Origin of the sequence: Psychrobacillus mangrovi, from assembly GCF_037104765.1 — a bacterium.
GTDB lineage: Bacteria > Bacillota > Bacilli > Bacillales_A > Planococcaceae > Psychrobacillus > Psychrobacillus mangrovi.
This window is the reverse complement of record NZ_JBAWSY010000001.1, coordinates 346,029-403,699: the sequence shown is the minus strand read 5'-3', so window position 1 is coordinate 403,699 and position 57,671 is coordinate 346,029. Positions and strand designations below refer to the sequence as shown.

Genomic DNA, 57,671 nt, shown 5'->3' with positions numbered 1-57,671 from the left:
GGGAGAAAAACTGTGACGGACCTCTTACCTCATGTTACGGAACGTCTTTACCCTGTCGGTAGATTAGACTACGAAACATCTGGTTTATTATTACTTACAAATGATGGAGACTTTTCTTATGCTTTAACACATCCAAAATTCAAAGTAGATAAAACGTATGTAGCACGTGTAAAAGGAATTCCATTAAAAGAACAAATACGTCCCCTAGAACGTGGAATTGTTTTAGAGGATGGAAAAACTGCTCCTGCTCGGGTAAAACTATTGTCTTCTGAAAGAAAGACGAATAAAGCTATTATTGAAATTACAATTCATGAAGGTAAGAATAGACAGGTGCGACGTATGTTTGATGCAATCGGTTTCCCTGTGCAAAAATTGAAGCGTGAGCGATTTGGCTTTTTAACTCTGCATGGTTTAAATGCGGGAGAATGGAGAGAGCTGACTACACACGAAGTCAAACAATTAAGAGTATTAGCTGAAACAGGAAAGATAGGAAAATAAAGACTTTTTTGTTCACAAAGCATTCATAAGTCTTAATCTTTGTAGTTATTAATTTTGGTATAATAGTGTCGGTTATGTTTGGAAATGGAGGAAAATGATATGGCTCAAACTAAAAAACAGCGTTTTTATATAAGAACTGTTATTTTGGTAGTGCTTACATTAGCTATTGTATTTACTGTTTACTCCAACTTAAACAAAGAAAAAAATGCCGTCCTTCAAGTAGGCGATAAAGCACCTGATTTTATGCTAGTAGATATGAATGGAAACGAGCATAAGCTGTCTGATTATAAAGGTGAAGGTATTTTCTTGAACTTTTGGGGTACTTGGTGTAAACCATGCGCAACAGAGATGCCGGCTATGGACAACCAGTTTAAAGAGTACATGGATAAAGGTGTTCAAACCTTGGCAATTAATATCGGGGAATCTGATTTAAAAGTAAATAGCTTTGTAAATCGATATGATTTAACTTTTCCTGTTGCAATTGATCGGAATAAAAGTGTAATGGAATTATATAATATCGACCCACTGCCAACCACATTCTTAATTAATCCGGAAGGTCGGATTGAAAAAATTATTAAAGGTGAAATGACAGAGCAGGACATAGCTAATTTTATGGAACAGGTTAAACCTTCCTAAAGGAGTTCGTATAAATGGACAAAATTATTTGTACATGCGGTAACGTAAACCCAGCCGGAACAGAATTATGTGAAAGCTGTGGTCGTCCTTTATCACAAGAAATAAAAGATAAAAAACTAGTAGACATGCGTTATGAGGGATCCGCGAGAAGATCTCAAACATATAACAAAACAATTATTGATAAGGTTTGGAATTTCTTTTCTAGTGTAAAAGTAGGTATGTGGATTATCGTTGCTATTTTGGTGGCTGCTGCAATAGGGACTATATTACCGCAAGTGTTCTATGTCCCAGCGGTATCAGAAGCAGATATTGCTGCGTATTACGAGAGAGTTTATGGTACTTTTGGCAAGGTTTATTATGAATTGGGGTTATCAGACTTATATAGCTCATGGTGGTTCCAAACATTAGTTGGGATGTTAGGAATTTCCTTAGTTGTTGCAAGTTTAGACCGTGTAATTCCTCTTTATAAATCTCTTAAAAAACAAAAGACGAAAAGACATATCAGTTTCTTAAGCCGTCAACGTATTTATGGAATTGGCAGTGTAGAAAAGCCATTAGATTCTTTAAGTAAAGCAGAAGAAAAATTAAAAGCCATGCGTTACAACGTAAAACGAGAAGGAAATGCTATCTTAGCGGAAAAAGGTCGTTTTTCTCGTTGGGGTCCTTATATAAATCATCTTGGCCTAATTATCTTCTTATTTGGAGTTATGATGAGAGCAATACCAGGATTTTATATCGATGAAACAATGTGGCTAAGAGAAGGAGAAACACTTTACATACCTAAGACCAATGGATACTTCTTGGAAAGCAAAGATTTTATTTATGAAACGTATTCAAAGGAAGAATCGGAAGAAGTATTTGGTGAAGCAATTGACAGAGTTGGAACAATCGCAAAGAATTACCAATCGAATGTTGTCTTATACAAGGGTGCGGATGATGCCATTGCAGGAAAACCTGCTGATTTGCAAGTTATAAAAGAAGAATCAATTCAAGTAAATGAACCACTTAAATTTGATAACTTCTCTGTCTTCCAGATGGATTTTCGTTTAGATGAATTAAAATCCATGACATTCCAATTGCAAGACAAAGCTTCAAAAGAGTCTTTTGGAGAATTTACGATAGATTTGGCTAATCCCCAAGCAGAATATCAGCTGAAAGATGGCTACAAAGTGGAAATACTTGATTATTATGCCGACTTCACTGGTTTTGAAAATGGAGTACCACAGTCACAATCGCCGCTTCCTAATAATCCTGCGTTTTTGGTGAAAATGTATAGTCCTGAATTTCCAAAAGGAGAAACGAGTTTTGTAATGATTAAAGAAACATTAGAGCCACTTGGAGAGAATCAACATAAAATTGCATTCCAAAGTGTGGAGACAAGAGATGTTTCTGGATTAACTATTCGCAAAGATTTGACACTTCCTTTACTCGGACTTGGCGGACTTATCTTCATGATTGGTGTAGCTCAAGGGTCATACTGGAATCATCGTCGAATTTGGTTACAGCAATTAGAAAATGGGCAAGTTGTAATTGCAGCACATACAAACAAAAACTGGCTAAGTGTACAAAAAGACTTAGATGCTGTTTCAAAAGTCGCGATTCTTCCACCTTACGAAGATCAGCAAGATTTAGACGCTAAAGCGGAAAAAGAGAAAGGAGTCTAGTGTTATGGATTTGGTATCACTTAGTAGTACTTTATTATTAATCGCATTTATTGCTTATTTAGTGGCAACTTTTTTATTCGGAGGGGCAGTAAAAGGGTCTAGTTCCGAGAAATCGAATTCTAAATCCTTTGATCGTTGGGGTAAATTAGCGATTACAGTTACTATCATTGGATTTATTTCAAATGTCGGTTATTTTATCACAAGATGGATTGCAGCTGGACATGCACCAGTTAGTAATTTATTTGAGTTTACAACTGCTTTTGGAATGATGGTAGTGGGGGCTTTTATATTAATTTATTATATATATAGAGTACCTTCTCTTGGGCTTTTTGCATTACCGATTGCCGTGTTAATTATTGCGTACGCAAGTATGTTTCCAAGAGATATTACACCGTTAATACCGGCGCTTAAAAGTTACTGGTTGACTGTCCATGTAATTACTGCGGCACTAGGTGAATCAATTTTAGCCATTAGTGCAGTTGCAGGATTAATTTGGCTTCTAAAAAATATTGATCTGACAAAAAAATCAAAACAGAGCTTTTGGATAGAAGCAGTTATGTTTTTGGCGGTATTAGTACTTGGATTTGTCATTTCAACATCGTCTTTTGCAATAGCAGACTATAAAGCAGAATATAGTTATGTAAATAAAGAAGGTAATGTAGCAGAAATGGAGTATAATTTGCCAGCTATTTTTGGGATGAATGAATCAAAAGCCATCACAGAAAATGCGATGGAGCCACTGGCGGAAATGCCACCGATTGTAAATGCTAAAAAACTTACTGTTGTAACATGGTCTGTTATTTTTGGAACTGTATTATATGTTTTACTTCGTTTAATACTACGAAAACCTATTGCAGCTGTTCTGCAGCCATTTGCTAAAAAAGCAAATTCTCAATATATGGATGAAATTGGGTATCGTTCAGTTCTTATTGGTTTCCCTGTGTTCACTTTAGGAGCACTAATTTTCGCTATGATTTGGGCTCATGAAGCATGGTCCAGATTCTGGGGTTGGGATCCAAAAGAGGTTTGGGCTCTTATTACTTGGTTGTTCTACGCAGTATTCCTTCACTTACGACTAACTAAAGGTTGGCAAGGTGAAAAATCAGCTTGGTTAGCTTTAATTGGTTTTATTATTATTATGTTTAACTTAATAGCAGTAAACTTAATTATTGCCGGTTTACACTCGTACGCTTAATAGAATTACCTAAGCGCTAAATCTACCGCTAGAGGAATAGTGTATGGAGTCTGTACAATTAGCGATAGAAAGTTTAGTGTTCTATTCTGTTTATAAACGAAAAAGCTCTTGTCTCTAATAAAGAGATTGGAGCTTTTCTTTCAATTTAGTACGACTAATTGTACAATATATATTAGAAGTTGATAGAAGGGTATGATATTATGTCTGAAATGATTAAGCTTTTAGTAGTAGATGACGAGGAACGTATCCGTCGATTGTTGAAAATGTATTTAGAACGAGAAGGTTATGAAGTAGAAGAAGCAGAAAATGGAGAAATTGCATTACAGCTTGCATTAGAGAATGATTATAACTGCATTTTATTAGATATTATGATGCCTGAGAAAGATGGTATTGAAGTAATTACTGAATTAAGAGCACATAAGGAAACTCCAGTAATATTGTTGACTGCCAAAGGGGAGGAAGCAAACAGAGTTGAGGGATTTGAACTTGGTGCTGATGACTACATAGTAAAACCATTTAGTCCAAGGGAAGTAGTCTTACGTATTAAAGCTATTTTAAAACGCTCCGCTGTATTGTCACCTATACAAGGAGCTTCTGCTTCAAAAGACATTGTAGTATTTCCTCACTTAACTATCGATCATGATGCACATCGTGTTACAGCAGATGGTGTTGAAGTAAGTTTAACTCCAAAGGAATATGAATTACTCTACTTTTTAGCAAAAGCACCAGATAAAGTATTTGATCGAGAACAGTTGTTAAAAGAAGTTTGGCATTATGATTTCTTTGGAGATTTAAGAACAGTAGATACCCATGTAAAACGGTTGCGTGAGAAGTTAAATAGAGTATCAGAAAAGTCAGCTAAAATGATTGTTACCGTTTGGGGTGTTGGTTACAAATTTGAGGTTGTCCATGAATAGAATTTGGAATAGTGTTGTCGGGAAGCTATGGGGGACCATATTGCTTCTCGTCTTATTTGTGTTGTTTATTGTAACCGTTTTAATGCTTGAATTCTTAACTGACTTCCATTCGGAGCAAGCGGAAGAATCTTTAAGGCAAGAGGCAACTACTATAGGGAAAATAGTGGAAGAGTACCAACAAGTGGAAGATTCCTTTCAAATTATAGAAGATATACTCGGGTCAGAAACAAGTGCCTTAATTGTTAGAGACTCGAATTCCGTTTCCTTGTCTATTCACGATGGATTAAATAAAGATGTTATTAGAACAAAAATATTAAAAGATAAAGATCTTACAAAAATCTATACATCGAATGATACGATTATCAAAAAAATGTTAATGCCTTCTATGACGGAAGAAAATAAAATGGAATCATATATTATTTTAGCATCTCCTTTAGAATCAAATAATGAAATACATGGTGGTGTATTTATATATCAGAGTTTAGACGTAGTGAATAAGACGTCAAATCAGACAACTAACATCGTCTTTTTATCAGGATTTATTGCATTACTATTAACAACTATGTTTTCATTTTTCTTAACTTCTAGAATTACATCACCTCTGCGCTCCATGCGTGAAGCAGCTTCCGAATTAGCAAAAGGAAATTTTGAAGCAAAAGTTTCTTATCATCAAAAGGATGAAATAGGGGGACTAGCAACTGCATTCAATCGAATGGGAAGCCAATTAAAGCATCATGTAGAAGTGATTAACCAAGAAAAAGAACAGCTCTCGAATATACTAACTTCGATGGCGGATGCAGTGATTACTTTTAATAAAGACTTTAATGTGCAAGTGAGTAACCCCCAGGCAGAATTATTATTTCAAAAATGGTATATGAACAATGATATAACTGATAATTCTCATTTACCTGCAGAGTTATATCATTTATTGGATCACGTTTTCCATAATGAAGAAGAAATAGATGAAGAACTTGAAATTAGAGGTTCCTATTTCTCCGTTTCTATCAGTCTCCTTTACACTAAAGACATGGTTAGGGGAGCGGTAGTAGTTCTAAGAGATATGACCGAACAACACCAATTAGATAAAATGCGTTCAGATTTTATTGCTAATGTCTCACATGAACTTAGAACACCAATATCGATGCTTCAAGGATATAGTGAGGCAATTATTGATGATGTTGTGACGACAGAGGAAGATCGAAAAGAAATGATTCGTATCATCTATGATGAATCTAAACGTATGAGTAGACTTGTAACTGAGTTATTGGATTTAGCTCGTTTAGAATCAGGTTACTTAAGTATTTTTAAAGAAGAAGTATTGATCATACCTACAATTGAACGAATAACACAAAAGTTTGATCAAATAGCGAAAGAAAAAAATCTTCGTTTAATTTTCGAACAAAACCTACTCGAACCCTTGTCACTAGAAATAGATGAAGATCGTATGGAGCAAGTACTGACAAATTTAATAGATAATGCCCTTCGTCATACGGAAAAAGGCTCTGTTACAGTTAGAATATCGCAAACGAAACACCATTTTGTAATGGTAGTAGAAGATACAGGTTATGGCATTCCTAGAGAAGACCTTCCATATGTATTCGAACGTTTTTATAAAGGGGATAAAGCAAGAACGAGAGGAAAGAGTGGAACAGGTCTTGGTTTGGCAATTGCTAAAAATATTATAGAACGTCATGATGGTAATCTATCCGTAGAAAGTGAACTAGGTGTAGGTACAAAGTTTATTATTCGATTGCCTCTAAATAAGTGAAACAAAAAACAGTTCATGAACGACTAATTGTAAGAACGGGGGGAGCTTATGAATGACTCCGTTTTCCACCGCTTGTATGATAGTTATCATCAAGACGTTTTTCAGTTTTTGATCTATTTAGTTAAAAATAGGCAGACTGCGGAAGACTTGGTCCAAGAAGTGTATGTTCGTGTTTTAAGGGCTTATAGCCGATTTGAGGGGAAGAGTTCTGAGAAAACATGGCTATTTTCAATAGCCAAAAATGTAGCAATCGATCATTTTAGAAAGCAAGCAGTTAGAAAGAAAAGGCTATTTGATTCCTTTAATTGGGAAACAATGCAGCTTGCTTCTTCAGATATGCTTCCAGAAGATTTAGTTCAATTGAATGACGAAATGAAATCTTTATTAGTTGCCTTGGATGATTGTACTGGCGATCAAAAAATGGTTATAATTATGCGTTATTTTCAACAACTTTCTATCGCTGAGACAGCACAAATACTAAATTGGTCAGAAGGAAAAGTGAAAACAACACAGCATCGTGCTATAAAGGCACTGCGTGAACGATTATCTGAAACAAAGAAGGAGGGTGAGGTTCATCATGAGTGATTGGAAAAAAGATGATGAAGCACTAGATGAATTACTGAACCATATGCCCAAGTTTACAGATCATCGTTCCAAAGAAGATGTGTATAATCTGGTAAAACAAAAGGTAGAGGCTCACGAAAAAGAACAAAAAAAACATCTTTCCCATAAGAACTTATCCAGATGGTTGCCTTTAGTTGTTTCTATTGCTTCCATAATTCTTATCACTTTTTTAGTTTCTTCTTATCGCAATAATGACAATTCTATACAGCAATATAGCACTAGCAAGGAAATGGAAGAGAAGAGTAGTGAAGAAGAAAGTATGCAGTCAATGGATAGAACAGAAGAATCTGCAATCACAAATGATGAAAGTGAGAATGAATCATCTGACGACATGTCAAAAATGACGATTAAAATGGAATCTAATATAGATTTAATACCTATAGATACTTTAAATGCTGTCTATGAAGAAGATTTGAATGGAGGCACTGTTTTTCATTTTTCATTCAATGAGAATGCATTAACTGTACCTGTAACAATTATTATTCCAAAAGAACAAGTGGAAGTAGATTTTCCAAACATGGTTCCAAACAGCCTTCAGTTGTATGAACGATATGCAAGTCTAATAAATGAAGAGGCACTCGGATTTACAGAATATCATCCCTATAAAGGATATTTTGTTGCCGAAAATCAATTGTTGACGCATTATTTACCTAAAGACCATGGATATGACACAGCGTCAGGAACCTCGGCTCCTTACTGGAGTTCCCTAAATGAAATTTTTAAAGATTTTGAATCGGTTGCTCTTTTAAATGAAGACGGCTCTCTACTTGAATGGGATCAAGTAGGTATTTTAAATGAGCCAAGTAAATTGGAAGGTTTGATAGGACACCATAATTATTATAATTATCGTGCCCAAAATGGAAATGTATACTTGACTCCTAACTTTTCATCTAATTATGATACTATTTCTGAAGCATTTTTAGACATGAAAAATGTAGGTAATGACATATACACTTCTGTAGTGCCATCAACTGTTACGTATTCATATGAGAATCGTGACGGAGTAGCAGTAATTAAGTTTGACGAACCCTTTGATTTAGAATCATTGGAACCAAACGAAGCTACACGCCTGATAGAAGCCTTTGCATTAACAGCTGCCAGTTTTGGAACTGAAGTAAAATTAGAAAATTTGGTTCAGGAGCAATGGGATAAATTTAATTTTAATAATACCCTTCCTAAGCCACTTGGACCTAATGGTTTTATAATGAGTGTAAAATAGGAATCTGGAATGCCGACTTTGATTTGTTTCAAAGCTTGGCATTTTTTAGTATTATAAAATTATGAAGCAATTGTATTGCATAACGGTTCTGTTTTTGATAAACTATTATTAATTCAAGATATTATTCTTGAATGCTAATAAAATATTGATTCATCTTCGGGGCAGGGTGAAATTCCCGATCGGCGGTATTAGAAGTTTTTTTCTTGAGCCCGCGAGCCGTAATGGCAGGATTTGGTTAGATTCCAAAGCCGACAGTATAGTCTGGATGGGAGAAGGTGAAGGTACAGTCGTTTTTCGTATACTCTAATACGGATACGCTTATTTAAGTGTGCCTTGTTTCTCCCTTGAGCTCTTTAATAGCTTAAGGGATTTTTTGAGTTTGAAATTCGTGCTGAACCTTTCTTCTTGTGGAGTGAATCGCAAAAGGAGAGAGGAATAATGACAAAAAGCAAGACGCGAAAGCTTATTGCAATCGCAATGTTGAGTAGTATTTCTTTTGTTTTAATGCTACTTGCATTTCCGTTACCAGTTTTACCAGCTTATTTAAAAGTGGATTTTAGTGATCTTCCAGCATTGATTGCCGCTATTACAATGGGGCCTATTGCAGGTATAGTTGTAGCATTTATGAAAAACGTATTGGATTGGTTATTTGCAGGTAGTCCAACTGGTGTTCCTGTAGGACATATGGCTAACTTTGCAACTAGTATTTTATTTATAACACCTGTTTATTTAATTTATCGTAAAGCATCATCCTCTAAAGGGATTATGTACGGTCTAGCTTGTGGAACAATTTCCATGGCTATTGGCATGAGTGTTTTAAATTATTTTGTATTTTTACCAATGTATACTTATTTCTTAAACTTCCCAATGGAAACTGGAACAGCGTTGTTTAATTCAATCATTTTCGGTATCTTACCGTTCAACTTGATAAAAGGGCTATTAGTAACAATTGTAATGATTGTTTTATTTAAGCGAATGAAACCATTGCTCGATAGGGTAACAAATTCGTTTGGCGTCCCTGATATAAATTAATTAAAAGGGGCTGACCAGAAAGTCATAAAAAATGACTTTTCAGGGCAGCCTCTTTCTTCATAGCTTATATTAAAAAGTGCGATAGTATCCGTTACAGGCGGACGCATTCCGCGTGTAGCCAAGAGCCTCCTCCGCAGCTCACGCTGAGGGCACTGAAAAAGTCCCGAAAGGAATTTCATAGCGAGTAAGTGAACGATTTATTGTTCACTTACTCGCTATTTAGATGGAACCCGTTGATTTCCGTTACAGGCGGACACGTTCCGCGGGGTGATCGATGAACCATCACCACCCCTTCGGGTACGTTGTGATGTTTCATCTGTCTCACAGTTCCCGCCGGAGTCGCCGCCTTCCACTACAATCAACTAGTGTAAGTCTACAGAAAAAATCTTCTATCTAAAAAATATCTTGTTGAGGTCATCTTCTGGTGCTATAACTAAGAAGTATTTAAAGGACATATCGTATTTGAAACGCTCAACTAAGTACACATCGGAGACATATCGAAAATACGGCATTGTCTGCGGGTCTATTTGGCATAGAGATACAAGGAGCCAGATATCTTTTTTTATAGAGAGAGATAAATTCCTACCAGAAGTAGGAGCGACTTATCCTGCGAAGGCTCCTGCGTAGCGTGCGCCAAGCTCAGATCCATTTTTAAGATATCTAAGTATCAATAAATAATATATTAAGTATTGAAAAGATTCATCACCAACTATAGGCATTCACGCTGGCCGCACGTCCGCATGAGCTGCTGTATGCGCTAGCGCATTCGTGCTCCTGCGCAAAGTTCGTCGCAAAATAAATTTCGCTGTCTCATACGGCCCGTCATGCGGCTTTCAAGGCGCGAGCGAATGCAAGTGTCACCTATTAATGAATTTCGAGTAATGGTCTCTGTTACAGTGAAATTGGTCTCGGTTATGCTGTGATTAGTCTCGGTTGTCATTGAATTGGTCTCGTTTACGCTATGAATAGTCTCGGAAGAAACTTAATTGGTCTCGTTGCAACATTTCGTGACATTTTTAGAAAAATATTTCCAATTAAAACTAGCTAACTCACATAAAGATAACTCTTCACTTATCATTAACAAGTTACTTCTGACTGTATCTAAGGAAATTTATAGGATGAGCGTTTTACACGCCGCAGGAGCGCGAAGAATGAGAACCGTAAAGGATGTGGGAGCGACAAAGGAGCGACTCATCCTGCGGAGGCTCATGCGTAGCCTGCGGCAAGCGCACATCCGTGATACTAATCTCTAATTATGGTTGGGAATTAAGTAGATTCTAATAAGTGACACTATTATAAACATGGGCTGCAAATTCTTATAAAAAAACTGCCTCAAAAATCTAGGCAGTTTACATTATTCATCTATTCAAATTTCAAAGCATCGCCTTCAAATGACTCGTCTGCTACTTTAATTGAATCAGTAGGGCATCCTTCAAATGCATCTTCCATATCTTCTAGTAGTTCGTCTGGAACTTCTACTGTGCCCATGTTATCATCTAAAATAACGTATGCAATACCTTCATCATCATAATCGTATATATCAGGTGCTGCTGCGCCACATGCGCCACATGCGATACATGTATCTTTATCTACAATTGTATATTTAGCCATTATTATATTCTCTCCTTTATATCTGCTTACACGGAATAGCTATCCTATTCATTCTAAAACTGTTTACGTGACTTTTCAACAAAAATACATTAAAAACGTGAGGTATTTACATTGTACTTTCATCATTTATTACTATTAATCATTCAAAAATTTCATGGAGAACGGTCATCTACCGCACCCTTTTACTTATTAAAAGGCAAAAAATCTGGCCAGACAATACAGGATGTTACTTATTTTAAACTTCATCCTTTTTTTTCGCTTTATCCTAAATTATCACTAGATCAATATAATGTCGAAATTTTGACACTTGTAAATAAGGGCTTTATTGAAGAGAATGGGTCGGTTATAAATCTTACAGAAAAAGGTTTAATGCAAATAAAGACAATGAAAGATCCTCAATTTAATGGATGGTTATATAGAGGAAATGAGCATGTTTTTTGGAGCAGAATGGAATTGGTGATTCAGACGTTATCTCATTTTCAAGCAAATGTACATCGCTATGTTCCAAATCAAAAGAATCAAGATATACACCAATTTGTAAAAGGATATCTTTACAGTAGAGATTATAAAAATGTTGCATTTTATTCAAACTTTAGACAACAATTGCTTCAACTACTTGAGAATACAAAATTTGAGAATATTCACAGAGAAATATTTGTCTATCGATTAAGTGGTTATGGAAAAAGTGGTTTAACATGGGAACAACTTGCTCGGCATTACAATCTATCTCTTTTTGATATAAAAATGTTGTTTATTGAAAGTTTACATATTGCACTTCCGATCATCAATGAAGAAAAGTTTCCGGACTTGTTACCTCTCGTAAAAGATGTAGAGGTTCAAACTCCGCTAACTGAATCAGCTATGAAGACGTATCAATTAATTCAAAAGGGACATAACCTGCAAGAAATAGCTGCAATGCGCTTTTTAAAATTCAATACGATTGAAGATCATATTATTGAAATAGTGTCCGCAAATCAATACTTTCCTTTCTTTTCTTATATTTCAAATGAACAAGTCGAAAAAGTGTTAAGGATATCAAATAGTCTACAAACGAAAAAGTTAAAAATTATTCGAGAGCAGGCTCCCGAGTTAAGCTTTTTTCAAATTAGAATTGCACTAGCAAAAGGAGAAGAAGCTAATGGATAAGCTGTCAGAAATACTTCAACAGAAATTTGGCCATACTTCTTTTCGAGAAGGACAAAAAGAAATAATTGAGCAAGTAATTGCTGGTAAAGATGTCGTCGCAATACTGCCGACTGGTATGGGCAAATCATTATTATATCAATTACCTGCCTATTTCATGAAAGGTGCAGTTGTAATTGTTTCTCCATTATTATCATTAATGCAAGATCAAGTAGAACAATTAAAAATGTTTGGAGAAAAAAGAGTTGTGGCAATAAATTCCTTTCTTACTTACGAACAAAAAGAAATGGTTATGAGTAATTTGGCAATGTATAAGTTTATCTTCACTTCACCAGAAATGCTTCAAAACAAACGTTTTAATTGTGCCCTGTCATCGATTTCCATAGCATATATTGTAGCAGATGAAGCACATTGTATTTCACAGTGGGGATATGATTTTCGACCTGATTATTTGAGAATCTCTAACTGGTTAGATGCTTTTCCAGAAGCTAATGTACTTGCTTTAACAGCAACTGCTACCCAAAAAGTGGTGGATGATATTAAAGGGACCTTACATATGAGCAATCCTTTTGAGTTTATTCATTCATTAGATCGTCCTACTATTGCTTATGAGGTGCAAAAAGCGGATAGTCAAAAAGAGAAAGAAGCATGGATAATGGGCCGTATAACTACAACTAATGGTCCCGGAATTTTATACACACAATCCCGTAAAAAAGCAGAATATTATGCTTATGAACTAGAAAAAAAGGGAGTTAAGGTTGCCTTTTATCATGCGAAATTGGAACAGGAGGATCGTGTATTAGTCCAACAACAATTTCAGCAAGGAGATTTAGACTGGATTTGTGCAACTAACGCATTTGGTATGGGTATTCATAAAGACAATATTCGACAAATAATACATGATCATATCCCTACTTCCATTGCTAGTTACATGCAAGAAGTTGGAAGAGCTGCAAGAGACGGAAAACAGTCAATAGCTTCACTCATTTATACCAATTCAGATGTGGAACAGGCATTTTATGTTGCAATGAAGGACTTTCCAGATGAAACGGATATTCATGCTGCCTTTCAATCAGAGGAGTATCAAATTCTTCTTCCGGAAACGACCTTTCGTATCTTAAGCTATTGGAAAGAAATTTTATCCGAGCAAGAGACAATAGCTTTATTTCATGACATCAAGAAGAGAAAATGGCTAGAAATTCAAAAATTATTTACTTTATTCCAAAGTGAACTATGCATAAGAGAACAAATTTTAAATACGTTTGATGAACAATTGACTACTAAACCAAAAAACTGTTGTTTCAATTGTTCACTTGATCTTCAACAATTACTTACCAAACGTGAATATCAAAATCTAGAAAATATAGAACTAAATTGGTTCAATAGAATTAATGAGTTGCTCCGTCCATAAATATTGTGAAGTTTACTTTTTCAACAAAATTCGTCATAATAGATTTAGTAAAGATGGAATGAATGGAGTTTGAACAATATGAATCAAGATGATTACCAAAAAAAGATTGATGAGCATAGACAATCTATTGGCATGGAAGATAATATTACAGAACCAAGAAGAAGTAGAAGATCGAGTTATACTAAAAAACCTAAAAAAAAATCTAAAAACCTACTGTTACCTTCTTTGTTTTTTATCTTTATTCTAATACCTGTTTGCATTTTCCTATATGTACATTTTTTCTATACCCCGGATCAAGTAGAAGAAGCTTCTGGTCAAGGTGTCATCCAAGTGGAAACAAAACCAATTTCAAATGGCACCAAGCAGGAAGAGGATGAAGAAATTGTGGATGAAGATACGGAAAAATCAGAACAAGAGCCTGAAACGTCAGTTCCAAGTGAAGAAAAAACTGAACAAGCTACTCCTGAAGTGAAGCCAGAAGTAAAACCAGAAGTTAAACCTGAAGAAAAGGCAGAACCAAAAGAAGAGCAAAAAGTTGAAACGAAACAAAGAACACATATTGTAAAAGCTGATGAGACACTCTATCGAATAGCAGTAAACTATTATAAGGATCCTAATGCAGTCGAAAAAATTAAAGCTGCAAATGGATTAACTTCGAATAGTATTTCAGCTGGCCAGAAACTGATATTGCCTTAGAAAAACTTGTTAAGAAGGATATTTTCTCCTTTTGCAGAATATATAAAGAATATCCCGTTTGGAAGAGGTGTGTTTTATATGTTTGTAAAAAGTGTGATGATACCTAAAGAAAAATGTTTGACTGTTCAACCAAATACTTCACTGGTAGAAGCATTGCTACAGCTTGATGAAAAGGAAATTGACGCACTACCTATACTTGATAATGGTATATATAAAGGAATGTTCAATAAATATCTTTTATATAAAGCTTTTTTTTATAGTGACATGGATAGAGAAACATTTTTACAGAAGACTACTGTAATGGATGTTGTTACAAGAGAAGAAACATTCGTAGAAATAGATGATGTTTTTGAAAGTGCTTTTGTAAAACTTTACGACTTTCCAATTATTGCGGTATTGGATGAAGGAAAGTTTCTAGGAATTGTTACACGATATGATACAATTAACCAGTTCCAAAGCGCATTTGGTATGAATAAAAAAGGTACTAGAATTACTTTTGCGTCAGTTGAATCAGAAGGTAGGATACTAAAGGTTTCAGATATTCTACACAAATATCATACACCTGTAATTTCATTAGTTACTTTTGATGAAACGGATAAGTTAGCCCGTAGAATAGTACTTAAAATTGATAATGATCAAAAAGTAGATCGAATTATTGCGGACCTTGAAAAATCAGGATTTCGAGTATTACACATCGATAAAGATTGATAATAATCTCTACAATATTTGTACGGCGCTGGACAGGGGGAATTCCCTGTCCTTTTCTATGTTTTAGATAGGGGGATATATTTGACTTATATCATTATACTTTTCATTATTTTTAGTGCAATGATGATGTTTTATATGAGATTTTTGGCGTTTCAGACAAATATTATAAAACATTCATTACAAATCAAGGAAATGAAAGATGGGGAGCAATTTAAAATATTTTTCATCTCCGATATTCATCGTAGACAAATACCCGAAAAACTGATTCATTCTCTAGTAGGTGAGGTAGATATAGTCGTAATTGGGGGGGATTTAACTGAAAAAGGTGTACCACTGGAGAGAACTGAAAAAAATATAGTTGATTTAAGTAAACTTGGACCTGTTTATTATGTTTATGGAAACAATGATCGTGAAATAGGTGAGGAACATCTAAACTCTATATTAGAAGAAAATAATGTGGAGATTTTAAATAATACATCTCTGGCAATACATAATAGCCATTCAGTCATTCGACTAGTTGGAATAAATGATGGTTTTAGTGGAAGGGTTAGAATATATGATGCTTTTCAAGAAGTATTAGAAAATGAAGTAGTTGTATTTGCATGTCATGCACCAGCATTTTTCAACAATGCTAAAAAGGTAGCCAGTCCACATTTGTTAATGGCAGGACATCTACATGGGGGACAAATTCGTTTGGGTCCGATAGGGATTTATGAAAAAGGTACGTTTCGTGTGAAAGAAAATAGTGCTGAACTTGTAAGTAATGGTTTTGGTACTACAGGTATCCATTTAAGATTAGGGGCTAAATCAGAGTGTCATCTCATCACACTATTTGGATAGCTAGTAGGAAAAGAATGAAGGAAGGAAGTTTTAAGGTTGGAACAAAATATAGACGTATTAATTGTTGGTGGAGGTCCATGTGGACTTGCAACAGCAATCGCTGTTCAGGAAATTGGTTTAAACTGCTTAGTTATTGAAAAAGGAAATATCGTTGAAGCAATATATAATTATCCCACTCACCAAACTTTTTTTAGTACGAGTGAGAAATTAGCGATAGGCGATGTACCTTTCATAGTAGAGGAAAGAAAGCCAAAGAGAAATCAAGCTTTAGTCTATTATAGAGAAGTAGTAAAGTTGAAAAACTTACAAGTAAATAAATATGAGCATGTACAAAGCGTAGAAAAAAAAGATAATCATTTTCTCGTGACTACTTCAAAAGCGAATTATCATGCTGCAAATGTCATTATCGCAACCGGCTATTATGATCAACCTAATTATATGGGAGTACCTGGAGAGGAACTGCCAAAGGTACTTCATTATTTTAAAGAAGGTCATCCTTATTTTGCGCAAAATGTTTTAGTTATAGGTGGTAAAAACTCCGCGATCGATGCTGCATTAGAGTTGAATAAAGCGGGGGCGAATGTCACGGTTGTATATCGTGGAAATGACTATTCACCTAGTATTAAACCATGGATTTTACCTGAATTTGAAGGACTTGTTCGTAATAAAGAAATTGAAATGCATTTTAACACCGCGTTGTTAAAAGTAGACGAACATATTGCGTATTTAAAAGGACCAAATGGTGAATTCCAAATTGAAAATGACTTTATATTTGCAATGACAGGTTATCATCCAGACCATAATTTTTTAAATAAAATGGGAGTAAATATCGATCAAGAAACAGGGAGACCTAAATATAATGTGGATACAATGGAAACGAATGTGGAAGGCATTTTTATTGCTGGTGTGATAGCTGCTGGAAATAATGCAAATGAAATATTTATTGAAAATGGAAGATTTCACGGTAAACTAATTGCAAAGGAAATAGAACGTAAAATAACAGGTAACTGATGTTCATCGTTTCTTTTCGGTTCGCATAGATTTATTTAGTTCATATAAGTGAAGTAAGTGATCAGCCTCTTTTAAAAATTAGCGAAAATCTAGCGTCGAATTAGCCTGTGACAAGAATGGGCTGATTTGTATTGATTATCCTCCATGTGTTGTATTAGTAAACTATACAATCCCATCATGTGGGTAAATATAGAAAGCGGAGGTAGATTGTTTTTAATAGTGATTTCCCATAAATGGATATAGGAAATAATTGAAATCATGGAAATTATTTGCTTGAAACGGAGTGCGGCGACTCTAGCGGGAAAAGCGTGTAGGCCACTGAAAAAGTCTATAGAATTTGACTTTACTAAATAATGTCGTCCGATAAATAAGAAAATCGTTGAAACGGCTCCCTTTCCGCGGGCTTTGCCTTAGCCTCCTAGGCCAACACGATGTTGGTCATGCAATCGTTGCCGCAAAAGTTCTTTTGCGACGAGCTTTGCGCAGGAGCAGGATGCGGCGAAATTAGATTGCCTTTCCCCTCAACTACGGGGTCTTCGGCTAACGCTATTCCCGCAGGAGTGTCGCCTTTTTCAACGATTTTCTATAAATACTAATTGAAAAAATGTAAGTGATAAAAACTTACTCTATTAATGGCATAATGATTTCCTAATTGAAAAGCGGATAATAGTTAATTGTAGTGGAAGGCGGCGACTCCAGCCGGAATAGCAAATGTTTTCTGCACCGAAAGCGAAGCGGCAGGTGCATGAGCTGAAGACCCTGGACTGAGCGTAGCGAGGGAAGCGGGTGAAGCCATGCCGGCGGAAAGCGTCCGCCTGGAACGGAAATAAATCGGACCCTGAAGTGGAAATCAAAGATATAATTTATCCGCAATTAATTAGACTCGTCTCGTTCGCCTTCAATTTGAAAACTGTTTCCGTATTCTTAATTTAAATCGAGAAAATGTTTTCCATAGCTTTTGTTTTATTAGAATGGTTTAGTGCAATAAGAAGTGCTAACCTTGCTTTTTGCCCATTTAATCCTTGAGCAAATATCACTCCAGCTTTTTTTAAGCTTTTTCCTCCGCCTGCATACCCATACACATCTTGAGCAATACCATTAAAACATCTAGAAACGAGTACAATCTGAATATCCTTTTTAATAATTTCCTCGATAATTGGAAGAATGCTTGGAGGTACATTTCCCTGACCTAACCCTTCTAACACAATTCCGTCATACCCTAACTCAACACAATCAGCTAATAGATCAGGCTCCATTCCAGCATATACTTTGAAGAGAGCGACTCTTTTAGCAATACTTTGAATGGGAAACACAGTACGATAATTTGGTGAATGGTGAAAATGTACAATGGACTTTGATATAAAACCTATAGGTCCATACTGAGGACTTTGAAAGGTATTAACATTGCTAGCATGAGTTTTTGTAACATTTTCAGCAGTGTGTATTTCATCATTTAATACAACTAACACTCCTTTATCTTTTGCATCATCAGAACTTGCAACTTTTACAGCAGACAATAAATTATATAAGCCATCTGATCCTACTTCATTGGAAGAACGCATAGCACCAGTTAGAACAATTGGAATTGAAGTATCAACAGTTAAGTCTAAAAAATATGCTGTTTCCTCTAAAGTATCTGTCCCATGAGTAATTACTACCCCATCTATATGATCGTCTTGAATAGATCGGTCTATCAATTGCTTTAACAAAAGCATTTCTTTTGGCGTAATATGTGGAGAGGGCAAATTAAATGCCTCTATTTCTTTAATGTTGGCATATTCTTTTAATTTTTCACCTTCTAAAGTAATAGGATTATTTTCTATAGGGATGACAGCCCCAGTTTCTGCCTGAATTTTCATAGAAATAGTACCGCCTGTATGAATTAATAATATATTTTTCATAGAAACACCTCCGTTATTTTTACAAATTAGATAAATTATAATGTATAATAGATATAGTAATATGGAAGGAGTAACGATATGTTTATACTGCTTTCCGTTGCAATTGCTCCGGCTCTTGCACTTTTAAGTTATTTTTACCTTCGTAAGGAAATCGCAAAAGAACCTTCTAGGTTATTGTTACATACATTTATTTATGGTGCTATACTCACCTTTCCTATTTTATTTATTCAACATGTCATTCAACAAGAAAATGTATTTTCGTCTATTTTTGTACATCAAGTATTAGTAACAAGTGCTTTAGAAGAATTTTTTAAATGGCTCATACTTATTATTGCTATTTATAAACATGTTGAGTTTGATGATCCTTATGACGGAGTATTGTTTGGAGCCAGTGTTTCGCTTGGATTCGCTACAGTTGAAAATATACTATATTTATTAAATTTTGGAATGAATCACGCATTTCTACGTGCTTTACTACCGGTTTCAAGTCATGCATTATTTGGCGTAGTAATGGGATATTACATAGGAAGAGCAAAATTCACTGACACGAAAAAAGCAAAATATGAAATTGCTTATGCACTTTTTGCAGCATTCTTTTTACATGTTGTTTATAATAGTATATTAATCATTAAAGATGTAAATCTTTTGTTAATGGTACCATTTATGCTTTTTTTATGGGTATTTGGTTTATCAAAGGTAAAAAAAGCACATATGCTTTCACGTTATAAAAGATTTGAACACCATGAATATTTTTTAAAAGAAGAATCTAGCTGAGGCTAGATTTTTTTTGTATATTTAGCGAATTCTTAACCAAGCTAGTAAAAAAAGGAGAGATGTCTTTTGAAACAAATTAAATACATCCTAATTAGCTTGGTCTTTCTTTCTGGAAGCTATGCATTTATGCAACAGGAACAATCAACTCAGGCATTTTCCACCCAGGTGTTAGAACGGGGTGCTTTTGGTGATGATGTAATTGAACTACAAGCAAGACTTCAATACATTGGTTTTTATACAAGTCAGATAGACGGTAAATTCGGCTACAGCACGTATTGGGCATTAAGGAATTTTCAAGAAAAATATGGACTCCCTATAGATGGGATTCTGGGTGAGGATACGAAAAAGAAACTAGTGAGTGCATCTAAGTTCGATAAACAATATGTACATGGACAAATTAATAAAGGAAATAGCTTTACTTATTATGGTGGAACGGATCTTAAGAGTCAGGTTAAGAACAAAAGAGCTGAAAGCACGAATATGCAGTTACCCCCACAATACACTGAAAAAGAATTAAAGCTAATTGCAAATGCAGTTTATGGCGAATCAAGAGGAGAACCATACGAAGGGCAAGTTGCAGTTGCAGCTGTCATTTTAAATCGAGTAGAGCATGCGGATTTTCCAAATACAGTTTCAGAAGTAATTTTTCAGCCACGAGCTTTTACTGCAGTTGCTGATGGTCAAATTTGGCTTGAGCCAAATGAACGTGCAAAAGAAGCTGTTTTAGACGCATTAAATGGGTGGGATCCTACAGAAAATGCAATCTATTATTTTAACCCTGATACAGCTACGAGTGAGTGGATTTGGTCAAGACCTCAAATTAAAAAAATTGGACAGCATATTTTTTGTTCATAAGGAGATAACATGAAAAAATATATTTGGATAATTGCAACTGTCGCTGTCATATTCATTGTCTATCACTTTTCAGTTCAAGCAAAGAATAACCGGTTGGAAAATGCGCTGGCAATTCAATATTCCAATCAATTAACATCTGCCTCAGAAAAATTAATAAAACTAAGTGACTCTATTGATCAAACTCTACTATTTCAAGACAAAGCAGCATTAGATAAACCTCTAAATGATGTATGGAGGCTGTCTTCAGATGTTCGTGCATCGATTTCAGCGTTACCCCTTGATAGTGAGACCTCTACTGCATGGATGAATTATTTAAATCGTATCGGTAATGGAGCTTCACTCGTAAAGGATGGAAAAGTACCCATTGAAGATTGGCAAAAAAATATGTCAAATGCTCGCGACAATTTACGTTCTCTTTCCGATCAATGGGCTTTTACAAACAGAGAAGACGGGTCAAAAGATTATATTGTTAGTTCATTTGTGAACAATAAAGTTAATAAAAGTAATGAAAAGAATTGGAAAGCACTAGGAAACTCAGCGAAATCCTACACGGAAAGTGATTTTCCAATGACCGCTAGTGAAACAGATCAACAGAAAAAGAAAGACCTCAAACATATTGAGGATTCAGAAGTTACTGCAGAACAAATGAAACAGAAATTTATTCAATTGTTCCCGGAATTCAAAGGTGCGACTATTCATATTACTGAAAGTTCTAAAGATGCACCTTATCCTTTCTACCATATTCAATTCCATAAAGGAATTCGAATTGGATACGCTGACTTTACTAAAAAGGGTGGTCATTTACTGTCCTACTTAATGGAGAGACCATTTGATCAAACAGCGATATCTGTCGAGCAATTAAAAAAGAAAACTTCAACATATATGAAGTCTTTTAACTATGCGGATACAGAAATGGTGGAATACCGGGAGAACAATATAGCTTGGCATATAACTTTTGCAAGGAAGGATCCTGAGAATGATGCATTGATTTATGCAGATGGAATCCAACTTAAGGTAGCAAAAGATAACGGAGAGTTACTTGGTTTAAATGCGATGGAATATATTCAAAAAGAAAAAATTGCTCCTCAAGAAGTCAAACCACTAAATTATAAAGAGATGTTCTCTAGTAATTTTTCCGTGGAAGAGGAACGTTTAGCATATGTTGAAAACAAAGAGTTGCAACAAAGACTAGCTTATGAAGTATTAACAAAAAATGATTCTATTGGCACATATAGAATATATATTGATACAGAAACTCATGAAATTTTACATGCAGAAAAGCTCCCTTAAAATATTTTTTATAGAAAAATGATCTTTTAAGTGTCATAATAGAACTATTATGACACTTAAAGAGGGATAAAAGTATGAAAATTAAACTTGGGACTAATTTAATGCTAGAGCCTACGTTTACAGAAAAAGCTGAGAAATATCGATGTAAAGTGGTCGATTTAGATGAACAATTTGTATATGTCGATTATCCAATTGATACAAATACGAATAGAACTGCTTTTTTAATTGATGGCGCTCAACTTCGTGCTTCATATGTAGAGGAATCTAAGTCCGCGTTTGCTTTTCAAACAGAAGTACTGGGTAAAAGAAAAGGACAAATACCGATGATCAAGCTTCTTTATCCAGGCGACTCGGAAATTATTAAAATTCAACGAAGAGATTTTGTTCGAGTTACTACTCCTTTAGATATATCTTTACAATTTGAAGACGAAAAATACCAGTTTGTAACAGATGATCTTAGCGCTGGAGGAACAGCTGTTATATTGAACAGAGAAGTTAAGTTTAAAGAAGGAGATGAGATCTCTTTGCTTATCCCTCTTGCTTTTAACAATGGCGACATTAAATACGTTACTACAACAGCCGTTGTTGTACGCTTATGGGAAAGAGGTCAGCAAAATATTGCATCCTTACAGTTTACTGATACAGATGATTTAGATAAACAGCAAATTGTTCGCTTTTGCTTTGAGCGACAATTATCATTAAGAAAAAGAGAAATGAACTGAAAAAAGTCTGTTTAAACAGGCTTTTTTTTTACGTATGAATTTATGTTAAAATATAATTGAATAGAGTGGAGGCTTCATAATGACAAAACAAATACAAATAGCAATAGATGGTCCAGCAGCAGCAGGGAAAAGTACCATTGCTAAAAAAGCTGCAGAATTACTTGGATATACATATGTGGATACAGGAGCAATGTATCGTGCAATTACGTATAAAGCAATTAAATCTAACATAGATATGCAAGATGAAGATAAATTAACTAACTTACTTAAAGAAACATCGATTGAGTTAAAACCTTCTCCTGAAGGACAACGCGTATTTCTAGATAATCAAGAAGTAACCGAGGAGATTCGTTCAAAAGAAGTAACAGCTTCCGTTTCTTTAGTTGCAGCACATGCAGAATTACGTGAAGAAATGGTTAGGAGACAAGTTGAAATGGGGAAAAACGGTAGTGTAGTTATGGACGGTAGAGATATTGGTACTTCTGTATTAACGAATGCTGAGTTAAAAATTTTCATGTCCGCAAGTGTAGAAGAACGAGCTAAAAGAAGATTAAGTGAGAATAAAAAAAGAGGTATTCATTCTAGTTTAGAAGAACTTATGTATGATATTGAACTTCGAGACAAGTTGGATAGCGAGCGAGAAGCTTCTCCATTAGTACAAGCAGAGGATGCAATTTTTATAGACACTACCTCTCTTACAATTGATGAAGTTTCTGAAAAAATTATGAAACTTGCAAAAGAAAGGATGGCTTAATATGAATCTTTATTCCTTTGCGAAGACAGCTGTTTATGCAGCTTTAAAACCAATTTATCGATTTGAGGTAATTGGAATCGAAAAGTTTCCAAAAGAGGGTGGAATTCTATTATGTGCAAATCATATAGATGCATTAGATCCGCCAGTAGTAGGTATTAATGCACCAAGACCAGTAAATTTTATGGCAAAGGAAGAACTATTTAATATTCCTATATTGAAAAGTATTCTACCTGGTGTTAATGCTTTTCCGGTTAAAAGGGGAATGAGTGACAGGGATGCTTTACGTCGGGCTATTAAACTTTTAAAAAATGGAGAAGTAGTCGGTCTCTTTCCTGAAGGGACAAGAAGTAAAGACGGAAAACTAGGAAAAGGTTTTAGTGGAGCAGGTTTTTTTGCGCTTAGAGGGGATGCCAATGTGGTTCCTTGTGCCATTATCGGTCCCTATAAACCATTTAGAAAACTGAAAATAGTCTTTGGGGAAATGATTGATATTCAACCTTATCGGGAACGTAAAGCTTCTCCTGATGAAGTGACTGAAGTTATTATGTCTAGCATAGGGGAATTACTAGAGCAATACGAAAAAACTAATTAAATCAAATCTTTTTTCAATTTAGGAAGGGCTTCCTTTTGTATTTCTTTGCTAGTTCGCATAAAATAGAGAAGAGACGTTGTGAAGGAGGATATCATATGTCAGATGAAATGAACTTAGTTGACTTAAATGGGTTTAAAGAGGGAGATCTAGTAAAAGCGACGATTGCACAAGTAGACGAGAAGTCAGTGATCGTAACAATTGAAGGTGCACCTTTTGATGGAATAGTTCCAATCAGTGAACTATCTAGCTTGCATATTGAAAAAGCATCCGACGCCGTTTCCATCGGTGAAGAATTAGAACTAATGATTACAAAAGTAGAAGAAGCAAACTTTGTCCTTTCGAAGCGCAAAGTGGATGCAGAAAAAGCTTGGGATCAGCTTGAAAGACAATTTCAAACAGGTGAAATTATTGAAACTGAAGTAAAAGAAGTAGTAAAAGGCGGTTTAGTCGTTGATTTGGGTGTGAGAGGGTTTATCCCAGCATCTTTAATCGAAGATCATTTTGTTGAGTCGTTTGAGGACTATAAAGGCAAAGTATTAACATTTAAAATTGTGGAATTAGAGAAGGAGAAAAATAGACTGATTCTTTCTCATAAAGCAGTTGTTGAAGGTGAAAAAGCTGTAAGTAAACAAAAAACACTCGAAAATATCCATAGTGGAGACATAATTTCGGGTACTGTTCAGCGAATTGCCTCTTTCGGTGCTTTTGTTGATATTGGAGGCGTAGATGGTCTTGTTCATATCTCTCAAATATCCTATGATCATTTAGATAATGTTTCGGATGTTCTGAAAGAAGGACAAGAAGTAAAAGTTAAAGTATTATCAGTAGATCGAGATTCAGAGAGAATTTCATTATCTATTAAGGATACTTTACCGGGACCATGGACAGATATAGAAGAGAAAGCACCTAAAGGTTCTGTATTAACTGGTACAATTAGACGTATCGTTTCATATGGAGCGTTTATAGAAGTATTCCCAGGTGTTGAGGGTCTTGTTCATATTTCTCAAATTGCGCATAAGCATGTTACTTCTCCTCATGAAGTACTAAAAGAAGGCGAAAAAGTTGAAGTGAAAGTTCTCGATGTAAACAGTAAGGACAAACGTTTATCTTTAAGTATTAAAGATCTTATTGAAAATGAGAATGACTACAACTTAGACGACTATCAATTACCAGAGGAGTCAAAAGGATTTTCAATAAGTGATGTATTAGGCGATAAACTAAAGGATTTTACGAATAAAAACTAAATTAGACTGTTTCTAAAAAGTTTTTTAGGGAGTCTAAGGTATTATTCATAATATGATTTAATTGAGCAGGCGATTTTATAGTCGCCTGCTTTTGTTATTTTGTTGTATAATACAGATTATTTAATTATAACCCTTTGTTGCTGAGGATTGGTGAACATTCTAGGAGTGGTTAGCCCCAGTTTTAGCCCCAAATAAGGCAACTGCTTGGAATTCTAGTTCTTTTAAAACATGACCATATGTTTCATAAATCATCTGTGGTGTATTCCCTAAGTGCTCTTACAAATGCAGGTAATTCTTCTTGTCTTACAAACACTTCACCAAGATTGAGGGCATTACCTTCATAATCTAGAGATTCAAAAGTTATTCCTTCTGTCAAAAGCATTACGACTAGGACGCCCTTGGATAGTTAAATGAAACTTTCTCTCAAGTTCTACAGAATAACTGTCATTTTTCATAGCAGGTTTGCCATTAACAATCTGAGCAAATTGAGTACAAATGGACTGGAAGCTTTGCATTAAAGACACGCTCCTTTGATTATGTTCTTATTTTATGAACAAAATTAAGTACTCTAGAATATTTTTAAACACAAATCGTCAAAGTAGACACAAAATGAAAAAGAGCAATCAAAATTAGATTGCCCTAAGAATTAATATTATTTATCTGGAAAGCCTACATGTAGTGGAGGAGGAACTAGCCACCCTTAGATGAGGATCCACTTGCCAATAGAGAGGGTCCACCAGGTATGAAATCATCGCGAAAAAAAAGATAGGTATTCACCTATAGCTCCCCAGAAGAGTATCTTATTGTTGATAACACTTTGAGCAACTGGAGGGGATAGTATGGGATACTTTGTTACAGTAGAGCAAGGAGTAAATATATATATAGAGGATGTCAATCCAGAGGGAAAGAAGACAATACTATTTATACATGGTTGGCCATTAAATCATAAGCAGTTTGAATATCAGTTTAATGTTCTTCCATCCATGGGATATAGATGTATAGCAATTGACTGGAGGGGATACGGTAATTCGGATAAACCAATCAGAGGCTACAATTATGACAGATTGGCAGATGATATTCATGTAGTAATAAGGGCACTGCAGTTAGAAGATTTCACACTAGCAGGACACTCTACGGGAGGCGCAATATCGATTCGATATATGGCTCGATATCAAGGTTATGGAGTATCAAAACTTGTCCTAATAGACGCTGCATCTCCTTCTAGTGTTTCAGAAGAAGTCGCAAACATGTTTATTACAGAAACACTTAATGATCGCCCTAAAATGCTACGAGGTGTAGCGGATATTTTCTTCTTCCAGTATATTACTAGCCCATTATCTGATTGGTTCTTTCAGCTAGGATTACAAGCAGCAGGTTGGTCGACTGCTGCGATTATGAGGACATTAAGAGATGAGAATGTGTACAATGATCTAAATAAAATATTAGTTCCTACACTAATTATTCACGGCATACATGATAAAGTTGTTCCTTTTATTAATGCACAAGAAACAAATAAATTAATAAAACATTCACAGCTAGTCCCATTTCAATACAGTGGGCATGCTCCTTTCTATGAAGAACGTGACAAGTTTAACCAGCTTCTAATACAATTTACTGGATGAAAGTTTCCTAATGTTAATAAATCAATGTTTAACAATAGCAAATCCCTATAAAAAGGGGTGAAGTGAATGGAAATCATAAAGAATTACGTTGTTCTGTGTAGAAAGATAGATTTAATCGAAACACAATTATTCCAGGTTGATATGATAAGACATATCGTTTTATGTTATTTATATAAGTAACTAACTAAAGCATTCTTATAAGGGTGCTTTTTTCTGTTCTTAGGTAATTGGACCATACTACGCACTTCTTCTTGAACTAAAGGACAGATTAATCACACAAACGCTGAACTGATTACTGTGAACATAATCAAGTCAAATACCATACAATATATAGACAGTTGACTATTTCATCATATTGTGGAGGTGGAAATAAAATGACTACTAATCAAAATGACCGCCAGATGATAACTCATCCCATACTTCTGGAGGCTAGACAAATTGCTCCAAATCAAATTTTAATTAATTATGATCAGCGGACTGATTTAGCATCAGCAATGAATGTTTCTAATTACTGGATTAGAAGTAATATGGATCGTCCTGCAGGTATTGCTACCGTAGGAATGAGCGCTGCACTTACGGCAGCAAACGCAATACGTCCTGACATCGGAATGATTACACCTGCCGACAATACGAATATGAGATTTGTAATGACATTTATTGTTAATGCTATGTCGGGTATCATGTATACGGTGCTCCCTTGTTTTGTTAATTTAGAGGGAAGATCAGGTTATAGGGGAGAGAACTGGGGTCCCTTCAGCAGAAATATGTTTATCGGCAGGTAGACCATATTTTGAACTATCGCTGCTGAATAATTTAATACTCTAACAGGACACATTAGTTGAATAAGGATTCCGGTGACAGTCAACATAATTAATGGTTGGCTTTTTTCTGTCGTATCTGGAACCTACTGAGTCATAAAAGAAAAAATACTACGAGAATGTCCATTGGTCTGTCTATTTGATTTGCTCAGATATATCTTTTGTTCCTAACAATATTACTCTTTATACCTATAAAATGGGAATTAATTAAATCTATTAATAATTATTTGCTTATACTGATAGTTATATTATATATAGTTTGAAGGAGAAGCTAATGGATATAAATGAGATAATGAAAAAAATTAATGAAAGCATGGACAAAATGGATTTAGTAACTGCAAGAAGATCGATAGAGCATAATTTAGATTTAATAAATGAAAACAGACATCTTCTTCGAAGAAACGCAAGATCCTTATTTAAAATACTTCAAAATACGGAAATAGAGAAAATAAGGGGGATAGGTGAATGACATCGGAGGGGAACACAATGGGTATTTGGCAAGATATTTTTTTGCAGATTTTACACAAGGTATCTAATATTTGAGTGCTCAAATCGATTCCCTCAGAGGGCGTAGCTGGATAATTATACAAATAAAGATAACAGATAACAATAATTTGTTTTCTGTTTATTAGTATTGCTTGTAAAATCCGTTAATAGCTTTCTTAACCTATACATAATGCCACCAAAGACTTTTATTTTAACTTATTTGTTTCCCCAAAGTAGCACCAAGGCAATGCATGGTAGTGCATTAATTTACTTTGTGTAAGTTTATTTAACAATTTCTAAACAATTGATACTACTAGGATTTCGTTTAATATATAGCTAATGTGCATTTGTGTGTCACTATGTTGTATAATACAGAATAGATGAAGTTGGAAGGATGAATTAGCAATGACAAAACCAGTAGTAGCAATCGTTGGTCGGCCAAATGTCGGCAAATCAACAATATTTAATCGAATTGTAGGAGAGCGTGTATCTATTGTGGAAGATATTCCGGGTGTTACACGTGATCGTATATATAGCTCGGCAGATTGGTTAACACATGAGTTTAACATTATCGACACAGGTGGTATTGAGCTTAGTGATGAACCATTTTTAGAGCAGATTAAACAACAAGCAGAAATTGCAATGGATGAAGCTGACGTGATTGTTTTCTTAACAAATGGGCGAGAAGGTGTAACTTCAGCTGACGAATATGTTGCAAAAATTTTATACAAAACGAAAAAGCCTGTAGTTTTAGCGGTCAATAAAATCGACAATCCTGATATGCGTGAAATGATTTATGACTTTTATGCACTAGGTATGGGCGAACCATATCCGATCTCTGGATCACATGGTCTAGGACTTGGGGATTTATTAGATGAAGTTGCAAAAAATTTCCCTGATTTGGAGGACCAAGAGTACGGCGAGGATGTTATTAAATTCTCGTTAATCGGAAGACCTAATGTAGGGAAATCATCGTTAATCAATGCATTTTTAGGACATGAACGTGTAATCGTAAGTGATATAGCTGGTACTACGAGAGATGCTATTGATACGGAGTATTCATTTGATGGACAAGATTATGTCATGATCGACACAGCAGGAATGCGAAAAAAAGGTAAAGTTTACGAAACAACTGAGAAATACAGCGTGCTACGTGCTCTTAAAGCGATAGAACGCTCAGATGTTGTCTTAGTTGTTATAAATGCAGAAGAAGGTATTCAGGAACAGGATAAAAAAATTGCTGGGTATGCTCACGAGGGTGGTAAAGCAGTTATTATCGTAGTCAATAAATGGGATGCTATCGAGAAAAATGATAAGACGATGAATGAAATGACAAAATCTATTCGAGAACATTTTCAATTTTTAGACTATGCACCGATTGTATTTGTTTCCGCAAAAACAAAACAACGTGTTCACGCAATTTTACCTATTATCAATAAAGTAAGTGAAAATCATTCACTTCGCGTACAATCTTCTGTATTGAATGAAGTGATTGAGGATTCTGTAGCTCGTAATCCTGCTCCTACTGATAAAGGGAAAAGATTGCGTATTTACTATGCAACACAAGTGGCTATTAAGCCACCAACATTTGTTGTGTTTGTAAACGAACCTGAGTTAATGCACTTCTCCTATGAGCGATTTTTAGAAAATCGCATTAGAGAATCATTTGATTTTGAGGGAACTCCAATACGAATCATAACTCGTGCAAGAACTTGATTAATTAGTTTTAAAGGAGCGTATTGTAATGGAGAAGATAACTGTATTAGGAGCTGGTAGCTGGGGGACAGCACTAGCCATGGTACTAGCTAATAATAATCATGATTGTCTCCTTTGGTCGCATAGAGAAAACCAAGCAACTGAAATAAATCTTGATCATACAAATAAAAAGTATCTACCAGATACAGTTTTACCGATTAACCTAAAAGCAACAAGTAATTTTGAAACAGCTATAAAACATGCAGATACCATTGTTATTGCTGTTCCTACGAAGGCAATTCGAGATGTTTGTCAGAATATGAAAGAATATTTAAATGGAAAAAAACTGTTTGTACATGTTTCGAAGGGGATAGAACCAGATTCATTCAAACGAATTTCTGAAATGATTGTAGATGAGTTACCTTCAAGTAATGTTGAAGCAATTGTTGTATTATCCGGTCCTAGCCATGCAGAAGAAGTTGTCTTAAATCATCCTACAACTATTACTGCTGCGAGTGAGGATATGAAAGCTGCTAAAAAAATTCAAGACCTTTTTATGAATAATTCTTTTCGTGTATATACAAATGATGATGTGATTGGGGTAGAAATCGGAGCTGCACTAAAAAATGTAATTGCTTTAGCTGCAGGTATAGTGGATGGATTAGGCTATGGAGATAATGCTAAGGCAGCACTAATCACAAGAGGACTTGCTGAAATTACAAGATTAGGTATAAGTTTGGGTGCTCAGCCATATACATTCTCTGGATTAACAGGAATGGGAGACTTGATTGCCACGTGTACAAGCATCCATTCTAGAAACTGGAGAGCTGGTAATATGCTTGGTAAGGGTGCTTCCCTTGAGAAAGTGCTAGATGAAATAGGTATGGTAGTAGAAGGTGTACGAACTACGAAAGCAGCTTATCAGCTGGCTAAAAAACAACAAGTGGATATGCCTATTACAGAAGCGCTTTATTCTGTTTTATTTGAAAGCATTAGTCCAAAAGAGGCAGTAGATATACTAATGCATAGAACTAAGAAACATGAGTTAGAGGATTATAAAACTTTCTAATCATAAAAAAGAGTTGTACAAATTACAACTCTTTTTTGATGTGATATACTTTTTATTTGTAGAAAGGTGGGTAAACACATGTTATTAATTTCATCAATGGATAAGATGTGGATTTCATTCGGTTCAATGGGTAGTATGTTTTTAGCTATGTTATTTATGTTTTTTGTTAAAACGAAACTTCAAAACAAATTTCTAAAAGCTATATTTGGTTTGATTGCATACATATTATTATTTATTGGATTTATCACAATGGTATATATTATCTTTAATCCAACAAAAGCTTAGTAAGGAGATTAGGATGAGAAATATTAAACTACTTGTAACTCTCATGTTAGCTATTCTTATATTGGCTGGATGTGGCTTTAAAAATGGACAAGAAGCCGAGAATCTATTGCCATATGAAGATCAGTTAGAATCTGTTCAAAAAGCCGTTAATAGCTTTAAAGAAGATTCAGGGGGATTGTTGCCAATCAAAACCCGTGATATGGAAACAGATTTGTATATTAAATATCCAGTAGACTTTAAAAAAATTGTACCTTCATACTTAGGGAAGGCACCGGCCAATTCTTATGAAGCTGGAGGTATTTATCAATATGTTTTGATGGATGTTGAAGATAATCCGACGGTAAAGTTAGTAGATTTAAGAATTGCTGATACAATACGAGATATAAACTATCGAAAAGGTATAAATGGATACGGTCCTGTAGCTGAAATCATTACAGAAGGTGTGTACAAATTAGATTACAAAAAGATGGGGTATAATCGTGAGTTATCCGTTCAAAGCCCATATTCGGACACGCAATTACCTTTAGTAGCAACAGGCGATGGTAAGGTATATGTGGATTATTCGATAGAATTGAATCGCTTGCTTCAAGAAAATGTAGCGGAAGTTAAACCAGGTGAGGATATTCGACATCTATTAACAGACAACTTCGCAATTGTTCCTGCATACTCTTTACCGTATACCGTAAACGAAAATAATGAACCTGTTTTTATGTTAGCAAAATAAGCTCTCTAACGTTTCATGTATGATGCATGAAACGTTTTTTTTGTGCATATATTAAACTGCGAAGAAAGGAGAGTATCCATGACAAATAAACTTTATGAACAAATAGCAGAGCGTACTAATGGAGATGTGTATATTGGTGTTGTAGGACCAGTTCGAGTTGGAAAATCTACTTTTGTAAAGCGAGTAATGGAGCTTGTAGTTATTCCAAACATAAAAGAGGAATCTGAAAGAATACGTGCTCAGGATGAACTTCCCCAAAGTTCTCCAGGTAATGTAATTATGACAGCAGAGCCTAAATTTGTTCCTGCACATGGAACGAATATTTATTTGGGAGAAGAGCAGCTACGCTTACAAATTAGATTAGTAGATTGCGTTGGTTATATGATTGATGGGATTAAAACGCATTCAGGAGAAGATGGGCAAAAATTAGTGCATACGCCTTGGCATAGTGAAGCTATCCCATTTGAAGAAGCGGCAAGAATTGGTACAGATAAAGTAATTCGTGATCATTCAACAATTGGTATAGTTGTAACAACTGATGGCTCGGTTAATAATATTCCTAGAAAAGCTGCTGAAAGTGCTGAAAGGGAAATTATAGCTCAACTAAAAGAAATCGGTAAACCTTTTGTTATCGTTTTAAATAGTAAGTTGCCTGGTCATGTAGATACAATTCAATTATGTGAAGATTTACAGAAAGAGCATGAGGTGCCTGTTATTGCGGTTGCTGTTGATCGTATGACTGCGGAGGAAATTCAATACATACTCCAACAAGCACTTTATGAATTTCCAATCACGGACATTGAATTAGTTAAACCTGATTGGACAGATGTATTAGAACCAGACCATTTCGTTAACAATGCTATTACATCGTCCTTACAGGAATGGCTGCAAATTGTCTCTAAAATGAAAGATGTGAAAGAGCTTGCTTCACGATTTAAACAAGTACCTTTCATTCAATCTGCAGACGTAGTGGAAGCTAACCCTGGTCGTGGCTCTGCATGTATACAAATTGGGTTAAAACCTGAAGTATTCCAAGAAGTTTGTGACGAATGGTTAGAGGAACCGATTCAAACTAAAAAAGACTGGCTCCTTTTTGTAAAAGAAGCATCTACTGCTAAAAAGGCGTATAACAAATTTTCGGAGGCTTTAGAGGCTGCCAAAAATCATGGTTATGGTGTTTCACTACCAACCATCCAGGATTTCCAACCGTCTGCACCTGAGATTATTAAACAAAATAATTTTTACGGCGTTAGTTTAAAGGCTAAGGCAGCTTCGCTTCATATAATCCGTGTAGACATGGAGGCTGAATTTGCACCGCTGATCGGCTCCGAATTTCATAGTCAGCAACTATTAAAAGATTTAAAGCATGGTTATTTACACGATAGAGATGCATTATGGCAAACACAAGTTTTTGGTACTTCACTTGTAGAAGTTATGAAAGAAAGTTTGCGCTATAAAACAGAGAATGTTTCGGAAATAGCGAAGAAGAGAATGAGGGAAACAATTGAAAGAATGGTAAATGAAGGTGATAGAGGTTTAGTAACATTTATTTTATAAAATTAATAACGGGGCTTTTCGCGACTATGCGAAAAGTCCCGTTATTTCATTAAAAATCATTATTTTTGCTTAAAGTTCCCAAAAGTCGTGCAAATAGTGTTGCTAAGCCTTTTTGGTTGTGATACTCTTTTTACAGGTTGAAGCTATCTTCCTTTGAGAGGAGGTGAATGGTATGAATAAAACAGAATTAGTTAACTCTGTTGCTGAAGCTGCTGATCTTTCTAAAAAAGACGCATCTAAAGCTGTTGAAGCTGTATTTGAATCAATTCAAACTGCACTTGCAAGTGGTGAAAAAGTTCAATTAATCGGTTTTGGTAACTTTGAAGTTCGTGAACGTGCTGCACGTAAAGGACGTAACCCACAAACAGGTAAAGAAATCGACATCGCTGCAAGCAAGGTGCCTGCTTTCAAACCAGGTAAAGCGCTTAAAGATGCAGTAAAATAATCGACGCTTGTAGTACATAGAACGGTTGCCTTGAAGCTAGCTTCTGGGTAGCCGTTCTTTTCTTTAATAAAACGTATGAAAAGAAAACATGTTTATACATAGGTAAAAGTTATTTATTATATTTGATTCGTATGCTAAGATGCTAATGGTATATATCAAAGAGTTGCCATGTTTAGTGACAGATGAGTATGCAAAACTTTTCTACACACCTAGCTCATATGCAAGTTGGGGGAGACATAGGCGCTTACACTTTTCTTTGCATAATTGTTTTTAGGGGGTTACCAGATGACAAATGTCGATCTGAAAAAAATAGAAGAAGCAGTTACAATGATTTTAGAAGCTGTTGGGGAGGATCCTTCGAGAGAAGGGTTATTAGACACACCAAAAAGAGTTTCAAAAATGTATGCAGAAATGTTTGAAGGATTACATCAAGATCCAAAAGAATATTTTAAAACTGTTTTTAACGAAGACCATGAAGAACTTGTATTAGTTAAAGACATACCATTCTATTCAATGTGTGAACATCATCTAGTTCCTTTTTATGGAAAAGCACATGTTGCTTATATTCCTCGAGATGGAGTGGTAACTGGACTAAGTAAATTAGCAAGGGCGGTCGAAACTACTGCAAGACGCCCGCAGCTTCAAGAAAGGATTACATCCACTATAGCGGAAAGCATAATGGATATGCTTAATCCCCACGGTGTTTATGTTGTAATCGAAGCAGAGCATATGTGTATGACGATGCGCGGGATAAAAAAGCCTGGTGCAAAAACAATTACTGCTGTTGCAAAAGGAATTTTAGAGAAGGATGAAGTGAAAAGATCTGAAATCTTATCTTTTATACAGATGAAGTAACAGTTTTGGATGAATGGATGAGAATATGGTATGATGGAAAAAGACTGTGAACAAAGGAGACTTTAAAATGTCTAGTTCGGATTTTATTGTTATAAAAGCTGAAGAAGATGGCGTTCATGTAATTGGTTTGACTAGAGGAACCGATACGAAATTCCATCATTCTGAAAAACTTGATCATGGGGAAGTAATGATTGCTCAATTTACTGAACACACATCCGCTATGAAAATACGAGGTAAAGCATCTATTCACACATCGAATGGTATTGTTCAAAGTGATACTAAAAAAATGTAAGAAACTTTAAAAGATCAACTGTGGTTGAGAAATGGAGTAAAGTGTATGAACGAGGCATTGATGACACAATATGTCGAAACTTATAAAAAGAATATTCACATGCAAATTCAACAAAACACTTTGCAAAAATACACAGGTAAACCTGATGTAGATGATAAACGTTTATTTTTTACACTTTTACCACTACTTAATGGAGAAAACTGGGATCAAACAGTAAAGGTATCTGCTATTTCTGTTTCTCTTATATTTGCTGCACTTGCTGCACATGATTTAGTAAAAGAGGATAATGCTACCGCTAAGTCTCAACAACTACAAGTGCTTGCTGGAGATTATTATAGTGGCCGATATTATCAGTTATTAGCAAATGAGAATATGATTGATTTAATCCAACAATTATCTAATGGTGTATCTAAGATAACTGAGCATAAAACTAGATTTTATGATTTAGAGGATTACTCATTCGAAGCATTGGTCCAATCCATTCAACTTATAGAAAGCAAACCGATCGAGCAATTTTTAGAATATCATTCTTATCACGAATATGTGTTTATCATGAAAGAAGCTTTATTGCTAGCTGCGTTAAAAAAAGAGGTAGTTGCTTACGAAAAAGGTGAAAAAACTTTTTATATTAGCAAATCGAAAATATTTCAAAAAAATATGGACGTTTTACGTCAAGAAATAGATAAAATAGAGCATGCACTTGTAATGGACGTCCGTTCCTCTGAATTATTAAACGAATCCTTAAAACGTGCGATTTTAGAGCGGGTGTGTGAGCATTCGCTTGAACAGCAGTTGAGAGAAGGTTAAAGAATGGGAAAATCAAAAGAACAATATGTACATGAGGTATTTGAAAAAATATCCGATAATTATGACTCTATGAATTCAGTAATTAGTTTTAAACAACATACAAAATGGCGTGCCGATACTATGAAAGAGATGCAAGTCAAAAAAGGAAGCAAAGCACTAGACGTTTGCTGTGGTACAGCAGATTGGACTATTGCTTTAGCTGATGCAATCGGCCCTACTGGAGAAGTGGTCGGATTAGACTTTAGTCAAAACATGCTAAATGTAGGGAAAGAGAAAGTGAAGAATATTTCTCAAATAAAGTTAGTACAAGGAAATGCAATGGAATTACCGTTTGAGGATAATTCATTTGATTTTGTAACGATTGGTTTTGGACTAAGAAATGTTCCAGACTATAAGCAAGTACTAAAGGAAATGAATCGTGTGGCAAAGCCCGGTGGAATGATCGTTTGTTTAGAAACTTCACAACCAGATTCTAAGTTATTTAACACAGGTTTTAGATTTTATTTCCGATATGTTATGCCATTGTTCGGTAAACTGTTTGCAAAAAGCTACAAAGAATATTCTTGGCTTCAAGAATCTGCAAAAGACTTTCCGAATCGAGCAGCTTTAACTAAATTATTTGAAGAAGTTGGTATGAAGAATGTTACTAGTAAGCCTTATAGTGGTGGGGCTGCAGCAAGACATATTGGATACAAAAAAGATATTTAAGTGGGAGAAGGTTTTTATTTGTGGATAAGATGAAGTTGAAATTACTTTATTCCGATTTAAAATCGGATTTAGATGTCATCGAAAAAGAACTAGCAACAGCGGTGAATTCTTCATCTCACTTATTGAATGAAGCTTCTCTTCATTTACTACTTGCTGGAGGCAAACGAATACGACCAGTTTTTGCTTTACTTTCAGCTAAGTTTGGAAATTATTCAATTGACACGATAAAAAATGTTGCTGTTTCAATTGAGTTAATCCATATGGCTTCACTTGTTCATGATGATGTAATAGACGATGCTGAAACACGTAGAGGAAGAGAAACGGTAAAAGCTCAGTGGAATAATCGAGTAGCCATGTATACAGGTGATTTTCTCTTCGCAAGAGCAATTGAATACATAACAGTAATAGAAAATACATATGCACATGAAGTGTTATCTCATACAATGGTAGAGCTATGTATCGGAGAAATTATTCAAATTGAGGATAAGCATTTTTTAGATCAAACAGTTCGAGATTATCTAAGAAGAATAAAGCGGAAAACGGCAATCTTAATCTCTGCGAGTTGTGAATTAGGGGCTATTGCTTCTGGTGCAGATAGTAAAACAATAAGAAATCTTAAACAGTTTGGTTATTATGTCGGAATGTCGTTTCAAATTATTGACGATATTTTAGACCTCACTTCAACAGATGAACAACTAGGAAAACCTGCAGGAAGTGATTTGTTACAGGGGAATATTACTTTACCGATACTCTATGCTAAAAATGATCCTGTAATAGCTCCTTTATTAAAAGAATCATTAGATGGAACTATTTCAGAAGAAAATAAACATAAACTATTAAGGGAAGTAAGAAACTCTGATGCTATAAATAAAGCTAAGCAAATAAGTAATATGTACTTGCAAAAAGCTTTAAACGAAGTAAAACAATTACCCCCCTCCTCGGCAAAAAAATCCTTACAGAACATTGCATTGTTTATGAGCAAAAGAAAGTTTTGATCTAATTTAGCTATCTTAAATGTTCGATGTCGAAATTAATTTGAAAATAATGCTTCATAATGATATTATTTGTAACGGTGGAGATAATATCCCATTTCATATATGAAGGAGTGTTAAACATGGAAAAAACATTTTTAATGGTAAAACCTGATGGCGTACAACGTAACTTAATCGGTGAAATCGTAAGTCGTTTTGAGAAAAAAGGATATCAATTAGTTGGAGCAAAATTAATGCAAATTCCAACTGAATTAGCAGAACAACATTACGGTGAGCATAAAGAACGCCCATTCTTTGGCGAATTAGTAGAATTCATCACTTCTGGACCAGTTTTTGCAATGGTTTGGGAAGGTGAAAACGTTATTTCAACAGCTCGTCTTATGATGGGTGCAACTAATCCAAAAGAATCAGCTCCAGGAACAATTCGTGGTGACTTTGCAGTAACTGTTGGGAAAAACATTATTCATGGTTCTGACTCACCTGAAAGCGCTGAGCGTGAAATCGGATTATTCTTCAAACAAGAAGAATTAGTGGCATACGCAAAAGACGCTAACAACTGGATTAACTAATATGAAATCTGAAATCGCCCTGCCCCTCGAGGGGCAGGGCGATGTAGCTGGACAATAATATGTTAAATCGCGAATTCTGTATATAGCTAGAAATCGTAAGTTTACTAGTTGAACGAAGAACATCAACATTTAACTCGAAGGACTAGCGCAGAATCGAAAGTAATCGAATAGAAAAACCTGAAAGACAGTCAAATTAACTATCATTTGACTGTCTTTTCTTATGTCCTTAATCTTCAGAATACGATATACTAGATATAGGTCTTTTGAAAGGAACGATGTGATTTGCCAGACTACGTTAAATTTGTGGATTCTATAAAACGAAAAACAGGAATCGATCTTGCCGCCTACAAAGAAGCGCAGATGAAGCGACGACTTACTTCGTTATATGAAAAAAAAGGATATATAAATTTCGTCGAATTTTATAATGCTCTAGATAAAGACAGAGATTTAATGAATGAGTTTTTAGATAGAATGACGATTAATGTATCTGAGTTTTACCGTAATGGGAAACGTTGGGAAGTTTTGCAAAATAAAATATTTCCAAAACTATTAGCAGATAATAATCGATTGAAAATCTGGAGTGCTGCATGTTCAACAGGTGAAGAACCTTATACAACAGCCATGGTATTATCAAATTATTTATCATTATCTCAGATTTCAATTCAAGCTACGGATTTAGATGAAAATGCAATACAACGTGCAAAAGTTGGTATATATCCAGAACGATCAATTGATGAAGTTCCAAATGAAATGAAAATGAAATATTTTGAAAAGCAAGGACAGTTTTATAAAGTGGAAGATTCAATAAAAAAAACGGTCACTTTTAAAAAGCACAACTTATTGAAAGATACATACGATAAAAATTTCGACTTAATAATTTGTCGAAATGTCATGATTTATTTTACAGAAGAAGCAAAAGACCAAATCTATAAAAACTTTAGTAACTCACTTCGATCAGGGGGTATACTCTTTGTCGGTAGTACAGAACAAATTTTCAATCCAGGTAAATATGGTTTTGAAATAGAAGACACATTTTTTTATCGCAAAATATAAATAGAAAACTGTCCGAAGAAAATAACAAACCGGACAGTTTTCTTCTATACTTTGAAACTATAATTTGTTATAGTTAAAAACAAATACTTTAGCGAGTTGAAGGGGGAAAGTGTTGTGCGTTATTTAACAGCAGGTGAGTCACATGGACCACAACTAACAGCAATCATTGAAGGGTTACCAGCCCAATTAGAAATTACAAGCGAACACATTAATAAGGAACTAAAGAGACGTCAAGGTGGTCATGGACGTGGAAGAAGAATGCAAATCGAAAAAGATACAGTAGCGATTACTGCTGGTGTACGTCATGGTAAATCATTAGGTTCTCCGGTCTGTCTAGTTGTTAACAATGATGACTGGAAGCATTGGACGAATATTATGGGCATCGAACCACTAGGCGAAGAAGTTGATCCAGAAGATATTAAAAGACAAATTACTAGACCACGTCCAGGACATGCAGATTTAGTTGGAGGCATGAAATATGGTCATCGAGATTTACGAAATGTATTAGAAAGATCTTCTGCTCGAGAAACTACAGTTCGTGTTGCAGTAGGGGCAGTTGCAAAGCAATTGCTCAAAGAACTGGGGATTTCAATCGTTGCTCATGTAACGAAAATCGGTGGAATTGAAGCAGATCTAACTTTAGCTACCGGAAAATCAATTGAGGAGATTCGTGAAGTTGTGGAATCAGACCCAGTATATTGTCTTGATCCAGTAGCTTCGGCAAAAATGGTGGAAGCAATTGATCAAGCTAAAAAAGCCGGAGATACTATTGGTGGTATAGTAGAAGTGATCGTGGATGGTATGCCAGCTGGAGTTGGTAGTTATGTGCACTATGATCGAAAACTAGATGGAAAACTAGCAATGGCCATGATGAGTATTAATGCATTTAAAGGTGTAGAAGTAGGACTTGGTTTTGAAATGGCAAATCTATTTGGTAGCCAAGTACATGATCAAATTTCTTGGAGTAAGGAAGATGGTTATACTCGTGATACTAATCGTCTTGGTGGATTAGAAGGTGGAATGTCAACAGGTATGCCAATCGTTGTTAGAGGGGTAATGAAACCAATTCCTACCCTATATAAACCACTTCAAAGTGTGGATATTGATACAAAAGAGCCGTTTAAAGCGAGCATTGAACGATCAGATAGTTGTGCAGTGCCAGCAGCATCAGTCGTAGCAGAAGCAGTAATTGCGTGGGAAATAGCAACAGCTGTTTTAGAAACTTTTCATAGTGATCAAATCGACATATTGAAAGCCGATATTGAAAGCCACCGTGCATATACAAAGGGGTTTTAAAGCATGATTATCCCGGTAAGAACAAAAGATTCTACTTATGAAGTTCATCTTGGAGAAAACATATTACAATCGTTCTGTGAAAGAAATACAGAGGAATTTGACAAAGCGGATCAAATAGTTGTGATTACCGATGAAAATGTTTGGGGATTACATCAACATTACTTTGACAAAAACTTTGCATTTGACTATAAAATTCATCTTGTACCAAACGGAGAATCTTGTAAAACGTTTGACTCGTATTTCGATGTACAAACATTCCTTCTACAAGAAAACTGTTCTAGAAATAGTATCTTGTTAGCTCTTGGTGGAGGAGCTGTTGGAGATTTAACTGGTTTTGTTGCATCTACTTTTATGCGTGGAATTCCTTTTATTCAAATCCCAACTACCATACTTGCACATGACAGCGCTGTTGGTGGAAAAACTGCTATCAACCATCCTAATGGAAAGAATATGATCGGTGCTTTTTATCAACCGAAAGAAGTTTTATATGATTTTCATTTTTTACAAACTTTGCCGAAATCCGAAGTTCGTTCAGGGTTAGCAGAAGTGATTAAACATGCTTTAATTAGTGATGTGAAATGGTCAAATGAATTTTTACAATTAGAAAGTATAGACGCAATACAAAAAGAAGAGCTCCTTATTTGGCTAGAAAAAGGAATACGAGTCAAAGCAAATATAGTAGAACTAGACGAAAAAGAGAAATCTTATCGGAAATATTTAAACTTTGGTCATACATATGGACATGCAATTGAAGCTTCAATTGGTTATGGAAAAATTACTCATGGCGAAGCAGTTATGATAGGTATGATTCCTGCACTTATGCTAAGTGAAATACACGGGGAAGTTAAATCAGGCTATGCTCATGATATATTTCAACTTGCTAATAAGCTTGAATATAATTTGCAACATGTACTGAACTGCACTTTTGAGCAATTAGCTACTTTCATGTTGAAAGATAAGAAAACTACGAATGGTGAACTCCATTTTGCTTTACTCAAACATATTGGGGACCCTTTTATCCAAGTTGTTTCCATGGATGAAGTTAAAAAATGTGATGATCAATTACGAAAATGGATAAAGGAGGAGATTTAATTGATTAGGGGAGTTAGAGGTGCAATAACAGTAACAGAAGACTCTAATGAAGAAGTTCTTCTGGAAACTGCTCGACTTGCGAAAGAAATGGCTAGAGCAAATAATATTGATCCTGATACAATCGCTTCGGTAATCATCTCTACAACTACAGACATCTCCTCTGCTTTTCCTGCAAGAGCTGTGAGAAGTATTGAAGGATGGACATATGTCCCGGTAATGTGTACACATGAGATGAATGTTCCAGGTGCATTAGAGAAATGTATTCGTTTATTGATGCATATCAATACAGACAAAACTCAAAAAGAAATCCAACATATTTATTTAAATGAAGCAGTCCAATTAAGACCAGACTTAGTCAAGTAAATAAAAGAATCGAGGAGTTTTACAATGAAATTTAAAAAACAAATTGAAGGATTACAAGCATACCAACCTGGAAAGACCACAGATGAAGTAAAAAGATTGTTTAATTTAGAGAAAGTTGTAAAACTTGCATCCAATGAAAATCCATACGGAGCCTCTCCGAAAGTAAAAGCTTATTTAGATAACGCTAAAGTAAATTATGCAATTTACCCTGATGGCTATGCTACAAAACTTCGAACTGCAGTGGCGAAACATTTAAATGTTTCAGAAAAACAATTACTATTTGGTAATGGTTCTGATGAGAATATATTAATTGTTTCAAGAGCAATTCTAAGACCAGGGTTAAATACGGTTATGGCTTCCATCACTTTCGGCCAATACAAGCATAATGCGATTGTAGAAGGTGCAGAGGTGAGAGAAGTGCCTCTCAAAAATGGAGAACATGATCTAGAAAAAATGTACGATGCTATCGATGAAAATACAGCAATTGTTTGGATTTGTAACCCTAATAATCCTACTGGCACATTGACACTTAGTCAAAAGATTAAAGAATTCGTTGAAAAAGTTCCAAATGACGTATTAATAGTTTTAGATGAAGCTTATACCGAATATATTACAGATGACGAGTATGAAGACTCAATAGGGTTATTAGAAAAGCATCCAAATGTATTAATAATGCGTACATTCTCTAAAGCATATGGTTTAGCAAGCTTCCGAGTGGGATATGCCATTGGTTCAGAAGTAGTAATTAGTCAACTAGAACCAACTCGTGAGCCATTTAATAATACTGTCCTAAGCCAAGAAGTTGCTTTGATCGGTCTAGAAGATCAAACCTTCATCAAAGAATGTAAAATAAAAAATAATGCCGGTAAAAAACAGTTTGAAGAATACTGTAAAGAACGTAATTTAGATTTTTATCCATCTCATACAAACTTCATATTAATGGAAGTAAAAGCCGATAGTGACGTAGTTTTCCAAGGCTTAATGCAACGAGGATTTATTGTTCGAAGTGGGAATGCGTTAGGAGTCCCTGGATACCTAAGAATAACAATAGGCACAGGGGAAGAAAATACAGAGCTGCTACAAAAACTTGATGAAGTACTACGTGAGGAAGGCGTTATTTAATGAAACAAACAGTTTTCATCATTGGTTTAGGACTAATTGGAGGATCTCTAGCACTTAGTTTAAAGCGAAATCATGAAACCTTTATCATCGGTTATGATGCTGATGGCAAAACTCTCCGTACGGCAAAGAGAATTGGCATTATTGATGAAATGGGAGTTCAGTTGAAAGATGCATCAGAGCTAGCGGATATTATTATTTTTGCTACTCCAGTCAACGAAACTATTCGTTTGATTCAAGAGATGCCTAAATGGCAATTAAAAAAGAATGTAATTGTTACAGATACTGGAAGTACAAAAAAAGTAATTATGAAGGCCGCTTTAAAATTAAAAGAGGCAGGCATTACATTTATAGGTGGCCACCCAATGGCAGGTTCTCATAAGAGTGGTGTAGAAGCTGCTAGAGCTCATCTTTTTGAAAATGCCTATTATATGCTTACTCCTTTTCCAGATGTAAAAGAGGAGCAAATAATAACACTTTTAGATCTGTTGCAAGTAACGAAAGCAAAAATTGTGCAAGTGGATGCAGAAGAACATGATCATATGACGGCTGTTGTAAGTCATTTCCCTCACTTAGTCGCTGCATCTCTCGTACATCAACTAGCAGGTGAAAACGATGCCTTTCCTTTTACAAAACAACTTGCTGCTGGTGGATTTCGTGATTTGACAAGAATTGCTTCTGCAAATCCTATTATGTGGAGAGATATCACTGTCCAAAACCGTCAGGAATTAAGTAACCAATTACAAAACTGGACGGAAGAAATGATCAAGCTACAAAATCTTTTATTACACGCGGAACCTGAGGAGATAGAAGCTTATTTCTCAACAGCCAAAGAAGTCCGTGACAATTTACCGATTACGCAAGGTGCAATGTTTACAGTATATGATTTATATGTGGATGTTCCAGATTACCCAGGGGTGATCTCCGAAATTACTGGCTATCTTGCAAAAGACAATATAAGTATTACTAACTTGCGGATTGTAGAGACTAGAGAAGATATTTTTGGGATTCTCGTTGTTAGCTTTCAATCAATGGAGGATCGTGCCAAAGCTGTAGAGTGTATTGCGAATAATACAACATTTGAAACATATATAGCGTAGGGAGGAAAATAATTTTGAGTAAAGTTTTAAACTATGGCCAGCCTTCCTTGAAAGGCACGTTACAGATACCTGGTGACAAATCTGTTTCCCATCGCTCTATAATGTTTGGAGCGATAGCAAAGGGAACCACAACCGTTGAAGGTTTCCTACAAAGCGATGACTGTTTAGCAACTATCGATTGTTTTTCTAAACTAGGCATTGATATATCCGTGGATGGAGAGAATGTAAAAATTATAAGTGAAGGCATTAACGCATGGAATGAACCAAAGGAAATACTATATACAGGTAACTCAGGAACTACTACACGATTAATGTTAGGTATTTTAGCTGGATCCAACGTATCATCTGTACTAATAGGGGATGATTCGATTCAAAAGCGCCCCATGAAAAGGGTAACAGAACCATTAAAACAAATGGGTGCTAATTTTATTGGAAGAGAGAATGCTCAGTATACGCCAATTGCAGTTGAAGGAACAAAACTACAATCTATGAACTATAAAATGCCAGTAGCTAGTGCACAAGTAAAGTCTGCTATTTTATTAGCTGCTCTTCAAGCAGAAGGCGAAACTGTAGTCACCGAAGTAGAAACCTCTCGAGATCATACTGAAAAAATGCTTCAGCATTTTGGTGCTGAAATTACGGTTGAAGACAAAACTATTCGTCTTACTGGTGGACAAGAGCTTACCGGCACCCATGTCGTTGTGCCAGGAGATATATCCTCTGCTGCATTCTTCTTGGTCGCTGGGGCGATTGTGCCAAATAGCACGTTAACCCTAAAAAACGTCGGATTAAATCCTACACGAACAGGAATTATTGAAGTTCTAGAAAAAATGGGTGCTAACATTAAGACTGAGTTTGATTCTTATAAAAGTCATGAAGAGATGGGAACACTGATGGTAGAGTCATCTTCTTTAAAAAGTACTGAAATTGGTGGGGAAATTATTCCTAAACTAATTGATGAAATTCCAATTATAGCTCTTCTTGCAACCCAAGCACACGGAACGACAATTATTAAGGATGCAGAAGAATTAAAAGTAAAAGAAACGAATAGAATTGATGCAGTAGTAAATGAATTAAAAAAATTAGGTGCCAACATAATTTCTACAGAGGATGGGATGATTATTGAGGGCCCAACTCCACTTCAAGGAGCAGAGATAAAAACATATGGTGATCATCGTATCGGAATGATGGCTGCTATTGCTTCTCTTATTACTTCAAGCCCAGTGACAATTGATAATGCTGAATGTATTTCTGTTAGCTACCCTAACTTTTTTGAGCAATTGAATAGTGTAATAGATAAAGTATAGGCACTGTTTATTATTTCAGATTATTATTAGCCAGTTTGCCTAGTTAATATATTACGCTTTTATAAAAAGTGCTCAGTTTGTAGACAAAAGGAATTAGCTAATTTGGTAGCTTTTTATTGATTTGGAGAAGCGTCGGCTCGACTCCTGCGGGAAAGAGAAATAAACGAGACCCTTCAGGAGCGTAGTGAGGTTACTGATTTTTATTTCGGACCCGTTAATTTCCGTTCCAGGCGGACGCTTTCCGCCGGCATGGCTTCAGTCGCTTCCTTCCCTACGCTCAGTCCAGGGTCTTCAGCTCATGCTTTTCCGGCAGGAGTCGCCGCCTTCCACTCCAATCAACTATTATCCGCTTTTCATATAGAAAATCATCATGCCATTAATAGAGTAGGTTTTTTATCACTTATTTTTTTCAATTAGTATTTAAAGAAAATCGTTGGAAAAGGCGACACTCCTGCGGGAACAGCGTTAGTCGAAGACCCCGTAGTTGAGGGGAAGGCAATCTAAGTTCGCCGCATCCTGCTCCTGCGCAAAGCTCGTCGCAAAAGAACTTTTGCGGCAACGATTGCATGACCAACATCGTGTTGGCCTAGGAGGCTAAGGCAACACCCACTGAAAGGGAGCCGTTTCAACGATTTCTTATTTATCGGACAACATTATTTAGTAAAGGCAAATTCTATAAACTTTTCAGTACCCTCAGGGTATTAGAGTTAGGGTGGCTAAGGGTACCTTATCAAATGGAAGACAATCTAAATTCGCCTGTGTTCTGCGACGACGATTGCTTGACCCACATCCTATTGGCCTTGACCCCTTCATGACCAACAAAGTGTTTGCCAAAGCACTTGGTGCATACCCGCGGTAAGCGAGCGGTGAGCCTTGGAAAAACTGATTTTCCTGAAAAGACAGTATTCATATTAATTTAAAGTTTGTTTACAGTCTGCAACTCTCCTGTAAAAGGAGAGTTTTTTTCTTGTTCATATTGAAATGTTCTTGTACGATAAAGCTATAGAAAGTATGGTGATCATATGGAGAAAATGTTGCCCTTTATTCAAGCAATGCAGGAAGGGGATATGGAGAAGCTAGCTACAATTGTGGATCGCTTTTTAATCGAAGGAAATCCGGATGAACAATATGAGCTTGCGGATTTATTAACCCAATATGGATACACAGAAGAAGCAATAAAAATTTTAGAGCATCTTCAATATTTATTTCCAGAGGAAAGTCAATTAAAAATAGATCAAGCACAGCTATGTTTAGAGATGGATCGTGAAGATGAAGCATTAAACCTGTTAACAAGTATTGATAAATCTAGTGAAGCATATCCACAAGCATTGCTTACTTTGGCTGATTATTATCAAATGATTGGACTTTATGAAGTTGCAGAGCAAAAAATAAATGAAGCAATTGCATTAATTCCAAATGAGCCTTTATTGCTATACGCAAAAGGTGAACTATTGTTTGAAACCGGAAGATATTTAGAAGCCGCTAGGATAATGGAAGAATTATTGCCTCAAAAGGATGCTTTGCAAGGGGTTGACCTGCCTCTAAAGCTTGCGGAAATATATAGTGCAGGAGCTGCATATGAAGAGGCAATTCCATATTACGCAGAGGCATTAAAAACAGAAGTTGCTCCAGACGTATTATTTCATGCAGCATATGCCTCCTTTCAAGTACAGCATTATGAAACTGCTATTAAGTACTTAGAAAATTTACTTGAAATAGATCCAGATTATTTTTCTGGTTATATGTTACTAGCGGAAGCTAATTCTATGCTGGAGAAGAACGAAGAGGCTTTAAAAGCAATAACGGATGGCATTGCAAGAGATGAATTTGAAAAAGAATATTATTTATTTGCAGGTAAAATTTCACTTAAATTGGGTAAATTGAAAGAAGCTGAGTCATTTTTGCGTGAAGCGATTGCTCTTGATCCTGAGTATATGGATGCGATATTTATATTGACCTCACTGTTTGCTACAGAAGAACGTGATGAGGAACTGGTAGAATTGTACGAGGATTTGAAAAAGGAGAACTTTGAATGGTCTTCTATGTACCCGTTTTTAGCTTCAGCATATGAACGATTAGAATTTTACGAAAAAGCATACGAATTTTATAAGTTAGCATATACTGACCATAAGGACGATGCACAATTCTTAGAGAAATACGTATACTTCCTACTGGAAGATGGAAAAAGAGAAGAAGCACTAGAAGTAGTGGCTTTACTACAGAAATTAGAACCTGAAAATAGTACTTGGTTTGATTTGCTTGAATAAAAAAGGAAGGAGAGGTTACGTGACTGCTTCTGTTTCAGTTGGCGAGAAGAAAGAATTTGTCCGTTGGTTTTTAAAAAAATATCAGATGAAAAGAAGAGAATGCGTCTGGATCTTGAACTACTTAATCAGTCATGAGACACTTTTAAATAATGTGCATTTTGTGGAAGAAGCGCATTATTGTCCAAGAGCAATGGTGATGTCTGTTACAACATCATCAGGAATACCATTCCGATTTTATAAAGGAAGCATTATGACAGCGGATGCAGAAAAATCATTTCATGATCTAAGGTTACATCCGGAGGAAGAAATGTATATCCAGTTAAATTTTCAAACAGTACCACCAAGTCCTGAATACTTAGCGGTATTGGAAGAAAACCCTTACATGCCGAAGTATTTGCATATTAGCGAAAAAGATAAACTGATTGTGGAAGATATTTTGTCGGAGAGTTTATATTCCTTTCAAGTAGAACAATTACAAAAACAAATCGATGAAGCAATCGACCAAAATAATAAAGCTAAATTTATAGAACTTTCAGCAATGTGGAATGAACTAGTAGATAGAGATATTTAGGAGAGATAAATATGCATTGGAACGGAAAAGATAGCGCAATATTTCAATCACAAAAAGAATATATAGATACAGCAGTAGTCCCGTTAACATTAATCGATGGATCCGACCAAGGATTCCAATTTGCAGCCTCAGCTGCCGACTTTACCTTATCCTTGGCAAATATAATTGAAAATCAATTCAAAGGAAGGATTGTTTTATTTCCTTCCTTCTCTTACACGAAAGATCAGGACAAGCTCACATTGTATAATCAGTGGAAAGAAGAGTTGAATAAAGCTGAGTTCAAACATATATTTTTCATTACTTCTGATAAAGAATGGAGCACACTGGGAGAAGACCATAACATTTTTTGGACACCTTCTGTACCGCTTGATTCTATGGATCAAAAACTAAGGAATTCTGTGTTGGAAGACCAACTTCGACAACTTATTCCGACATTCGCAAAAAAATGGGCGAATTAGTGACAATATCTTTCATTAATTGTTCACAAAGTATATAATTCGTTTTAAAGGAATATTGACCTTCCTTTTTTATTGATATATCATTGATATGTCCTAGTATTATTAATTCAAGCAAGTATGTCCATTGGACTGACCTTTAAGTAAGAGGGGGGAAAAGGATGAGTAACAATAAAGTATCAAGACGTCAATTTCTAAGTTATACACTAACAGGTGTTGGCGGATTCATGGCTGCAGGTATGCTTATGCCTATGGTACGTTTTGCAGTTGATCCTGTATTGCAAAAAACAGAAGGCGGAGATTTCGTACTTACGGAGAAAAAAGTTGCTGATATTACGGATGTTCCTGAACGTGTTGACTTCACTTTTGAACAAGTCGATGCATGGTACAAGTCTGATGTAACAAATACTGCATGGGTTTACAAAGAAGGCGATCAAATTATCGCACTTTCACCAGTATGTAAGCATTTAGGTTGTACAGTGAACTGGGAAGGTGACCCAGCACACAAAAATCAATTCTTCTGTCCATGTCACGCAGGTCGCTATGAGAAAAGCGGAAAGAATGTTCCAAAAACACCACCTCTAGGTCCGTTGGATCAATATGAAGTTCGTGAAAATGACGGTTTCTTAGAAATTGGAAAAGCTATGCCTAACACACTAGTTTAAAGTAAGGGGGTACGACATCAGTGCTGAACAAAATCTATGATTGGGTGGATGAACGTCTAGATATTACACCAATATGGCGCGATATCGCAGACCATGAAGTACCAGAACACGTAAACCCTGCACACCATTTCTCAGCATTTGTATATTGTTTTGGAGGATTAACATTCTTTATTACAGTAATTCAAATATTATCAGGTATGTTTTTAACTATGTACTATGTACCAGATATTGAAAATGCATGGGAATCTGTTTACTATCTTCAAAATGAAGTAGCATTCGGTGAAATCGTGCGTGGGATGCACCATTGGGGAGCATCGCTTGTAATTGTTATGATGTTCTTACATACTTTACGTGTATTCTTTACTGGTTCTTATAAAAAACCTCGTGAACTAAACTGGATGGTCGGAGTGTTGATCTTCGCTGTTATGTTAGGTTTAGGATTTACGGGTTACCTATTACCTTGGGACATGAAAGCATTGTTCGCAACAAAAGTAGGTATTGAAATTGCAGCATCAGTTCCATTTATCGGTGGAGCAATTAAAACATTATTAGCTGGTGATGAACATATCATCGGTGCACAAACATTAACAAGATTCTTTGCGATTCATGTGTTCTTCTTACCAGCTGCGTTATTCGCATTACTTGCAGCTCACTTTATCATGATTCGTCGTCAAGGTATTTCTGGTCCGCTATAATGGGTAAGTGGAGTAGATAATTCTTAAAAGGAGGGGACATTATGCATCGCGGAAAAGGTATGAAATTTGTCGGTGACTCTCGTGTAACAGATCCCGCAAGCCGCCCAAAGAAAACTCCGAAAGATTATTCTGAGTATCCTGGTAAAACAGAAGCTTTCTGGCCTGACTTTTTATTAAAGGAATGGTTAGTCGGTGCGGTTTTCTTAGTTGGTTATTTAGTTTTAACTGTTGCGCATCCATCGCCACTTGAGCGACAAGCGGATCCAACAGATACAGCGTATATTCCATTACCAGACTGGTATTTTTTGTTTTTATATCAATTATTAAAATATGAATTTGCTTCAGGTCCATTTAATGTTATTGGATCAATCATTATGCCAGGATTAGCTTTTGGTGCGTTATTATTAGTACCATTCTTAGATACAAGCAAAGAAAGAAGTCCTTGGAAACGTCCACTTCCAACTGGATTTATGCTTCTTGCTTTTGCTGCTATGATTTTCTTAACATGGGAATCAGTTGCAAACCACGATTGGGAAGCAGCTAAGGCTCAAGGGGAAATTAAAGAAGAGGTTGCTGCTGTGGAGATTGATGAAACTTCTGAAGGTTATCAAATTTACCAAGGTTCGTCCTGTATTGGGTGTCATGGTAACGCATTCGAAGGTGGTTTAGGAAAACCGTTAATCGGTTTAGAATACACTGCGGAAGAAATCGTTCAAATTGCTCATGAAGGTAAAGGCGGAATGCCAGGTGGTACTTTCCAAGGTACTGACGAAGAACTTCAAAAACTTGCTGAGTTTATTACAACTCTTCAACCAGCAGAATAATATTAAAGAGTCAGGAAACTGACTCTTTTTTTTTACCTACATATAAGAGGGAGCGTTTACATGAAAGATCTAGTGACGGTTTTGAAAGTAGTACTCTACAATAAATCATTTATGTGGCTATTATTCCTTGTAAACTTATTAGGTACAATTTACGGTTACTACTGGTATGAATCTCAGCTTTCAATTACGGAGCCAAAGTTTTATTTATTTGTCCCAGATAGTCCTACTGCAAGTTTATTTTTCACAATAGCTTTACTTGGTTGGTTACTAAAAAGTAATTGGAAATTAATCGAGGTACTTGCTTTAATAACATTGGTGAAATATGGCCTTTGGGCTGTTGTGATGAATCTTTGGACATTTGTAGAAACCGGATATCTAGGATGGATGGGATGGATGTTAGTAGCCTCTCACTTTGCCATGGCACTTCAAGCAATATTATATATGCCATTCTATAAATTTTCATGGATACATATTTTAATTGCTTCTATATGGACGCTTCATAATGATGTTATTGACTATGTTTTTGATCAAATGCCTACATACAGAAGTTTAAGTAGCTTTTCAAATCAAATTGGATATTTTACATTTTGGTTATCGATAGCATGTATACTCATTGCAATTGTAAATTATCAGAAAAGGTCAAAGCTTATTAGTTGATTGAAGATAAAATTCCATTTAAAATAGTAGTATAGATTGAGAGGGGGAAAAACTAGTTGGTTTCTTATATTGTATATTTTGCGATAATCTTGTTATTGCCAATTTATGCACAAATGAAAGTAAAAAGCACGTTTAAAAAATATTCAAAAGTTCGCTCTACTTCTGGGATGAACGGTGCCCAAGTAGCTAGAACAATATTAGATGCAAACGGATTACATGACGTTAAAGTTGTAGAAAGTAGTGGGTTTTTAACTGACCATTACAATCCAATGACAAAAATTGTCGCATTGTCTTCACAAAATTATCATGAGTCTTCTGTTGCAGGTTCTGCTGTTGCAGCTCATGAGGTTGGGCATGCTATTCAACATAAAGAAGCATATACTTTTCTAACTTTAAGACATAAATTAGTTCCAGTCGCTAACATTTCTTCTAATGCTTCTTGGATCTTTATTATGATTGGTATGTTAGCAACTTTCCCTAGTTTAATGTTACTTGGTATTGTATTGCTTGCAGTAGGTGTGGTTTTCCAAATAGTAACACTCCCGGTTGAGTTTAACGCTTCCAATCGTGCAATGAACCAAATGGTATCATTAGGTATTATTCGCAATGAAGAAGAACCTCATGCGAAAAAAGTACTTAACGCCGCTGCATTAACATATGTAGCTGCTGCTGCAGTAGCGGTTCTTGAGCTAGTACGTTTAATCTTAATATACAGTGGTATGGCAAACAGAGACGAATAGAATTTAAAAAGGATTGTCCCACGTCGTTATGGGACAATCCTTTATTATTCTATTGGTTTTTTCTCGTCATCAAGAGTAAAGCCCTCACCCATAACATCATGCACATCCATCAAAGAAACAAATGCATGTGGGTCAACGGAAGTAATAATAGACTTTAGTGCAGTAATTTCATTTTTAGCGACCACACAATAGAGAATTTCCCGCTCATTCTTAGTAAAATGACCATGTCCTCGAAAAATCGTTACTCCACGGTCCATTATTTCTGTAATGCGATCAGCAATTTCATTTTGATGTTCCGAAATGATAAATGCACCTCTTGCTGAATAGGCACCTTCTTGAACAAAATCAATCACTCTTGCTCCTACAAAAACAGCAACTAGAGTATACATCATAGATCTTTCGTCTAAAAAAGTTAACCAGGAAAGTAGAATAACAAATGCATCAAATAAAAACATTGTTTTTCCCATGCTCCAACCTTTGTATTTAAACACAAGACGAGCAATAATATCAACGCCACCCGTTGTTCCACCAAATCTAAAAATAATACCTAAACCAATACCAACGAAAACTCCGGCAAACAGGGAAACAAGAAACAAATCATCCTTTAATCCTAATTGGAATTCGTATACATGAAATATCTTTAAGAAAACTGAAACGGATAATGTTCCTAATACAGTATAAGCAAACATTTTTCTTCCGAGCAATTTCCAACCAATGATAAACATTGGAATATTGAGTAGTAGGTTCATCAATGCTGGATCCCAGTTAAATACGAAATATAAAACTAATGTAATACCAGAAAATCCACCTTCTCCAAGTTCGTTTTGCATATTAAAATGTACAAAACCAAAACTATAAATAGCGGATCCAATTATTATAGCTATAATATTTTTAAGTTTTAAACCAATCCCCATGAATCCACCTCACTATAATAGTATACTTAATATTATCATTCATTTGTTTGCTTTTGACAACCAGTGTATATTTTTATTAGGATGAGTAAGGGAGCGTGAAAATATGTCTGAAAATAAAATGTTAGTTGACCTACAAAAAGATGTAGATTTATACATAAATCAATTTAAAGAAGGTTATTTTCCACCAATGGAGATGCTAGCAAGACTGACTGAAGAGTTAGGAGAGCTATCCAGAGAGATACAACATAAATATGGGACAAAGAAAAAAAAGAATACGGAAGTTGATAAAGAGCTTGCGGAAGAAATGGGAGATTTCTTTTTTGTGTTAATTTGTTTGGCAAATGCAGAAGGAATTGACTTACAAGAATCCTTGCAGAAGGTATTAAATAAATACAATACACGGGACAAGGATCGTTGGACTAAGAAGGAGGACTAGTTATGGTAATAAAGGTAGCGGTCGCAGGACCAAGAGGTAGAATGGGAAAAGAAGCAGTAGCTACAATAGTTAAAAACACAGACTTTTTATTAGTTAGTGTTTTAGATAATAAAAATGGTGAAGAGTTTCTAGGAGATAATATCCCAATATTCACTTCTTTAGAAGAATTAATTTTTCAAACAGAACCAGATGTATTAGTAGATTTAACAGTACCGAGCTCTGTCTTTGAACATGCTATGATTGCTCTGGATAATGGTGTTAGACCTGTGATTGGTACAACAGGCTTTACTGATTTACAATTAGATGAGATTCGAAATAAAGTAGAGGAGAAAGAGATAGGATGTATTATTGCTCCCAATTTTTCAATTGGAGCAGTTTTAATGATGAAATTCTCCCAAATGGCTGCTAAATACTTGCCGAACGTTGAAATAATTGAAATGCACCATGACCAGAAAGTAGATGCTCCTTCAGGTACAGCTATTAAAACAGCACAGATGATAAATGAAACGAGGACTATTTTTGAGCAAGGGCACCCAGATGAAAAAGAAATTATGGAAGGTGCAAGAGGGGCAAACTTTTCTGGAATGCATATACATAGTGTGCGAATGCCAGGTCTTGTTGCTCATCAACAAGTACTATTAAGTGGAGAAGGGCAGTTATTGACTATTCGACATGATTCGTTTGATCGTACTTCTTTCATGTCTGGAATTGTATTATCCATCAATGAGATCATGAAACAAAATACATTGATTTACGGCTTAGAAGATATTATTTTATAGGGGTGACGATATGAGAATAGCATTAGTGGCACATGATAAAAAAAAGGATGATTTAGTTCAATTTGTAACAGCATATAAAACTATTTTTGAGGAACATGAATTATTTGCTACCGGAACGACAGGTAATCGAATAATTGACGAAGTAGGCTTGTCTGTATTCAGATACAAATCAGGTCCTCTAGGTGGGGATCAACAAATTGGGTCTGCTATCGCCAACAACGTGATGGATATGGTGATTTTTTTCCGAGATCCGCTTACAGCGCAACCTCATGAACCAGATGTATCTGCATTGATTAGACTATGTGATGTATACCAAATACCGTTAGCGACAAATATGGGCACTGCTGAAATATTATTAAAAGGAATTGAAGAAGGATTTTTGGATTGGCGGTTGCTTGAAGAGAGACGTTCACGTTAAGGAAGTGATTATGTGCGTAAATTGAAAATTGGAATAACCTGTTACCCGACGGTAGGAGGTTCCGGAGTCATTGCTACGGAATTGGGTAAAATGCTTGCTGAAAAAGGGCATGACATTCATTTTATCACTTCCAGTATGCCTTTTAGGTTGAATAAAATGTATCCTAATATCACGTTTCATCAAGTTGACGTAAATAGTTATTCTGTATTTCAGTATGCTCCGTATGATATTGCGTTAGCAAATAAAATGGCGGAAGTAATTGAAGATGTAGGATTAGATGTATTGCATGTACATTATGCAATTCCTCACGCTGTTTGCGCTATTTTGGCACGTGACATGGCAAATTCCGACATTGGTATTGTAACCACATTACATGGTACGGACATAACCGTACTTGGTGATGATTCTTCCTTGTCAGGCGCCATACGTTATGGAATTGAAAAATCAGACATTGTTACTGCTGTTTCGGATTCATTGGTTAGCCAGACCGTGGAGTTAATTGCTCCTAGAAAAGAAATAGAAACCGTTTATAATTTTGTTGATGAAAATGAATATACGAGAAAAGAAGATAGCAATTTAAAAGAATTATTAGGAATCAAAAAGGATGAAAAAGTAATCATCCATGTTTCAAACTTTAGAAAAGTAAAACGGTTACCAGATGTCGTCAAAAGTTTTGAGCTAATTCGAAATGAAATTCCCGCAAAATTGTTATTAGTAGGAGACGGTCCTGAAAAACACCCTGTTATGGAATATGTTAAAGGAAGGTCTATTGAAAAGGATATATTATTTTTAGGCAAACAAGATAATCTGTCTGAATTGTATTCAATCTCGGATTTAATGCTACTGCTATCTCAAAAAGAGTCTTTTGGATTAGTACTATTGGAAGCTATGGCGTGCAAAGTGCCTTGTATCGGTACAAATATAGGTGGTATTCCAGAAGTAATTTCAAGTGGAGAAAATGGATATCTAGTTGAACTAGGAGATATTAACAAGGTTGCCGAATATGGATTGAAAATATTACAAGATCCCTTATTACATAAAGAACTAAGTGAAACATCTTTGAAAATTGTGAGAGAACGTTTTAGTTCTGCTAGCATAGTTGAACAGTATGAATTGTTATATGAAAGAGTGGCGAGAAAATAACATGATGAAGAACCGGTGGCCGATTGCATATCAAGTAATTAAAAAGCTTGAACATGCTGGTTTTGAAGCATATGTAGTTGGTGGAGCAGTCCGCGATTTTATAAGAGAAGTTCATGCAAATGATGTGGATATAACTACAAATGCTACACCGAAAGAAGTCAAACAGTTATTTGAACACACAATTGATGTAGGAATTGAACATGGTACTGTACTTGTTGTATTAGATGACACAATAGAAGTGACTACTTTTCGTGCTGATGCTACTTATTCGGATTTTAGAAGACCAGACAACGTTGAATTTGTTCGTTCACTCCAAGAAGACCTACAAAGAAGAGATTTTACTATGAATGCAATGGCAATGACAAAATCAGATGAGTTAATTGATTATTTTGGCGGGCAAAAGGATATTGAAAAAAGAGTAATACGAGCAGTTGGAGACCCAAATAGACGTTTTTCCGAAGATGCACTGCGTATGCTAAGAGCAGTTCGGTTTTCTGCACAGCTGGATTTTTCTTTACATGAACGTACTTTTGAAGCAATTCAATCGTTACATCCGTTGATTGAACATGTATCAATCGAAAGAGTGAAAGCTGAACTCGAGAAGATTTGGACAAGTAATTATGTTGGAAGAGGCATGCAATTATTTGTATCAAGTAAACTAGCAGAAAAGTTTCCTGGTGAATGGGATACTCATCTGGAAAAATGGAATAGTTTTAAATGCTTTGGCAATGCAGCTAATGGTTGGACCTTTTTTGCACTTATGCAACAGACTGATGGCATTAATGAATTATTAAATTATTATAAGTGTTCAAATGCTGAAAAAGCCTATGTGAAACAAGTATTATCTGCAGTAGACCTATTGAGAAAAGGATATTGGACGACTTATGAAATTTTTCAATTTAAAGAAGATGTTCTAATAGCGGCTGTTTCTTTCGGTGAACTCATTTTTGGAATTTCTTCTTCCTATACAAACGAATCAATTCAACAATTAAAAAAAGCCATTCCAATAATGTCTTCGAAGGAAATTGTTGTTAATGGAAATGACATAATGGAATGGAAACAACAAAAAAGAGGACCTTGGTTAAAAGAAGTTATAGAAAAAATGACGGAAGCAATTGTAAATGGACAATTGGCGAATAATCGAAAAAATATAAAGGAATGGTTTTTTCGTGAATATGACGAATAAAGAAAGAATACTGACCCAATTGATTGCTGCAAAAGGAAACCCCATATCAGGTCAAAAACTTGCAGATGAATTATCAATTTCCCGTACAATGATTTGGAAGTATCTGAAAGCACTAGAAGAAGAGGGATATGTTTTGGAAGCTGTAAAGAAAAAAGGTTATATTCTACAAAAAATCCCAGATATTGTATCTAAAGAAAGAATAACTCCTTTGTTAGAAACAAAGGAGTTAGGTCGTACTATTCTATATTATCCTGTTTGCGATTCTACCCAAAATATAGCTGCAGAGACAGCCAGAGATGGTGCCCCACATGGTACATTAGTAATTACGGAAGTGCAAACCTCTGGAAGAGGTAGGTTGGAACGAGCTTGGAATTCTTCTGCTAATAAAGGAATATGGATGAGTGTCATTATTCGACCGGAAATCAGTCCACATCAAGCACCACAATTTACTCTTGTATCAGCTGTCGCTATAACAAAGGCAATAGAATCGTTAACAGGCTGTGTACCCGAAATCAAGTGGCCGAATGATTTATTAATAAACGGTAAAAAAGTAACTGGTATA

The 57,671-nt window shown here is 35.5% G+C and carries 63 protein-coding genes and 1 riboswitch (2 of these 64 cut by a window edge); of the genes, 58 read left to right on the top strand and 5 right to left on the bottom strand.

Annotation, left to right across the window (positions count from 1 at the left end):
* The 9 genes from WAX74_RS02030 to WAX74_RS01990 form a co-directional block, all read left to right on the top strand.
* Positions 1-498 carry the 3' portion of a pseudouridine synthase gene (locus WAX74_RS02030; protein ID WP_336496200.1) on the top strand. 237 nt of this gene lie to the left of the window's left edge, so 498 of the gene's 735 nt are visible here — the last part of the coding sequence; the start codon falls outside the window, past its left edge; it ends in the stop codon at positions 496-498.
* 99 nt (positions 499-597) lie between these two features.
* Positions 598-1,134, top strand: a complete 537-nt coding sequence (gene resA, locus WAX74_RS02025; protein WP_336495986.1) for a thiol-disulfide oxidoreductase ResA — start codon at positions 598-600, stop codon at positions 1,132-1,134.
* Positions 1,135-1,148: 14 nt separating this feature from the next.
* Entirely contained in the window at positions 1,149-2,798 is a 1,650-nt protein-coding gene (resB, locus tag WAX74_RS02020) for a cytochrome c biogenesis protein ResB (protein ID WP_336495985.1), read from the top strand.
* Positions 2,799-2,802: 4 nt separating this feature from the next.
* Positions 2,803-3,993: a c-type cytochrome biogenesis protein CcsB gene (gene ccsB, locus WAX74_RS02015; RefSeq protein WP_336495984.1), complete on the top strand. Its 1,191-nt coding sequence runs from the start codon at positions 2,803-2,805 to the stop codon at positions 3,991-3,993.
* Positions 3,994-4,193: 200 nt separating this feature from the next.
* On the top strand, positions 4,194-4,910 hold the full coding sequence (locus tag WAX74_RS02010) for a response regulator transcription factor (RefSeq protein WP_336495983.1): 717 nt from the start codon (positions 4,194-4,196) through the stop codon (positions 4,908-4,910).
* On the top strand, positions 4,903-6,678 hold the full coding sequence (locus WAX74_RS02005) for an ATP-binding protein (RefSeq protein ID WP_336495982.1): 1,776 nt from the start codon (positions 4,903-4,905) through the stop codon (positions 6,676-6,678). Before WAX74_RS02010 ends, WAX74_RS02005 begins: the two co-directional genes overlap by 8 nt.
* 48 nt (positions 6,679-6,726) lie before the next feature.
* Positions 6,727-7,263: an RNA polymerase sigma factor SigX gene (gene sigX / locus WAX74_RS02000; RefSeq protein ID WP_336495981.1), complete on the top strand. Its 537-nt coding sequence runs from the start codon at positions 6,727-6,729 to the stop codon at positions 7,261-7,263.
* Entirely contained in the window at positions 7,256-8,521 is a 1,266-nt protein-coding gene (locus WAX74_RS01995; protein WP_336495980.1) for a hypothetical protein, read from the top strand. Before sigX ends, WAX74_RS01995 begins: the two co-directional genes overlap by 8 nt.
* Positions 8,522-8,669: 148 nt before the next feature.
* A riboswitch (FMN riboswitch) is annotated at positions 8,670-8,802 on the top strand.
* Between the two features lie 157 nt (positions 8,803-8,959).
* A complete protein-coding gene (locus tag WAX74_RS01990) occupies positions 8,960-9,553 on the top strand; it encodes an ECF transporter S component (protein WP_336495979.1) in 594 nt (197 codons plus the stop codon).
* Here WAX74_RS01990 and WAX74_RS01985 read toward each other — a convergent pair.
* Both WAX74_RS01985 and WAX74_RS01980 read right to left on the bottom strand, forming a co-directional pair.
* Entirely contained in the window at positions 9,550-9,675 is a 126-nt protein-coding gene (locus WAX74_RS01985; RefSeq protein ID WP_336495978.1) for a hypothetical protein, read from the bottom strand. The genes WAX74_RS01990 and WAX74_RS01985 overlap by 4 nt on opposite strands.
* A gap of 1,240 nt (positions 9,676-10,915) precedes the next feature.
* The gene (locus WAX74_RS01980) at positions 10,916-11,164 is read right to left on the bottom strand and encodes a ferredoxin (protein WP_053589821.1); all 249 of its coding nucleotides are present in this window, start codon (positions 11,162-11,164) and stop codon (positions 10,916-10,918) included.
* A 111-nt stretch (positions 11,165-11,275) separates the two neighbouring features.
* On the opposite strand from WAX74_RS01980, the gene WAX74_RS01975 reads away from it, so the two are divergent.
* The 6 genes from WAX74_RS01975 to WAX74_RS01950 all read left to right on the top strand — a co-directional run bounded on the left by WAX74_RS01975 (position 11,276) and on the right by WAX74_RS01950 (position 16,973).
* Positions 11,276-12,310, top strand: coding sequence for a YpbB family protein (locus WAX74_RS01975; RefSeq protein WP_336495977.1), 1,035 nt, complete (start codon positions 11,276-11,278; stop codon positions 12,308-12,310).
* Positions 12,303-13,718: a RecQ family ATP-dependent DNA helicase gene (locus WAX74_RS01970; protein WP_336495976.1), complete on the top strand. Its 1,416-nt coding sequence runs from the start codon at positions 12,303-12,305 to the stop codon at positions 13,716-13,718. The genes WAX74_RS01975 and WAX74_RS01970 overlap by 8 nt, the downstream gene beginning before the upstream one ends.
* Before the next feature lie 78 nt (positions 13,719-13,796).
* Positions 13,797-14,414, top strand: coding sequence for a LysM peptidoglycan-binding domain-containing protein (locus WAX74_RS01965; protein WP_336495975.1), 618 nt, complete (start codon positions 13,797-13,799; stop codon positions 14,412-14,414).
* Between the two features lie 78 nt (positions 14,415-14,492).
* On the top strand, positions 14,493-15,122 hold the full coding sequence (locus WAX74_RS01960; protein WP_336495974.1) for a CBS domain-containing protein: 630 nt from the start codon (positions 14,493-14,495) through the stop codon (positions 15,120-15,122).
* 81 nt (positions 15,123-15,203) lie between these two features.
* Entirely contained in the window at positions 15,204-15,962 is a 759-nt protein-coding gene (locus WAX74_RS01955) for a metallophosphoesterase (protein ID WP_336495973.1), read from the top strand.
* Positions 15,963-15,998: 36 nt separating this feature from the next.
* The gene (locus WAX74_RS01950) at positions 15,999-16,973 is read left to right on the top strand and encodes a YpdA family putative bacillithiol disulfide reductase (RefSeq protein WP_336495972.1); all 975 of its coding nucleotides are present in this window, start codon (positions 15,999-16,001) and stop codon (positions 16,971-16,973) included.
* Between the two features lie 929 nt (positions 16,974-17,902).
* Here WAX74_RS01950 and WAX74_RS01945 read toward each other — a convergent pair.
* A complete protein-coding gene (locus WAX74_RS01945; protein WP_336495971.1) occupies positions 17,903-18,874 on the bottom strand; it encodes an asparaginase in 972 nt (323 codons plus the stop codon).
* A 78-nt stretch (positions 18,875-18,952) separates the two neighbouring features.
* On the opposite strand from WAX74_RS01945, the gene prsW reads away from it, so the two are divergent.
* The 7 genes from prsW to rpsA all read left to right on the top strand — a co-directional run bounded on the left by prsW (position 18,953) and on the right by rpsA (position 25,105).
* Positions 18,953-19,648, top strand: a complete 696-nt coding sequence (prsW, locus tag WAX74_RS01940; protein WP_336495970.1) for a glutamic-type intramembrane protease PrsW — start codon at positions 18,953-18,955, stop codon at positions 19,646-19,648.
* Between the two features lie 126 nt (positions 19,649-19,774).
* The gene (sleB, locus tag WAX74_RS01935) at positions 19,775-20,503 is read left to right on the top strand and encodes a spore cortex-lytic enzyme (protein ID WP_336496199.1); all 729 of its coding nucleotides are present in this window, start codon (positions 19,775-19,777) and stop codon (positions 20,501-20,503) included.
* Between the two features lie 9 nt (positions 20,504-20,512).
* Positions 20,513-21,793 (top strand): PepSY1/2 domain-containing protein, encoded by a 1,281-nt coding sequence (locus WAX74_RS01930; RefSeq protein ID WP_336495969.1) that lies wholly within the window; start codon positions 20,513-20,515, stop codon positions 21,791-21,793.
* 74 nt (positions 21,794-21,867) lie between these two features.
* A complete protein-coding gene (locus tag WAX74_RS01925; protein ID WP_336495968.1) occupies positions 21,868-22,515 on the top strand; it encodes a flagellar brake protein in 648 nt (215 codons plus the stop codon).
* A gap of 79 nt (positions 22,516-22,594) precedes the next feature.
* Positions 22,595-23,269 carry a (d)CMP kinase gene (gene cmk, locus WAX74_RS01920; protein ID WP_336495967.1) on the top strand — a complete coding sequence of 225 codons (675 nt, stop codon included), beginning with the start codon at positions 22,595-22,597 and terminating at the stop codon, positions 23,267-23,269.
* Between the two features lies 1 nt (position 23,270).
* Entirely contained in the window at positions 23,271-23,861 is a 591-nt protein-coding gene (locus WAX74_RS01915) for a lysophospholipid acyltransferase family protein (protein ID WP_336495966.1), read from the top strand.
* A 95-nt stretch (positions 23,862-23,956) separates the two neighbouring features.
* On the top strand, positions 23,957-25,105 hold the full coding sequence (gene rpsA, locus WAX74_RS01910) for a 30S ribosomal protein S1 (RefSeq protein ID WP_336495965.1): 1,149 nt from the start codon (positions 23,957-23,959) through the stop codon (positions 25,103-25,105).
* A gap of 241 nt (positions 25,106-25,346) precedes the next feature.
* On the opposite strand, the gene WAX74_RS01900 is transcribed toward rpsA, so the two are convergent.
* Positions 25,347-25,487, bottom strand: a complete 141-nt coding sequence (locus WAX74_RS01900) for a hypothetical protein (protein WP_336496214.1) — start codon at positions 25,485-25,487, stop codon at positions 25,347-25,349.
* Positions 25,488-25,944: 457 nt separating this feature from the next.
* On the opposite strand from WAX74_RS01900, the gene WAX74_RS01895 reads away from it, so the two are divergent.
* From WAX74_RS01895 to WAX74_RS01750, 30 genes are all read left to right on the top strand, one after another.
* Entirely contained in the window at positions 25,945-26,727 is a 783-nt protein-coding gene (locus WAX74_RS01895) for an alpha/beta fold hydrolase (protein ID WP_336495964.1), read from the top strand.
* A gap of 338 nt (positions 26,728-27,065) precedes the next feature.
* A complete protein-coding gene (locus WAX74_RS01890) occupies positions 27,066-27,509 on the top strand; it encodes a hypothetical protein (protein WP_336495963.1) in 444 nt (147 codons plus the stop codon).
* 310 nt (positions 27,510-27,819) lie between these two features.
* Positions 27,820-28,014, top strand: a complete 195-nt coding sequence (locus WAX74_RS01885) for a hypothetical protein (RefSeq protein WP_336495962.1) — start codon at positions 27,820-27,822, stop codon at positions 28,012-28,014.
* Positions 28,015-28,436: 422 nt separating this feature from the next.
* Entirely contained in the window at positions 28,437-29,747 is a 1,311-nt protein-coding gene (der, locus tag WAX74_RS01880) for a ribosome biogenesis GTPase Der (protein WP_053589803.1), read from the top strand.
* 28 nt (positions 29,748-29,775) lie between these two features.
* Positions 29,776-30,795: an NAD(P)H-dependent glycerol-3-phosphate dehydrogenase gene (locus WAX74_RS01875; RefSeq protein WP_336495961.1), complete on the top strand. Its 1,020-nt coding sequence runs from the start codon at positions 29,776-29,778 to the stop codon at positions 30,793-30,795.
* 78 nt (positions 30,796-30,873) lie between these two features.
* Complete coding sequence (locus tag WAX74_RS01870; protein WP_231687546.1) at positions 30,874-31,080, top strand: DUF2768 domain-containing protein; 207 nt, start codon at positions 30,874-30,876, stop codon at positions 31,078-31,080.
* Between the two features lie 13 nt (positions 31,081-31,093).
* Positions 31,094-31,804: an LptM family lipoprotein gene (locus WAX74_RS01865; protein ID WP_336495960.1), complete on the top strand. Its 711-nt coding sequence runs from the start codon at positions 31,094-31,096 to the stop codon at positions 31,802-31,804.
* A gap of 78 nt (positions 31,805-31,882) precedes the next feature.
* Positions 31,883-33,361: a stage IV sporulation protein A gene (spoIVA, locus tag WAX74_RS01860; protein ID WP_336495959.1), complete on the top strand. Its 1,479-nt coding sequence runs from the start codon at positions 31,883-31,885 to the stop codon at positions 33,359-33,361.
* 172 nt (positions 33,362-33,533) lie between these two features.
* Positions 33,534-33,806, top strand: coding sequence for an HU family DNA-binding protein (locus WAX74_RS01855; protein ID WP_053589799.1), 273 nt, complete (start codon positions 33,534-33,536; stop codon positions 33,804-33,806).
* 285 nt (positions 33,807-34,091) lie between these two features.
* On the top strand, positions 34,092-34,661 hold the full coding sequence (gene folE, locus WAX74_RS01850) for a GTP cyclohydrolase I FolE (RefSeq protein ID WP_336495958.1): 570 nt from the start codon (positions 34,092-34,094) through the stop codon (positions 34,659-34,661).
* Positions 34,662-34,728: 67 nt separating this feature from the next.
* A complete protein-coding gene (gene mtrB, locus WAX74_RS01845) occupies positions 34,729-34,953 on the top strand; it encodes a trp RNA-binding attenuation protein MtrB (RefSeq protein WP_336495957.1) in 225 nt (74 codons plus the stop codon).
* A gap of 45 nt (positions 34,954-34,998) precedes the next feature.
* Positions 34,999-35,760, top strand: coding sequence for a heptaprenyl diphosphate synthase component 1 (locus tag WAX74_RS01840; protein ID WP_336495956.1), 762 nt, complete (start codon positions 34,999-35,001; stop codon positions 35,758-35,760).
* A 3-nt stretch (positions 35,761-35,763) separates the two neighbouring features.
* On the top strand, positions 35,764-36,468 hold the full coding sequence (locus WAX74_RS01835; RefSeq protein WP_336495955.1) for a demethylmenaquinone methyltransferase: 705 nt from the start codon (positions 35,764-35,766) through the stop codon (positions 36,466-36,468).
* A 20-nt stretch (positions 36,469-36,488) separates the two neighbouring features.
* Positions 36,489-37,463 carry a heptaprenyl diphosphate synthase component II gene (gene hepT, locus WAX74_RS01830; RefSeq protein WP_336495954.1) on the top strand — a complete coding sequence of 325 codons (975 nt, stop codon included), beginning with the start codon at positions 36,489-36,491 and terminating at the stop codon, positions 37,461-37,463.
* A 119-nt stretch (positions 37,464-37,582) separates the two neighbouring features.
* On the top strand, positions 37,583-38,029 hold the full coding sequence (gene ndk / locus WAX74_RS01825) for a nucleoside-diphosphate kinase (RefSeq protein ID WP_142537214.1): 447 nt from the start codon (positions 37,583-37,585) through the stop codon (positions 38,027-38,029).
* 282 nt (positions 38,030-38,311) lie between these two features.
* Positions 38,312-39,082, top strand: a complete 771-nt coding sequence (locus WAX74_RS01820) for a CheR family methyltransferase (RefSeq protein WP_336495953.1) — start codon at positions 38,312-38,314, stop codon at positions 39,080-39,082.
* A 114-nt stretch (positions 39,083-39,196) separates the two neighbouring features.
* Positions 39,197-40,378 (top strand): chorismate synthase, encoded by a 1,182-nt coding sequence (gene aroC / locus WAX74_RS01815; RefSeq protein WP_336495952.1) that lies wholly within the window; start codon positions 39,197-39,199, stop codon positions 40,376-40,378.
* A gap of 3 nt (positions 40,379-40,381) precedes the next feature.
* The gene (gene aroB / locus WAX74_RS01810) at positions 40,382-41,470 is read left to right on the top strand and encodes a 3-dehydroquinate synthase (protein ID WP_336495951.1); all 1,089 of its coding nucleotides are present in this window, start codon (positions 40,382-40,384) and stop codon (positions 41,468-41,470) included.
* Entirely contained in the window at positions 41,471-41,833 is a 363-nt protein-coding gene (gene aroH / locus WAX74_RS01805) for a chorismate mutase (RefSeq protein WP_336495950.1), read from the top strand.
* 24 nt (positions 41,834-41,857) lie between these two features.
* The gene (gene hisC, locus WAX74_RS01800) at positions 41,858-42,955 is read left to right on the top strand and encodes a histidinol-phosphate transaminase (protein ID WP_336495949.1); all 1,098 of its coding nucleotides are present in this window, start codon (positions 41,858-41,860) and stop codon (positions 42,953-42,955) included.
* A complete protein-coding gene (locus WAX74_RS01795; RefSeq protein ID WP_336495948.1) occupies positions 42,955-44,052 on the top strand; it encodes a prephenate dehydrogenase in 1,098 nt (365 codons plus the stop codon). Before hisC ends, WAX74_RS01795 begins: the two co-directional genes overlap by 1 nt.
* A gap of 14 nt (positions 44,053-44,066) precedes the next feature.
* On the top strand, positions 44,067-45,359 hold the full coding sequence (gene aroA, locus WAX74_RS01790) for a 3-phosphoshikimate 1-carboxyvinyltransferase (protein WP_413788898.1): 1,293 nt from the start codon (positions 44,067-44,069) through the stop codon (positions 45,357-45,359).
* A gap of 1,022 nt (positions 45,360-46,381) precedes the next feature.
* The gene (locus WAX74_RS01785; RefSeq protein WP_336495947.1) at positions 46,382-47,626 is read left to right on the top strand and encodes a tetratricopeptide repeat protein; all 1,245 of its coding nucleotides are present in this window, start codon (positions 46,382-46,384) and stop codon (positions 47,624-47,626) included.
* Positions 47,627-47,645: 19 nt separating this feature from the next.
* The gene (locus WAX74_RS01780; RefSeq protein ID WP_336495946.1) at positions 47,646-48,197 is read left to right on the top strand and encodes a ReoY family proteolytic degradation factor; all 552 of its coding nucleotides are present in this window, start codon (positions 47,646-47,648) and stop codon (positions 48,195-48,197) included.
* Between the two features lie 11 nt (positions 48,198-48,208).
* Positions 48,209-48,655: a DUF2487 family protein gene (locus WAX74_RS01775; protein ID WP_336495945.1), complete on the top strand. Its 447-nt coding sequence runs from the start codon at positions 48,209-48,211 to the stop codon at positions 48,653-48,655.
* Between the two features lie 158 nt (positions 48,656-48,813).
* Positions 48,814-49,317, top strand: a complete 504-nt coding sequence (locus tag WAX74_RS01770) for a ubiquinol-cytochrome c reductase iron-sulfur subunit (RefSeq protein WP_336495944.1) — start codon at positions 48,814-48,816, stop codon at positions 49,315-49,317.
* Positions 49,318-49,337: 20 nt separating this feature from the next.
* Entirely contained in the window at positions 49,338-50,012 is a 675-nt protein-coding gene (qcrB, locus tag WAX74_RS01765; protein ID WP_053589782.1) for a menaquinol-cytochrome c reductase cytochrome b subunit, read from the top strand.
* A 41-nt stretch (positions 50,013-50,053) separates the two neighbouring features.
* Entirely contained in the window at positions 50,054-50,836 is a 783-nt protein-coding gene (locus WAX74_RS01760) for a menaquinol-cytochrome c reductase cytochrome b/c subunit (RefSeq protein ID WP_336495943.1), read from the top strand.
* Between the two features lie 60 nt (positions 50,837-50,896).
* Positions 50,897-51,493 carry a lipoprotein heptaprenylglyceryl N-acetyltransferase LhaT gene (gene lhaT / locus WAX74_RS01755; RefSeq protein ID WP_336495942.1) on the top strand — a complete coding sequence of 199 codons (597 nt, stop codon included), beginning with the start codon at positions 50,897-50,899 and terminating at the stop codon, positions 51,491-51,493.
* Between the two features lie 56 nt (positions 51,494-51,549).
* The gene (locus tag WAX74_RS01750; RefSeq protein WP_336495941.1) at positions 51,550-52,233 is read left to right on the top strand and encodes a zinc metallopeptidase; all 684 of its coding nucleotides are present in this window, start codon (positions 51,550-51,552) and stop codon (positions 52,231-52,233) included.
* A gap of 44 nt (positions 52,234-52,277) precedes the next feature.
* Here the strand turns inward: WAX74_RS01750 and WAX74_RS01745 are convergent, their stop codons facing one another.
* Complete coding sequence (locus WAX74_RS01745; RefSeq protein ID WP_336495940.1) at positions 52,278-53,147, bottom strand: YitT family protein; 870 nt, start codon at positions 53,145-53,147, stop codon at positions 52,278-52,280.
* Positions 53,148-53,250: 103 nt separating this feature from the next.
* On the opposite strand from WAX74_RS01745, the gene WAX74_RS01740 reads away from it, so the two are divergent.
* The 6 genes in view from WAX74_RS01740 to WAX74_RS01715 are tightly spaced (at most 12 nt apart) and all read left to right on the top strand, a layout consistent with a single transcriptional unit that may run on beyond the window.
* On the top strand, positions 53,251-53,583 hold the full coding sequence (locus WAX74_RS01740) for a nucleotide pyrophosphohydrolase (RefSeq protein WP_336495939.1): 333 nt from the start codon (positions 53,251-53,253) through the stop codon (positions 53,581-53,583).
* A gap of 2 nt (positions 53,584-53,585) precedes the next feature.
* A complete protein-coding gene (dapB, locus tag WAX74_RS01735) occupies positions 53,586-54,362 on the top strand; it encodes a 4-hydroxy-tetrahydrodipicolinate reductase (RefSeq protein WP_336495938.1) in 777 nt (258 codons plus the stop codon).
* A 10-nt stretch (positions 54,363-54,372) separates the two neighbouring features.
* Entirely contained in the window at positions 54,373-54,780 is a 408-nt protein-coding gene (gene mgsA / locus WAX74_RS01730; protein ID WP_336495937.1) for a methylglyoxal synthase, read from the top strand.
* Between the two features lie 12 nt (positions 54,781-54,792).
* On the top strand, positions 54,793-55,923 hold the full coding sequence (gene bshA, locus WAX74_RS01725) for an N-acetyl-alpha-D-glucosaminyl L-malate synthase BshA (RefSeq protein WP_336495936.1): 1,131 nt from the start codon (positions 54,793-54,795) through the stop codon (positions 55,921-55,923).
* Positions 55,901-57,109 carry a CCA tRNA nucleotidyltransferase gene (locus WAX74_RS01720; protein WP_336495935.1) on the top strand — a complete coding sequence of 403 codons (1,209 nt, stop codon included), beginning with the start codon at positions 55,901-55,903 and terminating at the stop codon, positions 57,107-57,109. The genes bshA and WAX74_RS01720 overlap by 23 nt, the downstream gene beginning before the upstream one ends.
* A protein-coding gene (locus WAX74_RS01715) for a biotin--[acetyl-CoA-carboxylase] ligase (RefSeq protein ID WP_336495934.1) crosses the window boundary here: on the top strand, positions 57,099-57,671 show its 5' portion. The gene runs 408 nt beyond the window's last position; the window shows 573 of its 981 coding nt (coding positions 1-573); the start codon lies at positions 57,099-57,101; the stop codon falls past the right edge of the window. Before WAX74_RS01720 ends, WAX74_RS01715 begins: the two co-directional genes overlap by 11 nt.

Bases quoted from the DNA above. Each gene is read 5' to 3' on its own strand.
- WAX74_RS01720 (WP_336495935.1), top strand. From the start codon at position 55,901: ATGAAAGAGTGGCGAGAAAATAACATGATGAAGAACCGGTGGCCGATT.
- WAX74_RS01980 (WP_053589821.1), bottom strand. From the start codon at position 11,164: ATGGCTAAATATACAATTGTAGATAAAGATACATGTATCGCATGTGGC.
- dapB (WP_336495938.1), top strand. From the start codon at position 53,586: ATGGTAATAAAGGTAGCGGTCGCAGGACCAAGAGGTAGAATGGGAAAA.
- WAX74_RS01785 (WP_336495947.1), top strand. From the start codon at position 46,382: ATGGAGAAAATGTTGCCCTTTATTCAAGCAATGCAGGAAGGGGATATG.
- WAX74_RS01855 (WP_053589799.1), top strand. From the start codon at position 33,534: ATGAATAAAACAGAATTAGTTAACTCTGTTGCTGAAGCTGCTGATCTT.
- WAX74_RS01760 (WP_336495943.1), top strand. From the start codon at position 50,054: ATGCATCGCGGAAAAGGTATGAAATTTGTCGGTGACTCTCGTGTAACA.
- WAX74_RS01740 (WP_336495939.1), top strand. From the start codon at position 53,251: ATGTCTGAAAATAAAATGTTAGTTGACCTACAAAAAGATGTAGATTTA.
- aroB (WP_336495951.1), top strand. From the start codon at position 40,382: ATGATTATCCCGGTAAGAACAAAAGATTCTACTTATGAAGTTCATCTT.
- lhaT (WP_336495942.1), top strand. From the start codon at position 50,897: ATGAAAGATCTAGTGACGGTTTTGAAAGTAGTACTCTACAATAAATCA.
- rpsA (WP_336495965.1), top strand. From the start codon at position 23,957: ATGTCAGATGAAATGAACTTAGTTGACTTAAATGGGTTTAAAGAGGGA.
- WAX74_RS01870 (WP_231687546.1), top strand. From the start codon at position 30,874: ATGTTATTAATTTCATCAATGGATAAGATGTGGATTTCATTCGGTTCA.
- hisC (WP_336495949.1), top strand. From the start codon at position 41,858: ATGAAATTTAAAAAACAAATTGAAGGATTACAAGCATACCAACCTGGA.
- WAX74_RS02005 (WP_336495982.1), top strand. From the start codon at position 4,903: ATGAATAGAATTTGGAATAGTGTTGTCGGGAAGCTATGGGGGACCATA.
- WAX74_RS01900 (WP_336496214.1), bottom strand. From the start codon at position 25,487: ATGCTTTTGACAGAAGGAATAACTTTTGAATCTCTAGATTATGAAGGT.
- WAX74_RS01770 (WP_336495944.1), top strand. From the start codon at position 48,814: ATGAGTAACAATAAAGTATCAAGACGTCAATTTCTAAGTTATACACTA.
- sigX (WP_336495981.1), top strand. From the start codon at position 6,727: ATGAATGACTCCGTTTTCCACCGCTTGTATGATAGTTATCATCAAGAC.
- WAX74_RS01875 (WP_336495961.1), top strand. From the start codon at position 29,776: ATGGAGAAGATAACTGTATTAGGAGCTGGTAGCTGGGGGACAGCACTA.
- WAX74_RS01945 (WP_336495971.1), bottom strand. From the start codon at position 18,874: ATGAAAAATATATTATTAATTCATACAGGCGGTACTATTTCTATGAAA.
- WAX74_RS01865 (WP_336495960.1), top strand. From the start codon at position 31,094: ATGAGAAATATTAAACTACTTGTAACTCTCATGTTAGCTATTCTTATA.
- WAX74_RS01970 (WP_336495976.1), top strand. From the start codon at position 12,303: ATGGATAAGCTGTCAGAAATACTTCAACAGAAATTTGGCCATACTTCT.
- prsW (WP_336495970.1), top strand. From the start codon at position 18,953: ATGTTTATACTGCTTTCCGTTGCAATTGCTCCGGCTCTTGCACTTTTA.
- ndk (WP_142537214.1), top strand. From the start codon at position 37,583: ATGGAAAAAACATTTTTAATGGTAAAACCTGATGGCGTACAACGTAAC.
- mgsA (WP_336495937.1), top strand. From the start codon at position 54,373: ATGAGAATAGCATTAGTGGCACATGATAAAAAAAAGGATGATTTAGTT.
- WAX74_RS01965 (WP_336495975.1), top strand. From the start codon at position 13,797: ATGAATCAAGATGATTACCAAAAAAAGATTGATGAGCATAGACAATCT.
- WAX74_RS02010 (WP_336495983.1), top strand. From the start codon at position 4,194: ATGTCTGAAATGATTAAGCTTTTAGTAGTAGATGACGAGGAACGTATC.
- WAX74_RS01990 (WP_336495979.1), top strand. From the start codon at position 8,960: ATGACAAAAAGCAAGACGCGAAAGCTTATTGCAATCGCAATGTTGAGT.
- WAX74_RS01960 (WP_336495974.1), top strand. From the start codon at position 14,493: ATGTTTGTAAAAAGTGTGATGATACCTAAAGAAAAATGTTTGACTGTT.
- folE (WP_336495958.1), top strand. From the start codon at position 34,092: ATGACAAATGTCGATCTGAAAAAAATAGAAGAAGCAGTTACAATGATT.
- WAX74_RS01895 (WP_336495964.1), top strand. From the start codon at position 25,945: ATGGGATACTTTGTTACAGTAGAGCAAGGAGTAAATATATATATAGAG.
- WAX74_RS01775 (WP_336495945.1), top strand. From the start codon at position 48,209: ATGCATTGGAACGGAAAAGATAGCGCAATATTTCAATCACAAAAAGAA.
- cmk (WP_336495967.1), top strand. From the start codon at position 22,595: ATGACAAAACAAATACAAATAGCAATAGATGGTCCAGCAGCAGCAGGG.
- der (WP_053589803.1), top strand. From the start codon at position 28,437: ATGACAAAACCAGTAGTAGCAATCGTTGGTCGGCCAAATGTCGGCAAA.
- WAX74_RS01930 (WP_336495969.1), top strand. From the start codon at position 20,513: ATGAAAAAATATATTTGGATAATTGCAACTGTCGCTGTCATATTCATT.
- WAX74_RS01915 (WP_336495966.1), top strand. From the start codon at position 23,271: ATGAATCTTTATTCCTTTGCGAAGACAGCTGTTTATGCAGCTTTAAAA.
- mtrB (WP_336495957.1), top strand. From the start codon at position 34,729: ATGTCTAGTTCGGATTTTATTGTTATAAAAGCTGAAGAAGATGGCGTT.
- WAX74_RS01745 (WP_336495940.1), bottom strand. From the start codon at position 53,147: ATGGGGATTGGTTTAAAACTTAAAAATATTATAGCTATAATAATTGGA.
- WAX74_RS01795 (WP_336495948.1), top strand. From the start codon at position 42,955: ATGAAACAAACAGTTTTCATCATTGGTTTAGGACTAATTGGAGGATCT.
- WAX74_RS01995 (WP_336495980.1), top strand. From the start codon at position 7,256: ATGAGTGATTGGAAAAAAGATGATGAAGCACTAGATGAATTACTGAAC.
- WAX74_RS01925 (WP_336495968.1), top strand. From the start codon at position 21,868: ATGAAAATTAAACTTGGGACTAATTTAATGCTAGAGCCTACGTTTACA.
- resA (WP_336495986.1), top strand. From the start codon at position 598: ATGGCTCAAACTAAAAAACAGCGTTTTTATATAAGAACTGTTATTTTG.
- sleB (WP_336496199.1), top strand. From the start codon at position 19,775: ATGCAACAGGAACAATCAACTCAGGCATTTTCCACCCAGGTGTTAGAA.
- spoIVA (WP_336495959.1), top strand. From the start codon at position 31,883: ATGACAAATAAACTTTATGAACAAATAGCAGAGCGTACTAATGGAGAT.
- ccsB (WP_336495984.1), top strand. From the start codon at position 2,803: ATGGATTTGGTATCACTTAGTAGTACTTTATTATTAATCGCATTTATT.
- resB (WP_336495985.1), top strand. From the start codon at position 1,149: ATGGACAAAATTATTTGTACATGCGGTAACGTAAACCCAGCCGGAACA.
- WAX74_RS01840 (WP_336495956.1), top strand. From the start codon at position 34,999: ATGAACGAGGCATTGATGACACAATATGTCGAAACTTATAAAAAGAAT.
- WAX74_RS01835 (WP_336495955.1), top strand. From the start codon at position 35,764: ATGGGAAAATCAAAAGAACAATATGTACATGAGGTATTTGAAAAAATA.
- WAX74_RS01885 (WP_336495962.1), top strand. From the start codon at position 27,820: ATGGATATAAATGAGATAATGAAAAAAATTAATGAAAGCATGGACAAA.